We start from the raw sequence: 57,671 nt of genomic DNA on the forward strand, positions 1-57,671 counted from the left end.
TGACCACCTGATCCGGTCGAGCCGGGCGATCGCCCGGTCGGTTGCCTCTTTGGAGACGTGCGCGTGCCCTTCCCTTGGCCGCAGGGTCTCCACCACCCGATGTGCCGCCGCGCGGCCGAACACGATGATATCCAATAGCGAGTTGGAGCCGAGCCGGTTGGCGCCATGAACCGAGACGCAGGCGGCCTCGCCAATCGCCATCAGTCCGGGGACGACCGCTTCGGGATCGCCGTCCCGCATCGTGACGACCTCGCCATGCAGATTGGTCGGCACACCGCCCATGTTGTAGTGGACGGTCGGCAACACCGGGATCGGCTCGCGCGTCACGTCGACGCCGGCGAAGATCCGCGCGGTCTCGCTGATGCCGGGCAGCCGCTGATGCAACAGCTCGGCCCCCAGATGTTCCAGATGAAGAAGGATGTGGTCCTTGAGCGGCCCGCAACCCCGGCCCTCGTTGATCTCGATCGTCATCGAACGGCAAACGACGTCACGGCCGGCAAGGTCCTTGGCACTTGGCGCGTAGCGCTCCATGAACCGCTCACCTCGCGAATTGGTGAGATAGCCACCCTCGCCGCGCGCGCCTTCGGTGATCAGGCAGCCGGAGCCGTAGATGCCGGTGGGATGGAACTGGGTAAATTCCATGTCTTCGAGCGGCAGCCCGGCGCGCAGCACCATGGCATTGCCGTCGCCGGTGCAGGTATGGGCGGCGGTGCAGGAGAAGTAGACGCGGCCGTAGCCGCCCGTGGCCAGCACCGTGCGATGGGCGCGGAAGCGGTGCAGCGTCCCGTCTTCCATGTTCCAGGCGAGCATGCCGCGGCAGGCGCCGTCCTCGTCCATCAACAGATCGAGCGCCAGATATTCGACGAAGAACGCGGTGTTGTGCTTGAGGCACTGCTGGTAGAGCGTGTGCAGGATGGCGTGGCCGGTCCGGTCGGCCGCCGCACAGGTACGCTGCGCCATTGCCTTTCCATATTCGAGCATCTGGCCGCCGAAGGGACGCTGATAGATCCGCCCCTCATCGGTTCGCGAGAACGGCACGCCATAATGTTCGAGCTCCAGCACCGACGGCACCGCCTCCCGGCACATGTACTCGATGGCGTCCTGATCGCCGAGCCAGTCGGAGCCCTTGACCGTGTCGTACATATGGAAGCGCCAATTGTCGCCGTCGCCCATGTTTCCGAGCGAGGCCGCCATGCCGCCTTGGGCGGCCACGGTGTGGCTGCGGGTCGGAAACACCTTGGTGACACAGGCCGTTTTCAATCCCGACGCCGCCATTCCGAGAGCTGCGCGTAGCCCGGCGCCGCCGGCACCAACGATTACCACGTCATAATTGCGCTCAATGATTTCGTAGGCCTGTGTCATCGCGTGTCTCGGGAGGTTTCCGGGCAACCGTCAGAGCCATGATGAGATCGATGGCGAGCGCCAAGGTAACCGCGGCACCGCCGAGCTCGAACAATAGCAGATAGTCGCCGTTATTGCGCGCGAACAGCCACGGCCGCGGCAGCCTGGAACAACGCGAAACTGGTGGCATGCACCCTTGATGAGCGCCGCTTTTTCCCGAGATGTAATCGAAGTCGCTCCCGGCTTCGCACCTCGCACGTTACCCGGATGCTCACGATTGGCTCCTCGACACCGGGCTGGCGCGCACAGATCAACGCGCGGGCTTGCTCAATGACCGGCGCTCTGGCCGCCGTCGACATGAAGGATCTCGCCCGTCACGAAGTTCGCCGACTCGAGATAGAGGATCGCGTCGACGACGTCGGAGATCTCGCCCATATGGCCGACCGGATGCAGGGTGTCGAGCTGCGCATGCGTCCTCGCGGGGTGCATCGGCGTCTTGATGACACCCAGCGCGACCGCGTTCACGCGGATGCCGCGCTTGGCATATTCGATCGCGAGCGATTTGGTCGCGCTATTCAGGCCACCCTTGGTCAGCGACGCAAGCACGGACGGCACGCCAGCGTTGGCCTGGTCGACCAGGCTTGTCGTGACCTGCACGACATGGCCGCTGCCATGCTTCTCCATCTCGGCAAGCGCCAGCTGCGTGGTGTGGAAGAAGCCTGCGGTGTTGACGCCCGTGATCGCCGCATAGTCGGCCTCGCTGTATTGAGTGAACGGCTTGGCGATGAAGATGCCGGCATTGTTGATGAGCGTATCGATGCGCCCGAACCTCTCCACACCCTCCGAGATCGCACGCCGCGCCGTGCTGCGATCGGCGATGTCACCGGGCACCGCGACGACGTCATCATCGTTCGACGGTTTGATCGAGCGCGCGGTCGCGATTACCCGGTAGTTGCGATCGCGATACGCCTTGACCAACGCTGCGCCGATACCCTGCGAGGCACCGGTAATAACGGCAACTTTCCGATCGTTAGGCATGGTCAATCTCCTTCAGGGATTTTCAGTATTGGTGGAAGATGTCTTCGGGCAGGATCGAGCTGTGCTTCAACGCCAGCGCCCCTCGCGATAGCGATAGTGCGTCGAGCGCCGCCCCCCATCCAACGCTCGTTTGGTCGCCCCATACGTTGGTGTTAGGCTAGCGATAGTGCCTACACCGCACACCTGTTTGCCTGGAACGCGACGAAGCGGCCCCGCTGACACGGGCGTGGCTGAATTGCCCTGATCGTTCGGAGCGCGGGAGCAGGCGCTCACCCGCTCAACGCGGATCGCCGGCGGGATCTAGCTATTCAAGATCGGCCGATCCAACCCCCGCTCATGACGGCAGCTCCTTGCCGGCCTGCTCGGCGACGACGTACTCGGCGTACCAGTCCGCCCACTCCGCATCGGGCTTGCCGATCCGCTTCTCGTGCTCGCCATGCGCCGCCGCCGCACGCCGCAGCGCGGCCGCGAGCTCGGTCGACGAGGTAAAGGTCGTGTCCCCCTCCACGCGTCCGGGCAATCGCGCGATGATTTCCTGGAACAGCCAGCCATTGCCGTCGGGATCGCTGAACGAGGCGAACGAGCGATAGCTGCGATGCTCGGGATCCAAACCACTCACCCGGAGCCGCCCAAACAAATAGGGTTCGTCCGTGCCGGCGTACACGCCGCCGGCGTCATGGAACACCTCGCTGACCGCGACGCCGCGACCCAGCAACTCTTTTCGTGTGGCCTCGATGTCGGAGACGATCAGATACAGTCCCTGCGCGGAACCGGGCGCCGCCGCGGTGACGTTCTTGCCGAAGATGACCGAGCAGCCGGAGCCAGGCGGCGTGAACTGGATCACACGGTAGTCGTCGCCGGCGGCGAAGTCGGCGTCGAGCCTCCAGCCGAGGCCGCCGTAAAAGCGCTTGGCGCGATCGACGTCGGAAACGGGGATGACGACGATTTCGAATTTCATGTCGATCGTCCGCGCTTTCGGAGTCTCGCTCGTAGTCGTCCCGGTTCTTTCCTTGATGTCCGTCACGGCTCTCTCCTCGATGTTGAAAGGGGTGGCGGGCGCGCCACGCCTACATTGTCTTTCGCAAATTGACGGACGGAGCGATCCCAATGCGGTCTCGCTGCGGCCCGGCCCTAACGTTGAGCGTGCTGGTCCACGAACGTCGCGAGCGGCTGTCCCGTCTCGACGATATAGGTCGAAAGCATCCGACCGGTGTCCGGGCCGAGGTCGCGCGCATTGTGAGGCGTCCGCGGCGGGATCAGGAATCCGTCTCCGGCGTGCAGGATGATGTTGGAACGCCCCCGGACCTTCATCTCGACCCGGCCGGCGATGATGTAGCCGACCTCTTCTCCGGGATGAACGTGCCATCCGGATTCGACTCCCGCCGGAATCGACGTCTCCACCTGCACGATCTCGCGACCCGGAATCGATGACGGCGAGCGCTGGACCTCGCGCCGAACAAGCTTGGCTGCCAGGTCGTCCCGTGGCCGCTCGGACGAAGCCATGGTTCGATCTCCCGATCCGCTCGCCGCGGCGCCATGCGGGGCGGCGCTCTGAGCCGAAACCGCTCCCGCCGGCAGCATCATGGCCAGCGCGAGCGAGGTGACCGGAACGATGGACAGATCCTTGAATCGCCTACGCACGGTGAACCTCCTTCATTGGGTTGCATCAACCGTTCAGCTCATTCCGCCGTCGACCTCTGACCCTGATCGCGTGCGCATCGCGGATCTCCTAGCTACGTTGGCGCGGATCGTCGGCGGGATCGAGATATTCGAGGCCGAGCGGGCCGATCGCCGTCACTTGCGTGACGTACTCGCCGGATTTCGCCCAGTGGAAATGGTAGGTATCGCCGGGCAGTACGATCACGCTCCCCGGCGGGAAAGCCCGCACCTTGTCGCCGTCGAACTGATCGCCGAGCCCGATGTAGAACACGCCCGACATCACCGTGTAGATACGATCCTCCGGGTGCCGGTGCTGCATCAGCTTCACGCCGGTTGGGACCTTGACCCGGATGACGTAGGGCCCGGGTTGAGTGGGCTCCCCGACCAGCACCGCCAGGCGGGCCTGCGGCGGAAACGCCGGAAACGACTTCCACTCGATGTCTTCGGGCAGGATCGACCTGAAGAGGGCTTCGCCTGTCTGGTGGGTGCGAGCCATTGCGATCCTCCTAATCCTGTTCGCCGAGCGTTTGGACGTATGTCTTGCCGTAGGGATAGAAGAGGTCCTTGCGGCCCTGCTGCCACGCCGCCTTGAGTTCGGGCGTCGTGATGTCCCAGTCCGGCCGGCATTTCCGGCTGACGGCACGCAGATCCTGCCGGAGATCTTCCATCGTAGGCCGGCCGAAGAACCAATAGCCGTTATAGATCTTGTGAATGACGAGGCCGGGCTCGAGCACGATCACGTGCGGGATCATGGGATCGTGGTCGGGATCGGTGTATTCGGCGATGTCGAAATCTTTCTGGACCATGCGGCGCACGTCGGAGAGGAAGGGCCAGTGAGCGCCGACGCCGCTGCGATACTCGTTCGTCTCCGTGATATTGTCGGTGCTGATCGTCACTAGCCGACAATAGCCGACCTCCATCTCGCGATGGAGTTGGAGCAACCCCTCAGCCTGGCGCCGGTCCTTCGGGCAGAAGCCACCGCGGCTGAGGACGAGGACCATCGGATGCGGTCCTTGCAGCTCGGAGAGCTTCCGCCGCTTCGCCGTGTGGTCGGAGAGCTCATAATCGGGGAAGATCGCCCCCGGGATCATGTCAGCTCGCATGTCGAAGTCCTCCCGCACATCTGCCGCACGTGATTCAAAGCCGGTGCACTTACCGCCCGCTCAGCAATGCCGGGCCGAATTCTGCAGCGGTGAGAAGCACGACAATTGCGAGCACAATCACCGCAAGGAACCTGGTTGAAGATAGTCGCATGGTCGCCGTCCAATCTGGCTGGTTGGGTAAATTACCAACGGGGCTCGAAGCCTTTCGTTGCGCCGATCAAATCTCGGCAACCTCGACGACGGCTTCGGCAAAGGCCTGCGGAGCTTCCTGCGGCAGGTTGTGGCCGACGCCATCCTTGATGATCCGATGCTCATACTGGCCGGTGAATTTCTTGGCATAGGCGCCGGGCTCCGGATGTGGTGCACCATTGGCATCGCCCTCCAGGGTGATCGTGGGCACGGTGATGACCGGCGCGGCGGCAAGCCGCTTTTCCAGATCGTCGTATTTCGGCTCGCCCTCGACGAGGCCCAGCCGCCAGCGATAATTGTGGATCACGATGGCGACATGATCCGCATTGTCGAAGGCGGCGGCGCTCCGATCGAAGGTCGCGGCATCGAAGTCCCATTTCGGCGAGGCGAGCTGCCAGATCAGCTTGGCAAAATCGTGCCGGTATTTGTCGTAGCCGGCCCGGCCGCGTTCGGTGGCGAAATAATACTGGTACCACCATTGCAGCTCGGCCTTTGGCGGCAGCGGCATCTTGCCGGATTCCTGGCTGCCGATCAGATAGCCGCTGACGGAAACGAGAGCCTTGCAGCGCTCCGGCCAGAGCGCGGCGACGATGTCGGCTGTCCGCGCGCCCCAATCGTATCCGGCCAGCGTCGCCTTCTCGATCTGGAGTGCATCCATCAAGGCGATGGTATCGACCGCGAGCGCCGAGGGCTGACCGTTACGGAACGTCTCGCCGGCAAGAAAGTGCGTCGTGCCGTAGCCGCGCAGATAGGGGACGATGACGCGATATCCCGCCGATGCCAGCAGCGGCGCGACATCGACATAACTATGAATGTCGTAGGGCCAGCCATGCAGCAGAATGACCGCGGGACCGTCGGCGGGACCGGCTTCGGCGTAGCCGACATTGAGCACACCGGCGTCGATCTGCTTCAAAGATGCGAATGACGTGTTCGTCCCCGGCTTGATCTTGCGCAGCTCCGCGGCTTTTGCCTTGCCGGGCTGGGCCTCCGCGGAACCGCTCAAAGCCAACTGGGCCGCGGCGAGGCCCATGGCCACGGTACCAAAAAAGCGGCGGCGGTAAAGATCGATGGTGTCGGACATCTCGGCCGTTCTCCCTGGTGCGAATGAACCGCAAGTCGCCGGTTCATTATCTGCGGCAACATGCTCGCGGCAGCGCCGGGGACCTATCCTCCATGGGGTTGCCGGGCTAAGACGTTGGTATGATCCGTTGGTGCGAAGCTACCGAGGGAACGCGGGCGCGAACCGGGTCACGCCTGCCGCGTTTTCTGCAACAATCGGCCCGAGCGACCCGGTATTCGCGGAATTAGCCGTGTGCTCCGCCGATATACAATGCCAGGGCCTTGCCGAGGCAAGCGACGAGGCAGTCCTCGTCGAACGGCTTGGTCAGAAAGCAAATCGCTCCACCCTCCAGCGCGCTGGCGCGGACGCCTTCTTCGGGAACGGCCGTAACGAACACAAAGGGCATGCGGCTTCCCTCGCTGCGCAGCCGCAATTGCAGCTCGATCCCGCTCATTCCGGGCATGCGCACATCGGCAATCACGCACCACGTATTGTGCAGTTGCGGCGATTGCAGAAAGGCCTCGGCGGAGGGATACACATGGACGATGTATCCGAGCGACCTCAGGAGATTATATATCGCAGTGCGGATGGATGCATCGTCGTCAACGACGGAAATCACCGGAATTGTAGTCAAGTCAATCGATCCTGGAACAGAGGCAGAGCACCTGCTCGTGCAACATCGTCCATCGGTACACTGCGCTTGCGGGCTCCGGCCGGGAAATCATACTTAGGTTTGCACCCCGATGGATTTGCACCCTAGAGGGTTTTCCGACTGACCCCGAGCATCTCCGCCATTTTCACAAGTTCCGCCAGCGACCGCGCCTCCATCTTCTTCATCACCTGTCCACGATGAATTTTGACGGTGATTTCACTGACATTCAGCACCCCCGCGATCTGCTTGTTCATCAAGCCCTGCGTGACGAGGGTCAACACCTCGCTCTGACGCGGCGTAAGCGATTCGAACCGGGTTCGCAGCCCGGATGTCGCCGTCTCACCCTCGCGCCGCTTCCGGTCCAGATCAAGCGCCCGCGTCACGGCGTCCAGCATGTCCTGATCCCGGAACGGTTTGGTCAGGAAATCCACGGCGCCAGCCTTCATCGCCTTCACCGACATCGGGATGTCGCCGTGACCTGTGATGAAGATGATCGGAATGCGGATCCCGGCTTTTGCCAGCACATCCTGAAACTCGAGGCCGCTGACCCCCGGCAGCCTGATATCGAGCACCAGGCAGCTGGGGATGTCCGGCAGCTTGCTCTTGAACAGTTCGGTGGCGGAGCTGAACACCTTGACCGGCAGGCCCATCGACCGGAACAGGTAGGTCAGCGCGACCTGCATCGATTCGTCGTCATCGACAACGAAGACCATGTGCTGCGGTTGGTTTTTCTCGTTCATTGTTCCTGCCGCCGGCATCTGCGATATGCCGCTCCCCACCTTCCAGTTTCGACAGGCCGGTTCACGCTGTACTCCCCTGGTGCGGTGGCAGCGCGAACTGGAACGTGGCACCCACACCGGCGTTCGCGGATGACCACAACCGGCCGCCATGGGCCTCGACGATCGAGCGGCAGATCGAAAGGCCCATACCCAGTCCGCCGGGCTTGGTGCTGAAGAACGGATCGAATAAGCGGTCCGCGTGCTCGCTTGCGATCCCCGGGCCGCTGTCCTCCACGGCAACCACGACGCGATGCGTTTCATCCTGATAGGTACGGATCGCCAACCGATGCGGCCGGCCCGTGACCACCTGCATCGCTTCGGCGCCGTTCATGACGAGATTCATGATCACCTGCTGTAGCTGAACCCGATCCGCAATAATCGGCGGCACCGCGGGCGCGAGGTACAGCTGCGGGGTCACCTCCTGAACGGCCAGCTCGCGCCGCAGTAGCACGGCGACCTCGTTGACGAGCTCATTGATGTCGAGGGGGGTCTTTTCGGTGTCCGCCTTTTTCAGCAACCCGCGGACGCGCCGGATCACCTCGCCCGCCCGGTTGCCATCCTTGACGATCCATTCGACGGCCCCGCGCACGTCCTCGAGATCGGGCGTTTCCCGGCTGAGAAAGCGTAGGCAAGCCTGGCCATTGGCGACGATCGCCGCAAGCGGCTGATTGACCTCGTGCGCGATGGACGCGCTGATTTCTCCGAGGGTCGCGACGCGACTGGCGTGAGCCAGCGCGGCTTGTGCGGCGTGCAGGGTTTCCTGCGACTTCCTCGCCTCCGTGACGTCCATCAGCGCGCCGATGATTTCCTCCTTGCCCGATTCATACTTCACGCGAAGCGCGATAACATGCAGGTATTTGATTTTCCCATCCGGCATCAGCAGGCGCAGCTCGTAATCGTGGTTCCGCGCGCCTTGCCTCGAACGTTCGAGTTCACGGACCAGGATGGCACGATCCTCCGGATGGACGCGCTCGATCACCAGGCTGACCCGGGGCTTGACGCTTCGATCGAAACCCAGAATCTGATAGGCTTGGTCCGACCAGAAGTAGGCACCGGTCGCGATCTCCCAGGCAAAACTACCTGTTGCGCTGAGTTCTTGCGCTTCGAGCGCATAGGCCTCGCTCCTCCGCAAGGCACTCTCGGCCTGCTTTCGGTCCTCAATGTCGGTGTTGGTTCCATACCAGGCAACTACGACGCCGGCCTCGTCCCGCAGCGGCTCGGCGCGGAACAGAAACCAGCGATACACCCCATCCAAACGCCGCATACGCGCCTCGACCTCGTCGGGTATGCCGGTTTCGAGCATTCTCAGCCAGGCGTAATGCAGAGCCGGCCGGTCGTCGGGATGAACCGCGGCCTGCCATTCCCAGCCCAGGGCCTGCTCCTGGGAGAGTCCGGTGTAGTCGAGCCACCGTTTATTGAGATATTCCGCATAGCCGTCGGCTCGGGCGCGCCAGGCGAGCGTCGGAATCAAATCAAGTGTGCGTCGAAGGTCCTTTTCGGCTTTGGTGAGTTGGGCCTCACTGCGCCGCAGCGCATTCTCGGCAACCTTCTGGTCCTCGACGTCGACACCGACCGAATACCATTTAACGATGTTTCCCTTCTCGTCGCGTTGTGGCGCGCGGCGCATGGTGTACCAACGATAGATGCCATCGGCCCTGCGCGTGCGCACATCCACCGACAGCATCTCGCCGTTTTCCTGCGCCACGCGCCACGCGTTTGCGAACCGCTCGACATCATCCGGATGATAATAGGCCGAAGTATCGACTCCCTTGCCCGTCGCTTCTCGCTCGCTATGACCAGTGTAATTCTGCCACGTTCGATTGACGAAAGCGCGCGTGCCGTCCGGCTCGAAAGTCGACACCATCACCGGAATTGAATCGATCGTCAGCTGCAGCTCGCGTCGGGCCTCCGCCAACTGCGCTTCGCTGCCGCGCCATGCGTTCTCGGCGCGCTTCCGGTCCTCGATGTCGTAGGTCGCCCCGTACCAGGCAATCACATCTCCCTCGTCACTGCGCAGCGGCACGCGCCGTGTGGCGAACCAGCGGTACTCGCCATCGGCTCTTCGGAGCCGCTGTTCCGTCTCGAACGGTTCGCCTGTCGCCAGTGCGCTATCCCAAGCTTCTTCAAGCCGCGGAACATCGTCGGGATGCGTTATAATGCTGGTGCGTCTGGTCCAAGTCGTCGTTAAGAGCCCGCTGTACGTGCGCCCGACCTGATTGACATAATCGATAACGCCGTCGGCGCGATGCCGAAGGATCAGTACAGGCACCGTGTCGATGATCAGCTGAAATTCATGCCGGGCCTTGGCCAGGTCGGCCTCGCTCTGCCGCAATGCATCTTCAACCCGCTTGCGATCGTCGATGTCGAGCGCGACACCGTACCATTTGATGACCTCGCCCTTCTCGTCGCGCAGCGGCACGCGGCGAACCCAGTGCCATCGGTACTCCCCGTCGGCTCTTCGCAGCCGCTGTTCCAGTTCGAACGGCTCGCCCGTCGCGATATGCTCCCGCCACGCTCGCTCGACCATCGGAAGATCATCGGGATGCAGCGCGCCCCCCCAGCGATGGCCTTCGACATTGTCTTGGGAAAGGCCGGTGTAGGTTCGCCAGGTCTGGTTGCGAAAATCCATGAATCCATCGGGCCGGTAGCGCGCAGCCAGCACCAGGATTGTATCAATGGTCAGCTGCAGTTCTTGTTCGGCCCGGCGGGTCCTTTCCTCTGCCTGCTTGCGTTCGGTATTTTCGGCGCGCAGCGTCTCATTGAGCGCTTGCAATTCCCGCACCGTTCCCTGCTGCTCGTCGCGGACCACCCGAAGCGCGGCCGCCGCCCGTCTCTGCGCGGCGCCCAGCGCGACGACCAAGAGCGCCGCGATGACAAAGAATGCGAGCCGCGGAATTTCCTTCAATTCAGGAGCGAATGAATAAGTCGGCGGCAGAACGAAATAACCGAGGGCCAGAATGGCCAGTGCCGTCGCGAGCAAGGCTGGGCCGGTGCCGCTGGCCCACGCCACAAACATGATCGCGCAGAGAAACAATGATACCGACGGATCATCGCCGACGAGCCGGGCGAACGCCAAATCGATCGCAACGGCTCCAGCCACCACAGGACTGCGATGGCGTAAGCCAGGACCGCCGGCCTCTCCCGCCGCCACGAGAGTGCGGACGTCGACATGGCTCTGAACTCCGATGGTTTTCGGCAATTCTAGCCATTTTGGACTGGGTACGCCAAGCGATCTCACCACGGCGCAACATACGGCGGCGGGCAAATTGGAACACGATTAAGTCAGGATGGCCCCCCGGCGGGCGACGATGGCCGCGCCAATTTCCCGCACGGGATCGGGTGGGGTCAGGCGTCGCTCACACCGACTTGTCGGTGATCAGGCCGGCACGCTTCTCGCTGCCGTTGTCGACCTGCTTCTTGATCATGTCCCTGATCTTGTCTTCAATCTTCTGCTGATCGGCGGGACTCATCGCCTTGAACTGATCCTCCGTTACACCGAGTTCGGCGAGCATCTGGGCATGCATCCGCTCCGCGGGCGTCATCTTGGCGTATTCGAGGAATTTCTGCTCCGCGGTCTGGGCCGGCTTGGGGGTCAGGGTTGCCGTCGATGTCGTCGGCGCGGCGAGGATGGACTTGGGCAGAAAGCCTGTAGACGAAACCGACATGGCTAACTCCGGGCGAAAGCTGCCGAAGTCGAGCAAGGGTCATGCCAGCAGCGAGAGCGCTGAAACATCGCGAAATGATGGGATTTTGCAGCATCGGGCGCCAACAAGCGCGGCAAAAATTGCCCGATCAAGCTCGCTTCGAGAAAAACCTGCCGGCAAACATCTTCCGCCGGCTTTTTCCGCCGCTCACGAATATTGCATCACCCCGTCATCGACCTTGCCCAGGCGCAGCGTGACGATGTCGAGCGCGTAATTCTGATAGAGCCGCCATGGCCGCTTCGAGCCTTGTTTCGGCATTTTCGCGATTGAGCGCTGCACGTAGCCCGACGAAAAGTTCAGCGACGGCAATTCGGTGATCGTGGGATCCACATTGTGCGGCATGCATTTCTTGTAGCCGTGCCGGTCCATGTAATTGATCAGGCGGCAGACGTATTCGCAGGTCAGGTCGCATTTCAGCGTCCACGACGCGTTGGTGTAGCCGAACGAGGCCGCGAGATTGGGCACGTCCGAATACATCATGCCCTTGTAGTTCAGCGTCCTGGCGAAATCGACCGTGCGGCCATCGACGGCAACCTCCATACCGCCGAGCACCTGCAGAACGAGGCCGGTGGCGGTGACGATGATGTCGGCTTCGAGCTCGCTGCCGTCCTTCAGCTTGATGCCGCTCTCGGTGAATGTGTCGATTTCATTGGTGACGACGGAGGCGCGCTTTTCCCTGATCGCCTTGAACAGGTCACCGTCCGGCACCAGGCACAGCCGCTGATCCCAGGGATTGTAGCGCGGCGTGAAATGGGAGGCGATGTCGTAGTCGGGACCGAGCGCGATTCTGACGCCGCCGAGGATCAGCTCCTTGACGCGCGCGGGCTTCCGCCTGGAGAGCTGGAAGAAATACATCCCCCACAGCACGTTGCGCCAGCGGATCAGATGGTAGGCGAGTTTCGAGGGCAGACGCGCCCGCAATTTGTTGGCGACGGGATCCTGCGCCGGGCGCGAGACCACATAGGTCGGCGAGCGCTGCAGCATGGTGACGTGGCCGGCTTTCTTCGCCATCTCCGGCACCAGCGTCACCGCGGTCGCACCGGAGCCGATCACCACCACGCCTTTTCCCGCGTAGTCGAGATCATCGGGCCATTTCTGCGGATGGACGATGCGGCCGGCGAAATTGTCGCGGCCCGAAAATTCCGGCGTGTAGCCTTCCTCGTATTTGTAATAGCCCGAGCACATGAACAGGAAATTGCAGGTGAAGCGCACCAGCTCCGTGCCGCCCTCGCCCACTTTGCGCTCGGCCTCGATGGTCCAGCACGCGTCGGGAGATGACCATGAGGCGCGCTTGACCCGGTGGTTGAAGCGGATCTTCTTGTCGATGCCGTTCTCGACCGCCGTCTCGCGGACATAGTTCAGGATCTGCGGCCCGTCGGCGATCGCCTTCGCCTCGGTCCACGGCTTGAACGAATAGCCCAGCGTGAACATGTCGCTGTCGGAGCGGATGCCGGGATAGCGGAACAGGTCCCAGGTGCCGCCGATGCAGTCGCGGCCCTCGAGAATGGCAAAACGCTTGCCGGGACACTTCTGCTGCAAGTGATACCCCGCGCCGATGCCGGACAGCCCGGCGCCGACGATCAGCACGTCGAAATGTTCATGTTGCATATAGCGGTCTCCGAAAGCTGGACTGTCCGACCGCTAAGGCGGTTAGTCAATCGGCAAAGCCGGAGAAAAACCGCAGCCGCGCAGGCCAAAAGTCACGAACTTGGCTGGAGCTGACCGCCAGCGGCGCGACGGCGCTCCGCCGCCAGACGCAGCAGCAGCAGGAACACCGGAACAATAAACACGGGTCCGACGGGAATTCCCACGAATTTGCCGACCGGAGCGGTCACCAGCGGCAAGAGCAGGATCATGGCCATTGCAGCCCGGATCCATTGCACTGGAACTTTTGAACGCGCTTCTTCCATGTGCAGCCACACCACGACGAACGCGCCCATCACAAGGTCATAATCCTGCAGATAGGGCGTCGCGAGACAGGTACCGACAATGACCATGGCGTTGCGGATATGAGCTTCGTCGTTGCGCAGCCATGATCGTGCGACGAAGAACGCCGCGACCAGCGCGCTCGCCGCCTGCACCGCGTAGGACATCCCGACGCCTGCGCCGAGGTGAAGCGCAAACACGAACACCGACACCATGCGGTGCGATACGCCGGCGCCATCTTCCAGGATCACCGCCCGCAGCACCGCGACGTTGTGCTGGTAGTGCAGCCAGGCATCAACGCCGTAGACGGCGACGCTTGCAGCCGCCAGCAGCATGGCGGTCGCAGCCGCCACGACGATCACGAGCCAGCGCCGGCCTGCAAGCAGCGCAAACGGCAGCATCAGGGCCAGATGCGGCTTGTAGGCCATCAGGCCCAACAGGATGCCGGCGACGACCGGCCGGCGATCGACCAGCATCAGCCCGCCGCCCAGCAAGGCCGCCGTCATCGCGCCGTTCTGCCCGCCTACGGCACTGACGAAAAGCGCCGGCGTCGCAATCGACAGCAGCAAGACACCTTCGCTGCCGGTGAGCTTCAGCGCACGATAAAACGCATACCAGGTCGCGGAAAGCCACACGAACAGCGCGGGCACATAGGGAATCAGCGCCAGTGGCAGCGTCATGAGCAGCATCAACGGCGGATAGGAATAGTGATAATATTGTATCGTCTGCGCGGTGACCGACTGCTCGAAGACGTGGAACGCGGCGAAGTCGTAGACTTCGGCGACGCGGCCATGCAGTGCGAGAAAAGAACCGGACCAGTAATTGACGAAGTCGTCGCCGAACGGACGGCCCAGGCCGTTGCTCAGGCCGTCTTTGGTCTGCTGCAGCAGGTCGACCGGGTAGGCGACGAAGGCGAGACCGATCCAGAGCCACGCAATGATGCGAAGGCGCACCGGGTTCATCAGCAAGCCTGCATCGGTCCCCGACGACAGCGCAGGAATTTTTGCAGCTTGATCCACCGAGGTCATGGCCGGCCCCACCGATTGCGCGCTGAACGTGCAACATGCGGCAAGAGCGTTAGCGCCCCGTTAAAGATCCAGCCTGTTCGAATCGTCGCGCGCTGCAGCTTCAGCACAAAAAGCCCCGCATCGCTGCGGGGCTGTTCCGTGCCGATACCTCGCTCAATACCGGTAATGATCCGCCTTGAACGGGCCTTCCGGCTTGACGCCGATATACTCGGCCTGGTCGGGCCGCAACTGGGTCAGCTTCACCCCGATCTTGGACAGATGCAGCCGCGCCACCTTCTCGTCCAGCGACTTCGGCAGCACGTAGACCTTCTTTGCGTATTTGCCGTCCTTGTTGTTGGCGAACAGCTCGATCTGCGCCAGCGTCTGGTTGGTGAAGGAGGCCGACATCACGAAGCTCGGATGGCCCATGGCATTGCCGAGGTTCACGAGGCGGCCCTCCGACAACAGGATGATGCGGTGCTTGTCGGGGAATTCGATCTCGTCGACCTGCGGCTTGATGTTGGTCCACTTCAGATTGCGCAAATGCGCGATCTGGATCTCGTTGTCGAAGTGACCGATGTTGCAAACGATGGCGCGGTCCTTCATCGCGCGCATGTGCTCGATGGTGATGATGTCCTTGTTGCCGGTGGCGGTGACGAAGATGTCGGCGCGCGGTGCGGCGTCTTCCATGGTGACGACTTCGTAGCCTTCCATCGCCGCCTGCAGCGCGCAGATCGGATCGACCTCGGACACCAGGACACGGCAGCCGGCCTGGCGCAGCGACGCCGCCGAGCCCTTGCCGACGTCGCCGAAACCGGCGACCATCGCCACCTTGCCCGACATCATCACGTCGGTGCCGCGGCGGATGCCGTCGACCAGCGATTCGCGGCAGCCATAGAGATTGTCGAACTTCGATTTCGTCACGCTGTCGTTGACGTTGATCGCCGGGAACAGCAGCTTGCCTTCCTTCTCCATGTTGTAGAGCCGGTGCACGCCCGTGGTGGTCTCTTCCGAAACGCCTTTGATATTCTTTGCGATCTCGGCGAAGTAGCCCTTCGGCTTTTCCCTCAAGAGCTTCTTGATCAGCGCGAAGAAGACTGTCTCTTCTTCCGACTCCGGCTTGTCCAGGAATTTGACGTCGCCCTGCTCGGCGCGCAGGCCGTGATGCACCAGCATGGTGGCGTCGCCGCCGTCATCGAGGATCATGTTGGGCGTGCCGCCGCCGTGCCAGTCGAACAGCTTTGCGGTGTAGTCCCAATATTCCGCGAGGCTCTCGCCCTTCACCGCGAACACGGGAATGCCGGCCGCTGCGATCGCGGCCGCGGCGTGATCCTGGGTCGAATAGATGTTGCAGGAGACCCAGCGGATGTCGGCCCCCAACGCCGCCAGCGTCTCGATCAGCACCGCGGTCTGGATCGTCATGTGCAGCGAGCCGGCGATGCGCGCGCCCTTCAAAGGCTGCTTCGGACCATATTCCTCGCGCGTCGCCATCAGGCCGGGCATCTCGGTTTCAGCCAGCGAAATCTCCTTGCGGCCGAACTCGGCGAGCGAGATGTCCTTGACGATGTAGTCGGTGAAGGCGGGCTTCTTGGCGGTGGCGGTTGTCATATGTTTTTTCCTAACACGGTGAATTCGGGTCTCTCGTACCAAACGAAACTGGACGCTTTGTGACGCTATCTGCTCCCTCGGCCCGCCTCTTGCGGGAAGAGGGCAACGGCGGCCTACGGCCGCCGTTCTTCATCTGAGAACGCCAATGCGAAAGTACCGGCTGCGGTGAGGGGCTACTGCCGCAAACACGGCGATAGCGGCGTACGCGGAGGCTCCCCCTCACCCGTTCGCCTTCGGCTCACGACCTCTCCCCGCACGCGGGGGAGAGGCAAGAAAGAATTACACCGCGCGCTTGAGCGCTTCGGCCAGGTCGGTTTTCTCCCACGAGAATCCACCCTCATTGTCCGGCGTACGGCCGAAATGTCCGTAGGACGAGGTGCGCGCATAGATCGGCCTGTTGAGATCGAGATGCTTGCGAATGCCGCGCGGCGTCAAATCCATCGTCTCGGCGACCGCCTTCTCGAGCTTGTCCTCGGGCACCTTTCCGGTGCCGTGGGTATCGATATAGATCGACAACGGCCGCGCCACGCCGATCGCGTAAGCGAGTTGCAGCGTGGCACGGTCGGCAAGACCGGCAGCGACGATGTTCTTGGCCACATAGCGCGCGGCGTAAGCCGCCGATCGATCCACCTTGGTCGGGTCCTTGCCGGAGAACGCGCCGCCGCCATGCGGGGCCGCACCGCCATAGGTGTCGACGATGATCTTGCGGCCGGTGAGACCGGTGTCGCCGTCGGGGCCGCCGATGTAGAACTTGCCGGTGGGATTGATGTGCCAGATGGTCTTGCCGTTGATCCAGTCTTTCGGCAGCGCTTCGCGCACATAGGGTTCGACGCGGTCGCGAACCTGGTTCGAGGTCATGTCCTCGACCAGATGCTGATGCGAGACCACGATCTCGCGCACGCCGACCGGCTTGCCGTTCTCATATTGCACGGTGACCTGGCTCTTGGAGTCGGGGCCGAGCACCTTTTCCCTGCCGGAGTGCCGGGCTTCCGAGATCAGCCGCAAGATCTTGTGGGCGTAGAAAATCGGCGCCGGCATCAAGTCAGGGGTTTCATTTGTGGCGTAGCCGAACATGATGCCCTGATCGCCCGCGCCTTCTTCCTTGTTGGTGCCCGGCTGCAGCGCATCGACGCCCTGCGCGATGTCGGCGGATTGCGGATGCAGCAGGATCTCGATGTCGCAGGTCTTCCAGTGGAAGCCTTCCTGCTCGTAGCCGATGTCCTTGATCGCCTCGCGCACCACGCTTTCGATCTGTTCGTTGGTGACCGACTCGGGACCGCGGGTCTCGCCTGCGATCACCACCTTGTTGGTGGTGGCAAGCGTTTCGCAAGCCGCGCGGATGGCCCAGGGATCGATACCTGCCTTCGGGCCTTCGCGGAAAAACAGATCGACGATCTCGTCGGAAATCCTGTCGCAGACCTTGTCCGGATGGCCCTCGGAAACCGATTCACTGGTGAAAAGATATGACGCGCGCATCAACCAACCCCTTTATTCCGCCAGGCCCTGGCGGCCCTTTCATGCTGTCCTGAAATGTCAGTCCCGACGGCGCGAGATGACGTAGGATTCGTCGTAAAACCAGAGCCCGTTATGCTTGCGCAAAACCTCTCTGACGGCATCGAGATAACCGCCGCTTTGGGTCATTTCCGTCAACCGGTCGTCTTCGATCTGGGCGACATACACCGCCGCGTTCCATGCTGCAAAGGCCGTGGAGGTTCCGATCGAGCCGGTGACCTCGTTTGGCAACGCTTCCATATCATAACGGAAGATCGAACGGTTATCGGCATATGCATTAAAATTAAGGTCGCGGGCCGCCGATCCCAGCTCGTATTTCACCGCGCGCAATAGCTCATGGCGGCTGACCGCGAAAGGATTTTCTCCAGGCCATACTGCCTGAATAATCTCCATCCCCGGGTCCTGGCCGTGAGAGTGAATTCCGATCAAACGCCCCCCCGCCCGCAGCGCCCGCGCCAGGGGCGCAATGATGCGTTTTGCACGGAAATTTACCGAAGATTTGGCCCGGTAGGGCTGGGAAGCGATAATCAGGTCGAAATTGGCCTCGGTCCGGCCGGCCCGCGGGATGATCTGATCGAGCAGAAAACTGTGGTCCTCCCGGTACAGCACGATCGCGACCGGCCGCTCATAGAGCGGCATACCCGAGCGCGGGCTGACATTGGCCCGCCAGTTCTGCTCCAGAAATGGCTTGAGTTCGGCGATTTGGGCCTCGAATTCGCCCGAGGAGGCCCCGCGCAGGGGAACTTCGTGCCAGATCGTGCTGGCAGCCGCGGCAGTCGAGACCGGGGTCAGCCAGGGGGCCTCGGCGTAATACATGTTGGTCAGCACGAATACGGTAGCCGGATGCTCGAACAGCCGGTCCGGCACCTTTTCCAGGGTCAGCCGGACGTCCTCGAGGCTGAGCTCCTTGCCGGCGATATAGAACGGCATATGCGGAAAACGGCCGTGCATCGAGCGCATCACCCGCGCCAGCACGGTGCCGTCGCCCACGCCGGCGTCGAACACCCGAAGCGCCGGCGGACGGGGGTGAATGCTGCCAAATTCCAGCCCGGCCCGCTCGGCGATCACCCGTTTTTCGCTGCAGGTATGGACGAACAGCAGGTATTTCTGCCGGTTCTCGAAAAACCGGAAATTGCTGCGGGGATCGCGCTTTTCGGGTGGGACCTGCAGGCCGCGCGGCGGGGCCACCCCGCCCGGCATCGAGGCCGCGATATAGGCCTGGATCCGGTCCAGCGTGTCGATGGTGATTCGCTTGCCCTCGCGCAGGCGGTGCACCAGCTTGCCGTCATTGACCGCGCGGCGGCCGAAGGTCGATTCCGCCATATCCGCCTGGCGGCAGAATTCGGAAATTTCCTTGAGAATCTCGTCGTTTTTCATCGGGGCGGAGGATTGGGCCGGTTGGGTGGGCAGCGGCGGGTCGGCGGGGGTGTCCTACCATCATCTGCCCAACGGGGGAAACGATTCGCCCGCGCCTCCGTCATGGCGACGGCCAGATACACTTTCGCGATCTCGCCGCATGTTTCGCGCGAGGTTTGGCCTGCTCGTTCCGCCCTCCTCAGCAGAGGGCGCAGGGAATGCCGGGCGCCCGATGCGCCCGATAGCCGCGTGTGCAATGGTAGCGATAGAACGCACACGCGTTAGTCAGGTCACACCGGAAATCGCCCGGCATTCCCCGCGCAATGGTTTACGGCTTGCTTCGTGCTCTTCCCGGCGATCGGGCTTTTTTGTCACCGTCACCCCTGAGAAGCTTGCTTCTCACGAGCTTGACGCCAGCGTCGAGGCGTCAGAACCACACGACTTCGCCGTCCGCCTCGGGCGCCCTCGTCTCAAGCGCCATCCGCGTCCACCGCATCCTGTCCCGCGTCCGTGACGATCTCGAGCCGCCCCTCTGTGGGACAGGACGGCCGCGTTATTAAAGTGATTTGCGTCTTCGGAAAATCAGAATATTTTTTCAACCAGGGCTGGACAGGGCAAATCAGCTTGATCCGTCACGGCAAATTCGATTTTAGGTGCAAGTCGAATTCTGCCTGTCGGCCATATCAGTGGACTTCCGCCACCGCACGCGAAACGAAAGCTGTGCTACCAGCGCAAAGTCGCATTCAAGCGGCGGCGGAGGTCCTTATCCTGATCTCCGAAGCCCAGCCGTTTAGCCTGCACAGCCCGCCTTTTTCAACTTGTCCTGGGCACCCTGCCGACTCATGCCCTCCTTGGCGACCCAGTATAACCAGGTATAGTAACATTCATCCTTGGTGAACGGCTTGGCGTCCGGCTCGGAACAGCCCTCACTCGCGAGTTTCATCCGGGCAGCCATTACTATTCTCCAATCACGGTCTCCCGCCTCGGCCTTGTCGGTCCCGACCGAGGACATATCGGTACCGGACGCGGTCAGGTTTTTGACTTGTTCGAGCGCGCGACGACACTGCTCGGCGGCCATATCCGGCTGTTTCGAGTTTGATGCTGTCCCTGATTGAGTATTGGTTTCGCGAAGCGGATGACAGCGACCTTCTTGCCTGGTGCGATCGACCCGCGCGTTGAGCGCGTCGCGCCGACGCAGCAGCTCATCCGCCTGTTTGACGTCATCGGCACGCAGGAAAAACTTCGCGGCCTGAAGGTAGTCCTCGGCAGCCGTCGTGAAGCCCTCACAGCCGGGATCGTTTTCCTCAGCGGCCTTTGCCGCGCTCAAGTAGAATGCTCCGTCGCGAAGGTTGTTGTCGCGATCCGGGTCGGGCGTTTCGGCCGCGGGCGGTGCTTGCGCTTCACGGAGGATGCTCTGTTCCAGGGCGGTATCGCCCGCACGATGCGCGGCTTCAGCAGCCTTTTTGTATCCGTATTTAGAAAGCTCGGGATCCTTTTTACGGTTCAATCGGGCGACGTCACGGTCGGCAACGGCGTCCTTGCAGTTGGTGGCCGCTGGGCTCGAGTCCTTCGTGCCCGTGATATCGCTGCAAGACTGGGCCTGCCGGGGCCTGCTGTTCGAAACAGAAGGAACTGCTGGGGCGGGTGGTGCGCCCGACAGCCGTGACTTCGACCCCGGCTGCGATTTGGTGTCCGAACTCATAGCAGGAGCTGGTCCCGAGCGCGTAATCGTACAGCACCCGCCAGACATTGTTTTTCCATCTGCGTGCAGCCGATGTTGCGTCGTGACGCCGTTGTCAACGTTCACCGTTATTGTGTCACCCGCGCACGTCCAAGTACCGCCGGGCGTACACATCGGACAAGTCACTTGCGTTCTTCCGTTGGGGAGAATCAAGGAAGGGTAGGTTTGGCCTGTTGCTTCGACGCGTACCGTCCAACTACCAACGAACTTGCTGGCGCAACTCGCGGGCGGCGCCGCGCTGGTAGCGCCTACGGCAAGCCAGAAAGAGAAAAACAACAGGCCTGATACGAAACGTTTCAAATAGACCTCCCGCAAAGCCGAGCCACGCGGATGTTAGGTGAGCTTCGGACCGGAGCACAAGCCTTGCGAGAGGTGGAAAGGGCTCAAGGCACATCATCCGCGGCCGGCAAAAGTCATTTGGTGGCTATTTTTCAAAATCAGCGATAGGGGCCGCCGGCTTTCCCCGTTCGCGGCGCGGCGACGCAGAAGATGACCCGCGATTTCCCGCGCGACGCGGCGCGTGCGCAGGTCGCGGTGGTCTATTACGCCGGCCACGGGTCCAGCGCGTAGGGTGGGTTAGCGCAGCGTAACCCACCTATTTTTCATCCGGCGAAAGGCGGATTACGCCTTTGGCTAATCCGCCCTAAGGGCTACGAGCTACGACATCAAGCTTGATTGCGTGTGACTCGGCAGATGTCCGACCGCTTCCAATCCAGCAGCGGGGTCTCGAATGCCCTTTTCCAGACAGTCAGGAAACGGGGAAACCAGGAGTGAGCGACGGCTCCCCGATAAGCCCACGTACAATATTTGAGGCCTTTATCCGATAGAAGCTCCTGATATCCGCCATGCAATTCGGTTGCGGCACGAATGTCGCTCAAGATGTCTCGAGCGCAGGATCCGTATGCAGAGGCTCCTGAAAATTCGTCGTGGTCTAGCATGCGGTCCGCGAATTCGACATTAAACGTCGGCCAGGAAGTACGGCCTTGGTAGGATGGTGACGCGATCTTGTGGATCATCTTTCTGCGCGGATTGTTCGCGGAAACCAGGAAGTGAAACGTATTCGGCACGCGAAACCGCGGTTCCGCGAGGATCAGATCTGTTGTGGCTGCGAACAACGCGCGTTCGCTCTCGTCTGTCAAATCCCAAAATCCCCCCTGCACATTGACGAAATCGAGGGCGATGGAAGACGCGGGCGGTTCGTTATCGCAATCCAGGGAATGACTAATATAGCCATGCTTGCCGAACAAGCGGAGAAGCTGCGCTTTATATCGTGATAGTTCGCGCCCGAGCAATTGCTCCAGCTCGCTGATGCCGATGACCCCGAGTTGTATGGCGCGCAAAAAAGTCGCGTAGACGCATGCATTGGTGACGAAACGCCTGCGTTCGGCGCGGGTATCTGTCGCCGCCGAGCGAGGTGCGGCCGCGTCACAAAGCAAATAACCGGTTCCGTCATCCTCGAACGGCTCCAACGATCTTGCGAGCTGGATGATCGCTTCTTTCAGATCCTCGCGATACTCGATCAGCAACAAGCGGCCAGCATGGGCGCCTTGTGACAATCCCAGATACGACGCCGACGCTCTTCGGTCGGCGCACATGATTTGCTCCAGACCGGCGAGGATGCCCAACAGCGTATCCGAAGGCCGCGAAAAGTAGTCGACACCAATAAACCGATTGCGTCCCGCCGGGATAATAGTGGTCGTGATAACACCGGAGCGAACGGCTTCCAGCATAAGCCGGACACTTCTTTCGAGCAAACGAACCCTGCGAATTGCATCCTCGGAATCCATGATGGTGTCGGGATCGAGAACATCGGGATAGAACCAGGCAAAGTCTCGCGGATAATATGCCGATGCGTGCGGCGCTCCCGTGACGAGAAAGGATTCTGTCGCGGAAAATGCGCTGTTCATCGAGTTCGTGTACAGCTCATCGATTTCCGAAGATAAATGATGCCTCTTTCTCAGGAATCGATCGCCGAGAAAATTTGCCGCCTGAATTCCGTTGGCAACACAGGTGGCAACCAGACCCCGGTAAAACCGGTACTCGCTATTTGACGAAATGGGGCTCTTCATATCCATGGATGAACAATGTCCTGCGGCCTCGGGAATCACTTTTGGGTAGCCTAAAGATCGTTGATTCGTCTCTGTCAAATGACTGCGATGCCTGCTCCTGCAAGCGCGTAAGGTGGCTTAGTTAGCGCAGCGTAACCCACCTGTTTTTCATCCGGCGAAAGGCGGATTACGCCTTTGGCTAATCCACCCAACGAGCTTGGTTCATCTTGGGACCTTCCCTTGTCCCTTTAACCATCCGGTGCGCCGGAACGCCGCATGGAACTGTTCGAAGGTCCGGCGGACCATGAAATGAGCGTAGGTGACTATGAGCAGCGACATCCCGACGGCAAAACCTATCTTGGATTCGTTCTCTTATGGGACGCAATCATCCTTGTCGTGTGGATGTTTTGCATTGTCCTTTTCGCGGCCGGTTACGTGGCAGCGGGCATCTTCACAATCCTACTAACCGGTTATGCGCACCCAGCAGACTCATGGGCTTGCGGCCTGGGTAGCGCGCTCGACGGCGAAGGCGCCAACAGCCCGTTCTCGGCGGCGCTGTCGCGCCATATCGGCACGCCCGGGATCGAGGTGCGGCAGATGCTGACGCGGGTGCGCGCCGAGGTGGTCGCCAAAACCAGCGGCAAGCAGGTGCCGTAGTCGAACTCCTCGCTGCTCGGCGAGGTGTTTCTGGCGGCGAAATGAGGACCGGATTTCGTCGTGAGTGATGGGTCCGCTCGCGCCGGCGCCGTAGCTACTCGGCGAAATAAACGGGGTGATCGATATCGGCGATGAGCCCTGGCTGTTCCGGCTCCCAACCGAGCTCCGCGCGGGTGCGCGCGCTCGATGTCGGGGCGTCCATGCCTGTGAACATCGCGAACCAGCCGAAGTGCTGGGCTGCCTCATCCGCTGGTTTGAGACCACGGGAATGTTCAGGCGGCGACCGATCACTTCTGCGATCGCCTTGAACGGCACGCCCTCTTCGGCGGTGGCATGGAACGGGCCTCCGGCGGTGCCCCGCTCCAGTGCGAGCCGATAGACGCGGGCGGCGTCGAGCCTGTGCACGGCCGGCCGGCGGTTGAGCCCCTCGCCGATATAGGCGGACACGCCTTTCTCGCGGGCGAACTGGACGAGCCGTGGAACGAAGCCGTGATCGCCATGGCCGTGGACCGAAGGGGCGGGCCGGACGGTCGTTGCCCGAACGCCGCGGGTCGCATCTGTGTTCGGGATGGTCATGACACTATCATCGCAGTTTCACATCGGCGTCGTCTTCGCCGCGCTATGGGAGGGCCCCTGTGTTTTAATGGAGGCATCAAAAATGAATAGATTTATCAGGCTGGCGGTTGCTGTATTGCTCGGCTCGACTGCGCTGAGCACGGCCGTGCGCGCCGATGAGGACGATAACGGTCATAGCGCTATCAAGCATGTGCTTCTGATCAGCGTGGATGGCATGCATGAGGTCGACCTGCAGCGTTACGTCAAGGGCCACCCGACATCGAATTTCGCCAAGCTGCTGAGGCATGGTCTGCATTACACCGACGCACACACGTCCCATCCGTCGGATTCCTTTCCCGGACTGCTGGCGTTCATGACCGGCGCCTCGCCGAAGACACACGGCATCTTTTATGACGACAGCTATGACCACACGCTGTATCCTCCCGGAAGCAACTGTCAGGGGACGGCGGGCACCGAAGCCACTTACTTCGAAGCGCTCGATTACGATCTGACCAAGCTCGACGGCGGTGGCCCGGCCGGTTCCGACCACATCAATCCGGCGAACCTGCCGATGCGCAAGGTCGGCAGCACTTGCCAGGTGGTGTATCCGAACCAGTACCTGAAGAACGATACGACGACCATCATGGAAGTCATCCATGCCGCCGGCAAGCGCACGGCCTGGTCGGACAAGCACCCCGCCTATCAGATCATCAGCGGTCCCTCCGGCAAGGGTCTTGATGAGCTCTATGCGCCCGAGATCAACTCGACGAGCGTGCTCGCTACCGCACCCCAGCTGGTCCCGACACCTCAGGCGAGTGACGACTGGACCGTGAACCCGGTTTACACCCGCTACTACGATAATCTGAAGGTCACTGCGGTCCTGAACTGGATCAAGGGCCTTGATCACACGGGGACGACGACGGTTGGCGTGCCCGCGATCTTCGGCATGAACTTCCAGGCCGTCAGCGTCGGCCAAAAGGTCACGGCCGATGGTTACACCGATGCAATCGGCACACCGAGCGCGCAGCTCGAGCTGTCGCTCGACTTCGTCGACAGCTCCCTCGGCCAGATGCTCGCGCAGCTTGACAACCAGCATCTCATCCAGAGTACGCTGGTAATCGTCGGTGCGAAGCATGGCCAGTCGCCGATTGACGTGAGCCAACTTCACATGCTGCAGGGCAGCGCCAATCCGAGGCTCCTGTTCGGCCATGCCGACGTTATCGACCCGGTCGACCTCCTGACCGCCGGTGGTGTCGCGGTGGCGCAGGAGACTGCCGACGACGTCTCGCTGATCTGGCTGGCCGATCAGACCCAGGCCAAGAAGGCGGTCGCCATCCTCGAGAACGACCGGGCTCTCCTGAACCACGCTCGGATCGAGAAGATTTATGCGGGCGACGACCTGCAAGATAAGTTCGGCGACCCGGCCCTTGGCCGCACGCCCGACATCATTATCCAGCCAATCCACGGCACGATCTATAGCCGTAGCGCGGCGAAGGTTTCCGAGCATGGCGGCCTCACCGACGACGACACCCACGTCCTGCTGGTCGCCGCCAACCCGAGCTTCGAAGGAGCTGTGATTGGTGACAAGGTCGAGAACAAGCAGGTCGCGCCGACGATTCTGCGCGTGCTCGGCCTCGATGCCGACAAGCTCACTGGCGCCCGCGCGGAGCACACCCGGGCCCTGCCCGGTTTCGACCGCTGAACGAAACGTCTGACAAGACCAAGACCTCAAATCGACGGCGCCCGGTTCTATTCGGGCGCCGTTTTCTTGCAGCACTCTTTAAAAGTCGGTTTTTGGCACATCGCTTCATTCCGCTGGGCTGCGGAATTTGGTCGCTATAGGGGCATAGCGGACTCTGGCAAGCTGCGCGCCCGGCAGATTTACGCCCCATCAAAGTGATCGGCGCGGTGCTCGAAGGCTCCGACCGTCCGCTGCTCATGACGTCCGGTGTGGCGCACCTCGCCCCCGGCCGCACGGCGACCGAGCAGGATGTGCCACCTTTCAACTCTCCTTCCTCGGGCCGCTCTGCACCAGCGAGGGCACGCCGGCCGACAAGCAGATCGACGCCTGCAACAGGATCATCGCGCTGAAGGCGTTCGCCGGCGAGAAGCTGGCGACGGTCTATTTCTGGCGCGCGGTCGGCTGGAACAAGAAGGGCGACTACGCCAAGGTGACCGGAAGTGGTCTGCCGACGGCCGAACTGACGCGATTGACCCAAGCGGTCATCAGCCACAACGCCAGCATCGCGCTTGTATCTCGGCCTCCTATTCAGTTGCGCGGCAGAACAGGAGTCCTCGCAGCAGCTTGATAGTCCCCGCAATCGCAACGTCGTGTCGAACGTTGCTAAGGAGGAGGAAATGTGGTGCCGGCAAAACCGGGCAGCGTTTCCTCTTGAGCCCCATAGCGCACCATCGGCACTACGGGCGGGCCGTATGGATCGATCCGGTCGTCCTGAGGGCGATAACGATATCGTGGAACAATATAGGAATCCCAGTAAGGAGTTAGCCTTACTACGGGCACCCTGACGATAAGCCTCACCCGTGGTTCACGAACGACCTTGGCCTTCCGCGCATGGGCTGCGGCACTAAACGTCCCCAGGTTACACAGCACCAAGGCCGTTCCGAGAGCGAACGCGGTCATTATCCTCATACCTCAGCCTCCTTGCCACAGATTCAAATCAACGAGCACCTGGTCATGATCGTTCCAGCTGCGCGGGGCTAAACTTCAGGGCGGGGGTGGGCGAGGCGAGGATTGTGGTGCATTGCTGGCGCTCGACTCATGCAGCCGGGATGCGAGCTGTTTTACGGCATTCCATAGACATGTGTCGCGATGTACATGGCCAGCATCCCGAGTGGAAAGCCTCCGAAAACTTGCAAGGCCGGATGACCACGCGTCGGGCCGTAGAAGTAATACCCGATAACGAACAGCACTAGCCAAGCGACAAAGACGCCGATCACGCATATGTCAAACCGTGACCTGAAAAAGTGCGAAATGTTGTTATGCGGCGTCCCATAGAGACGTGTCGCGAAGTACATGGCCAGCATTCCCGGGAGAAAGCCTGCGAAAGCATGCAAAGCCGGACGGCCGGGCGTCGGGCCGTAGAAGAAATACCCGATCGCGAAGATCAACATCCACGTAACAAGGACAGCGATCACGTAATGGCCAAGCCGTGACCCGAAAAAGTGCGACAGAAGGCTCATCGCGAGGTCCTTTCCTATCAGCAGCCAAAGTTTCGCCTTCGACTCCGCCGCGTCTTCCAGGTCGGCGAAGTTTTGCAGCATCTCCGCGCGATGCCGTTGCAGAAATGACGGCGGGTAGAGTTCCAACAGGCGCGCGTAGAGGCGTAGCGATCGGGACTGCTTTAGCCGCGCGGGGCTCGTCATGGCGTCATGCGGTCCCGAGTTGGCGGCGCGCGACGCGGGCCACGCGCGACAGCCGCTCGGTTTCCGCGCGCAACGTGGTTTGGCCAAGCGCCGTGAGCTTGTAGTAAATGCGTCGCGGGTCCTGAGTGTTGCTCTTGGCAACCAGACCCGCCTCGATCATACGGTCGAGCGAGCCGTACAGCGTTCCCGGCCCCATTTTCACCGCATCTCCCGAATCCGCCTTGACCTGCTGCATGATGTCGTAGCCGTGGCGCTCCTTGCCGAACAAGGCGAGCAGGATGTGGAACACGGCGGGTGTTAGCGGCAGTGGCGGTTCCGGCTTGGTCATGCACCCCATGATATATCCGTAACAGATATAGTCAATAGCAACGATGAATTGCACCACGATGCTCGGTAATGTCGCCATTTGGCACGAAACGGACATGCCGACCCTATTGAGCGATGTCCGTTGTTGGGGGGTAGACCGGAAGTCGCCGCTGTCCTGTCAAACCGACGCGATTGACCGTGCGCCCCGAGGGCGCGAACTACCAGTGAGGGAGGGTCTCACCCGGATAATTGTCGATTGGTCCGGAAGCTGGCAGGCGGCACGGCCGGGTAACTGGTTGGGTCGGAGCCCTGCGACGAAGGCGGCCTTGGGCCGCTGAGCGATCCGATGGGCTGTAACAAAGTGAAGCCCGAGCAGGCCTCGAAAGTTCTAATGCGGATGCCGACCCTCCGGTCATTTGGGGAAGGCCGCACGTGTGGGGAAGCAATCGACACGCGCACCCACGCGATCCGCCGGGGTAGTGGGTACGGCACGTCGGAAGGGTGGTTCGCAGTTACAGGGGGAGACCCGTCGCGGACGAGGGTAGCGGCCTCAGCATCGCATCAGGCGGTGGTCACGGTGGGAGTCGGACGGGGCAGTAGGAGCGTTGATGCCGGGTAATGCCGGCGGAGCAAAGGGCCCCGACTTCTGGTGCGCTTTTGAAGATGGTGAGGTGAAGGTGATTGGCGATGAGCCTGACAACGCCTGATAAAGTCCGGAGCCTTCAGAGAAAGCTCTACTGCAAAGCCAAGGCGGAGCCCACCTTCCGCTTCTATTTGCTCTACGACAAGATCTGTCGCGAGGACATCCTGGTCCACGCCTATCGGCTCGCCCGCGTTAATGCGGGTGCACCGGGTGTGGATGGGATGACGTTTGCTCGCATCGAGAAGCAGGGCCTGGAAGCATGGTTGGCGGGCTTGCGCGCGGAACTGGTCTCGAAGACGTACCGACCCGATCCGGTGCGGCGGGTGATGATCCCCAAAGCGAATGGTGGCGAGCGTCCGCTCGGCATTCCGACCATTCGTGATCGTGTGAATCAGACCGCCGCCAAGATCGTGATCGAACCCATCTTCGAGGCTGACTTCGAGGACAATGCCTACGGCTACCGGCCCGCTCGCGGGGCGGTGGATGCGGTCAAGGAAGTGCACCGGCATTTATGCCGGGGCTATGCTGACGTAGTTGACGCTGATTTGTCCAAGTACTTCGATACGATCCCGCATTCCGAGCTGATAAAGTCAGTAGCCCGGCGTGTCGTGGATCGAAACGTCCTGCGCCTCATCAAGATGTGGCTGAGGGCGCCGATCGAGGAACGGGACGCGGACGGAACGCGGCGCATGAGTGGCGGCAGGGGAAACACGCGCGGCACACCGCAAGGCGGCGTCGCAAGTCCACTGCTGGCTAACATCTACATGAACCGGTTCCTGAAGCATTGGCGTTTGACTGGATGCGACGACACGTTCCATGCTCACGTCGTCTCCTATGCTGACGACTTCGTTATCCTCAGCCGCGGTCGCGCGGCGGAGGCATTAGCGTGGACGAAGGCGGTGATGACCAAGCTCGGGTTGACGATCAACGAGGCGAAGACTTCGTTGAGAAACGCCCGACAGGAACGCTTCGACTTCCTCGGCTACTCGTTCGGCGCGCATCGGTTTGAGGCGAACGGGAATTGGTATCTGGGTGCGAGCCCGTCCAAGAAGAGTGTGCAACGGCTCAAGACAAGGATCGGCGATCTTCTGGTGCCGAGCAATATCGATCCATGGCCGGAAGTATGTGACAAGCTGAACAGGTCTCTGCGAGGCTGGTCCAACTACTTTGGCTACGGCTCGCGGAGCAAGGCATACCGTAGCGTCGACCAATACGTCTTTGAACGTCTGCGCAGGTTCCTCGCGCGAAGGCACAAGGTGCAAGGGCGCGGCAATCGCCGATTCACATTCGATGTCATTCATCGAGAACTCGGGGTTCTGTGCCTCCAACGCCTGCCCCGAGTAGCCCCGTCGCGTGCCTCGCGGTGAAGCCGGTCGGAAAGCCGGATGCCGGCAATCGGCTCGTCCGGTTTGATGAGCGAGGATGGGAAACGGGGCGTTGGCCATAGGCCCCAACTACCGCGCCCATCCTCGACTCTACCATCAGCGACGTGGCTAGATTTCGCGCATCACCTCAGGGCGCGAGCACGTGCCGGGTCGCGCCCGTTGCCGTCCGTCACGCCCACGCGTCACGTTATGGAACGCGCGTCGTTATTCAGGCTTGATGTTGGCGAGCTTGATCACCTTGGCCAACGTTCGTCGGCAACTCAAATTGGAAAATCGAGCCTTTGTCGATCCCCCGCGTCACCCAAATACGGCCGTTATGGCTTTCGATAATAGAATGGCAGATAGAAAGGCCAATTCCCATACCACGCTCTTTGGTCGTGAACATCGGGTTGAAAATACGATCGTGGTTGGATGGATCGATACCCGTGCCAGTATCCTCGACGGCCACGTGAACAAAATTTGGTTTGCTAGTGCAGGATCGTATGCTCAATATTCGCGGCTCTACCTGCATCGCCTCAATGGCGTTCATGACCAAGTTTAAAACGACTTGCTGCAATTGAACTCTGTCGCCTTCCAAGGCCGGGAGTGATTCATCGAGTTCTGTGTGCAGCTCTACCCCATGCTTCTGCAACTCGTGGCGCACAATAGCAAGAACCGTGAAGATCAGCTTGTTGATGTCGATTGGGTTTCTCGCCTGCGTTTCCTTTTTGAGCATTCCGCGAAGGCTTGTGATGATTTCACCTGCACGGAGACCGTTACTTTCGATTTCATCCAGCGCGTCTCGCGCCTTTTCTATGCTTGGCTCTCGCAATGCAAGCCATTGTCGGGCGGCACTGGCTTGGATTACAATCCCGGTTAGTGGTTGATTGATCTCATGAGCAATGGACGCCAAAAGGACCCCCGTAGTCGCTAGGCGATTCATGTGGACCAGCTCAGCCATTGTCCGCTGTAATTCAGCCGTCCTTTCCATCACCTTCATCTCAAGTTCGTCGCGGGCTTTACGAACTTCCTCCTCAACGCGGCGCCGTTCATGAATCAAGTTCGTGCTGCGGAAGGCTGTCGCCGCATGATTCGCAGCCACTGTAAGCAGCATCCTGTCAGTTTCGGTTGGGAAGTTGCTACGCTCACAGCCGACGGCTAGAAGACCAGCGTACGCGTTGAACCCGATAGGAATAATAATACCGCGGAGCGATTTCAGTCTGTCATCAAAGCCAACAACATTTGGAATGATCTGCCTACGCAAAGACCCATCGAAAGTAGAAAATTGGGCCTGCAGCCAGTCTAAAAATTCGCTGGTGGCGCATCCACTCGTAACGTCGATCGTTACCTCTCCGGTGGGATCGAGCAAGCGCACGAACGCAAAATCAAAACCCAACGACCCCGCCAGGATGTCGGCCAGTCCGGCGGCAATCGTGCGCGGTTCGATCCCGATCCATCCCGCCGGGATGGTCGAAAGTGCGACCAAATCCCGAAGCGCTGCTCGCAGCCGCAGATTCTCGTCAGCCATCACTATCAGTGTGCTTGGATCGTGCGGCGCCGAGCCGATTTTCTCTCTCGGAGTTCAAGGAGGAACTGGTCTGGAGGAACAAAGAACGGGTTCTCCTGGAGCACCCCTCCGACAATCACGACGGGGTGAACCCGCAACATGTCCATCACCAAGCTGGCACTGAAGTTCGTCAGATCGTAGGTGCAGATTACCGGATCGTTGTATTTGGAGACCGCGTAGTTGACGCGAGTCTCGTATTCCAACCAGTTATCTTCGCCTGCCTTGTCCACCAGGGACGGTTCCACGCGCGACACAAATCTGATGAGGGGATTACCGGCTGCCGCCCCTGATCCGAGCACCTCTTCGAGCAAGGCGAGCATCCCATCCTGATCGAAGCGATCGTCGCGCAGGTAAGCGTCCTGCCAGCGCCGCAGCTCCAGCTGTCCGGTTGCTATCGCCTGCTCCACATCTATGCCAGCTTCGGCGAGTCGCTTCAGATGATCCTCCCGCAGCTCGGGATCCACGATATGAAAAGCCTTGTCGCCCCGCGCGAACCCCTCTTTGATGAACGACCGAAGCACCATGTGCTGCTCGTCGAAGCCATTGAAAAAAGCGCAAATGTGACACTGTTTGCCAAGCACGCCATCAGCTACGTGGATGGGACATTCATTGCCTCTCATGATGGACCTCCGCGAAAATGGATTTCCGCCTCCCACCTGCAGGACATTTCGTGAACGTTAATCTTGAGGAGCATGAAGTCAAGCTCTCATTTTGCGGCTAAATTTGCGCAGTCACTCGCTCGTCATGATCCGAGTAGTGCGGCACGCGCATCTTCTTCTGCATGCTTTGCGACATCAGTGCACCTAAGAATCGCAAGTACAAACCGGAGTGACGATGCCGCATCCCACGCGCCAATCTTACCCGCCTGAGTGGATAATCGGTGCTGAGCTGATCGCGACCGCTTCTGGCACATCGCTTCATTTCGCTGGGCTGCGGAATTTGGTCGCTATAGGGGCATAGCGGACTCTGGCAAGCTGCAAGCCCGGCAGATTTACGCGCCATCGAAGTAATCGGCGCGGTGCTCGAAGGCTCCGACCGTCCGCTGCTCGTGACGTCCGGTGTGGCGCACCTCGCCCCCGGCCGCACGGCGACCAAGCAGGATGTGCCACCTTTCAACTCTCCTTCCTCGGGCCACTCTGCACCAGCGAGGGCACGCCGGCCGACAAGCAGATCGACGCCTGCAACAGGATCATCGCGCTGAAAGTGTTCGCCGGCGAGAAGCTGGCGACGATCTATTTCTGGCGCGCAGTCGGCTGGAAAGGGCGACTACGCCAAGGTGATCGCCGACACCACCGAAGCACTGCGGCTGACGCCCAATCGGCCGCCCTACAACATGCGCGGCTCGGCCTATTACGACAAAGGCGAATACGACATCGTCATCGCCGATTTCAACGACGCGCTGCGGATCGGGCCGCCCAACGGCACCATCTTCGACAACGGCGGCAACGCCTTCCGCTCCAAGGGAGATCTTGTCCACGCCATCGCCGATTACGACGAGGCGATCCGGCTGATGCCGAAGAATGCCTATTCGTACCAGAACCGCGGCTCGGCCAAGCAGGCGCTCGGCGACCTCGACGGGGCGCTCGCCGACATCAACGATGCGATCAGGTTTGATCCGGCATTGCCGTCCCCGCTGATCAACCGTGCGGTCATCTGGCGCGCCAAGGGCGACTTCGACCGCGCCATCGCCGACGCCACTGCGGCGATCGGACTGGCCAGGGCCAGGATGCCCGGCAATATCATGACGCCGCCGGGCAGCGTCCTTGATCTCGGCCTATAGCCAGCGCGGTCTCGTCTATGAAGCGAAGGGCGACTACGAGCACGCCAGACAGGATTTCAATGCCACGCTCGAAGGCGTGGCCGTGGAGCGGGCAGCAAGGCCAACCAGGCCACTGCAAGGGTGCGGCTGTCATTGCTGACGGATGCGTCTGCGCCCTCGCCACCGCCACGAACGACGCCGCAGACGGCGACATCAACACCAGCATCGCCGCTGACATCAACGCCCGCACCTCCACTCGCTGTCGCGGCGAGCGGCGACACCGGCCTGCGCGTCGCGCTGGTGATCGGCAATGGCGCCTATGCCAATGTCCGGGCGCTCCCCAATCCGCCCAATGACGCGCGTTCGGTCGCGAAAAGCCTGCGCGACATCGGCTTTGCGGTCTCGGAAGGCATCGATCTCGACCGCGTGGCGATGCAGAAGATGACCCGCGATTTCCTGCGCGACCCGGCCCGGGCGCAGGTCGCGGTGGTCTATTACGCCGGCCACGGCGTCCAGATCGACGGCCGCAACTACCTCATCCCGGTCGATGTGCGGCTTCGACGCCTGCCGCAACAATCCGCTTGAGCGGCAGGTCGCTTCCGCCGGACCGAACCGCGCCATCGAGGCCGGATCAGGGCTGGCGTCAGTGGCCGCGTTTGGCTCCGGTGCGTCACGTCACTTGGCGCCGGGACGTTGATCGCGTTCGCGACCGCGCCCGGCCAGGTCGCGGTCGACGGGGAAGGCGCTAACAACCCGTTCTCGGCAGCGCTGTCGCGCCACATCGGCGCGCCCGGAATCGAGGTGCAGCAGATCCTGACGCGGGTGCGCGCCGAAGTGGTCGCCAAGACCAGCGGCAAGCAGGTGCCGTGGTCGAACTCCTCGCTGCTGGGCGAGGTCTATCTGGCGGCAAAGCCCTAGAATTCAGGATTGGCGCGACGTCGCAGAGAGCGCCGGCTGCGCCAGATAGGCCAACAGCTTGGTCTCCCGCCGGCCCCGCGTCACGGTATCGAGCACCAGGCCCGAAGATACCGACAGCACTGCCAAGATCATCAGGCCCATCGCCAGCACCGCAGTCGGCAGCCGCGGCACGATGCTCTGTTCGAGATAGGTGACGATGACGGGAATCGCCAGGCCGATCGAAACCAGCGTCAGAAAGCCGCCGATCGCGCTGAAGAACCGCAGAGGCTTTTCCGACCGGTAGAGTTTCAGGATGGTACCGAGGATGCGAAACCCGTCGCGCCAGGTGTTGAGCTTGCTGACTGAGCCCGCCGGCCGCTCAAAGTACGGCGTTTCGATCTCCACCACTGGCAACGCCAGTTCGAGCGCGTGAACGCTGATTTCGGTTTCGATCTCGAAGCCGTCGGAAAGGATCGGAAAGGACTTGACGAAGCGTCGCGACAACACGCGATAGCCGGACAGAATATCCTTGAACGCCCGGCCAAACACCATCGACAGAAAACCGGTCAGCATCCTGTTGCCGAAGCGGTGCCCGGGCCGATAGGCGGCCTCAGCCCGGTCGACGCGAAGGCCCACCACCATGTCGAGACGATCCTCACGCAGCGCCGCGATCATCTTCGGTGAACTCGCTGCATCATAGGTGGCGTCGCCGTCGACCAGCACGTAGATGTCGGCATCGACGTCGGTGAACATGCGCCGCACCACGTGACCTTTGCCCTGGCGACGCTCGCTGCGGACCTGCGCTCCCGCCTCGCGTGCAACCGCCACGGTTCGATCCGTGGAATTATTGTCGTAGACGTAGATCTCGGCTTGCGGCAACGCCTTGCGAAAATCCCCGATCACCGTGGCGACCGCGGCCTCCTCGTTGAAGCAAGGCACGAGAACCGCGATCCGGATCGAGTGGGAAATCATGGCGACGACCGCGTGGGAAGGAGGGGGCCGATTGATTCTGCTTCAGCTAGCCGAACAGCAGACTACATAACCAAAGCATCGCCAGGCAATGGTATATATGGCGTGAAGATCGGCCGGGTCAAATCAGGTCTGCCCTACTCGCAAGGTTTCCGGTCACGATCGAGACCGCCGCTGCGCAAAATTACGCCGGCCGGCCGGGGCTACGGTTAGATCAAGAGCAGCCCCGCAGATCCCGGAAACACCGCAGACAATGCTGTAACTCAAATCCATAACAAGGCATAATCGAGTCGTGGGTGGATACCGGGCGGAGCAGCGGGGGAGGTCTCATCTATGACGCGGCATACCGCTTCGCGCTATCCGCTGCGCTTCGATGCCGATCTCGCGCAACTGTCCGGTCGGCGACGTGATCTGACCACAGAAATAGAGCCCGGGCACGATCGCCTCGCCCGTCACCAGCGGCATTCCGTGCCTGTCGAAGATGCCTTCCACATCAGGGATCAATTGGCGCAGGTCGGGGCGGAAACCGGTCGCAAGGATGATTGCGTCAAATGCTTCGCTGCTCCCGTCGTCAAAGATCACGCCGTCGGTGGCAAACCGGTCGATGCCCCCGCGTACCCTGATGGAGCCGTCCCTGATCCTGGCCAGCGTGCCGATGTCGATCAACGGCACGCGTCCATCCTCCTCGACCATCTGGCGCGGTCCCTTGGCCGCCCGGCGCGATCCCAGGCTTTCAATGCGACCGACGGCCAGCCGCAATATCGGCGCGTTGATCAGATCGACCATGCGCGCAGGCAAGCGGCGATAGAAGATGGCCCAGGTGAGAATCGGAAGACCCAGCAGTTCGCGCGGCAGTATCTGAACGGGGCTTCGAACCGCGAGAGCGACATTGACAGCGGCATTCGCCAGATCCAAAGCGATCTCGCCGCCTGAATTGCCGAATCCGACAACCAGCACACGTTTGCCCGCATAGGGCGCGGGATTGCGATAGTCGCTGCTGTGGACGACGGCGCCTCGATAAAGCTCAGAACCCGGCCACGACGGACGATACGGCGCGTCGGCTATCCCGGTCGCGACGACCACAACGGAGGCGGAGGTCGTGCCTCGATCCGCATCCAAGCACCATTGTGCGCCATCGCGCCGGATGCGCGACACCGTCGTGTTGAAAACCGGCCTGATATCAAAGCGTGCGGCGTAGGTTTCGAGATACTGGACGAGGTGTTCGCGAGATGGATAGGTCGGAAAAGCATTCGGCATCGGCATGCCGGGCAGGCCCGAATGATTGCGGTCGGTGTGAAGGTGAAGCCGATCGTAATGGCGTCGCCACACCGCGCCGACGCCATCAGCCTTCTCCAGCACCGTGGCCTTGAGCCCCACGGCCTGCATCGTCGCGGCACATGCCAGCCCCGCAGGACCGGCACCCACGATGATCGCGTCGATATCCGGCAATCGTCCCTCCGCGGGGAATTTATCTACTTCCCCCACACCTCGTTGGCGACATCGACGGCGAGCTTCAGCTTCGCCCATTGTTCTTCCTCGGTGAGCAGATTGCCCTCTTCGGTCGAGGCGAAGCCGCATTGCGGGGACACCGCGAGCTGGTCGAGCGGCGCGTATTTGGAGGCTTCCTCCAGCCGGCGCTTGATGTCGTCCTTTTTCTCGAGCTCGCCGCTTTTCGAGGTGATGACGCCGACCACCACGATCTTGTTGCCCTTCGGCAGAAACCGCAGCGGCTCGAAACCGCCGGCGCGCTCGGAATCATATTCGAGGAAATAGCCGTCATAGTTGGTTCCGGCCAGCATGGTCTCCGCCACCGGCTCGTAGCCGCCGGACGAAATCCAGGTCGAGCGGAAATTGCCGCGGCAGACATGGGTGGTGATGGTCATGTCGGCCGGTCGCTCGGCGATCGCATAATTGATCACGCGCGCGTAGATCTCCTGCAGGCCGTCGGGATTGTCGCCGCGGTCCTGCGCCTTTTTCAGCTCGTCCTGCGAGCAGAGATAGGCCCACACCGTGTCGTCGAACTGCAGATATCGGCAGCCGGCGTCGTAGAAGGCCTTCACCGCCTTGCGATAGGTCTTGGCGAGATCCTCGTAGAACACGTCCAGATCAGGATAGACCTGCTTCGAGATCGCCCTGCGCCCGCCGCGGAAATGCAGCACCGCCGGCGACGGGATCGTCATCTTCGGCATGACATGGGCGACGTCGCAGTGCTTTTTCAGGAATTTGAAATGGTCGAGCATCGGGTGGTCGTCGGGAAAATCGAGCTTGCCGATCACCCGCACCGCGTCGTGCCGAGTCTGGACGCCCGCGAACTGGATGCCCTCATCGGGGTGAAACAGCTCGCAGCCCGTCAATTTGGCCAGGAAATCAAAATGCCACCAGGAGCGACGGAATTCGCCGTCGGTCGCGAGCTTGAGCCCGATCGAGGCCTGCTTGTGCACGACCTTCTCGATTTCCATGTCCTCGATCTTGCGCAGGTCTTCGGCCGAAATCTCGCTTTTCTCCAGCCTGGCGCGCGCCTCCTTGATTTTCGGCGGCCGCAGCAGGCTGCCGACCTCGTCGGCGCGGAAGGGGGCTTTTGTTCTTTGCATGGTCTTCTCTCCCGGAATTTAGGCGTTCTCAAGCGGTACCGGTTCGCGTGACGAAAACGCGTTAAGATGGAATTAATGTGCCGCTGCCCCCGAGACGCCGAGAAAGCGCTCGAGCACCGCGGGATCGGCTTTCAGCGCGGAACTTGCCGCGTCATGGACGATCGTGCCGCGCTCCAATATCACAACGCGGTCGGCCAGCCCTAGAATCTTTTGGGCATTCTGCTCGACGATGATGGAGCAGATGCCGCCCGAGCGGGTAATCGTGCCGAGCGCCCGGAGCAGCTCCTCGACGATGATCGGAGCCAGCCCCTCGGTCGGCTCGTCCAGCAGCAGGACCTGCGGATTGAGCGTCAGCGCGCGGCCGATCGCCAGCATCTGCTGCTCGCCGCCGGAAAGCTGGTTGCCGAAATTGTTGCGCCGCTCCTTCAGCCGCGGGAACATCTCGTAGACCTTGGCCACCGTCCACGGCCCCGGCTGCGCCACCGCGGTCATGTTCTCTTCGACCGTCAGCGACTTGAAGATATTGCGCTCCTGCGGCACCCAGCCGATGCCGGCCCGCGCCCGCTGGTCCGGCCGCATGCCCGTGATGTCCCGCCCGCCAAGGGTAACACTGCCGCCGAAACGCCGGGTGACACCCACGATCGAATTGATCAGCGTGGTCTTGCCGGTGCCGTTGCGGCCCAACAGCGCCAGCACCTGGCTTTCGGGCAGGCGCAGCGACATGCTCGGCAATACCACCGCCTGGCCGTAGCCGGCGCGCAAATTCTCGATGCAAAGCAGATCAGACATCGGCGGCCTCGCCGAGATAGACCGCCTTGACCTGCGGATCGCGCGCCACCTCGTCCGGCGGACCCTCGACCAGGAGCGCACCAGAGACCAGGACCGAAATGCGGTCGGCGAACGAGAACACCAGATCCATGTCGTGCTCGATCAGGAGCACGGTAACGTCGCGCGGCAGCGAAGCCACCGCGGAGAGGATATCGTGGCGCTCGCTTTCGGGAACGCCGGCGGCGGGTTCGTCCAGCAGCAGCACGCGCGGCTTGGCGGCGATCGCAACCGCGATCTCCAGCAGGCGCTGCTTGCCGTAGGGCAACGTCGCGGTGAGATCGTTCATGACGTCGAGCAGATGGAAGCGCGCGAGATTTTCGGCGATCTCGGCATTGACGTCGTCGCGGGTGCCCATGCGCCGCCACCAGTCGCCGCCGCGGCCGAGTCGTTCCGATACCGCAAGCCCGATGGTCTCCAGCGGCGTGAGGTCAGCGTAAAGCTGGTTGATCTGGAAGGTGCGCGACAGTCCGCGCAGCACGCGGGTGTGCACGGGCAGATCGGTGATGTCGTTGCCTTCCAGCAGGATGCGGCCGCCATCGGGCCTGAGCACGCCGGTCAACAGGTTGATGACGGTGGTCTTCCCGGCGCCGTTCGGGCCGATCAAGGCGTGGCGGGCGCCCTGCTCGATCCTGAGCGAAAGGTCGCGCGTGACCTTGAGGCCGCCGAAATGCTTTTCCAGCCCCCTTGTTTCCAGCGCGACCGTCATGGCGTTTCGCTCTCGGGAATGACGACGCTCGCCTTGCGGCCGCCGAGTTGCCGGATCACCAGGTTCGGCAGCCACAACACCCAGCGATGCATGCGCTGGCGGCCGACCAGCACGATCGCGACCAGCACGAGGCCGATCCAGAACTGCCAGTATTGCGGCGTGATGGTCGAAAACACTTCCTGCAGCATCTTGAACACCACCGCGCCGATCAGCCCGCCGTAGAGATAGCCGGTGCCGCCGATCACCAGCACCAGCATCAGGTCGGCCGAGCGCTCGAACGAGAACACATCGAGCGACGCCAGCTGGGTGCTCTGGGTGAACAGCGCGCCGGCAATCCCGGCGTAGAATGCCGCGATCGTATAGATCGCGATCAGCCGCTTGTTGACGGGGATGCCGATTGCGGCCGCCCGCAGCGGATTGTTCCGGATGGCGCGCAGCGACAGGCCGAACGGCGAGTGCACGATCCGCCGCGCCAGCAAAAACAGCAGGAACAGCACGCCAAGGCAGTAGAAGAAGCCGACCTTGCCGAACATGTCGAACGCGAACAGGCCGAGGATCGGCTGCATCTCGATGCCCTGCAGCCCGTCGGTGCCGCCGGTGATATCGGAAAAGCGTTCCGCCAGCGCCTCCAGCAGCAGCGCGATCCCGAGCGTCACCATCAGCCGGGTGAGGTCGGCGCCCCGGATCACCAGGAAGCTTGTGACGAAGCCGAGCACCATCGCGACCAGGCCGGCCGCGATCAGTGCCAGCACGGGCTCGGTGATGACACCGTGCAGGGCCAACAGCCCCGCGGAATAGGCGCCGACGCCGAAGAACGCGGCATGGCCGAGCGACACGATCCCGGCATAGCCCAGGATCAGGTCGAGCGAGAGCGCGAACAAGGCCAGCCGCACGATATCGGTCATGATCAGGTAGCGCGACGGAAACAAAAAGGCGCAGGCGAGCGCGAGAACCCAGAACGCGATCTCGCTCCAGTGCCAGCGCGCGTGCGCCCTGGCGTGATATCCGAGGTCGGCTTGCGCGGTCATGGCACTGGGCTCAACGGGTCGCGGTGCGGCCGAACAGGCCGTTCGGACGCCAGATCAGGATCACGATCATGATGGTGTAGATCACGAACGGTCCGATTTTCGGCACGTAATATTTGCCGGCGACGTCGCCGATGCCAAGCAGCAGCGAAGCCAGAAACGGGCCGGTGATGCTGGAGGAGCCGCCGACCGTCACCACGATCAGAAAGTAGATCATGAACTTCAGCGGAAAATACGGATCGAGCCCCAAAATCTCCGCGCTCAACGCGCCGCCGAGGCCGGCGAGGCCGCAGCCGAACGCGAAGGTGAGCGCAAATACCTGCGGCACATTGATGCCGAGGCCAGAAGCGGCGCGCGGGTCGTCGACCGCGGCCCGCAAGCGGCTGCCGAACCGCGTGCGCGCCAGAACCAGTTGCAGGCAAGCGGTCAACAGGCCGCAGATCACGACGATCATCAGCCGGTAGCGGCCAATGCCGACGCCGAAGAAATCGATCTGCCCTTCGAGGGCTTGCGGAATCCTGATGAAGACCCGCGACGAACCCATGATGTAATCGACCGCCGCCACCGACATGAAGACGAGGCCGACAGAAAACAGCACCTGATCGAGATGGCTGCGGGCGTAGAGGTGACGATACAGCGACCGCTCCAGCACCGCCCCGATCAGCGCGCTCGCCACGAAGGCGAGCGGAAGCGCCGCGAAAAACGGCCAGCCGGACTGGTTGACCAGCACCGCACAGACATAGCCGCCCGTCATGGCGAAGGCGCCGTGGGCGAGATTGACGAAATTCATCAGCCCGAGCGTGACCGCAAGCCCGCAGGCGAGCACGAACAGCAGCATGCCGTAGGCGACGCCGTCGAACAGGTTGGTGAGCAGCGATGTCATTTAATTTACACTCGTCATTCTAAGATGTGCAATTGCACATCAGAGGCAGCGCGATAGCGCTGAACCCGGAATCTTGCGCAACAATATCGGGATTCTCCGATGTGCAATTGCACATCGGAGTTCGCTGGCTTCGCCAGCGCCCCGGAATGACGCCGAAGCCGGCGTCACTTCTTCGTCTTGCCGGCATCCTTGACGGCCTCGAAGGTCGCGAATTCGACGTTGTAGAGTTCGCCGTCGACCTTCTCGACCTTGCGGATATAGATGTTCTGCACGATGTCGCGGGTTTCCGGATCGATCGAGATCGGGCCGCGCGGGCTTTCCCACTTCATGCCCTTCATGGCTTCGATCAGCGCATCGCCGTCGGTCTTGCCGCCGGTCTTTTGCAGCGCTGCGTAGATCAGGTGGATGCCGTCATAGCCGCTCACCGCCATGAAGCCGGGACGCGAACCAAACGCCTTCTTGTAGGCGGCGACGAATTCCTTGTTCATCGCCGACGGATGAGCCGCCGAATACAGATGCGCGGTGACGGTGCCGAGCGCGGCGTCGCCCATGCCGTTGAGGAGATCGTCGTCCATCACGTCGCCGGGGCCGATCACCTTGATGCCGGCCTTGTCGAGCCCGCGCTCGGCATATTGCTTCATGAAGTTGCCGCCCTGCCCCGCCGGCACGAACACGAACATGGCGTCGGGCTTGGCATCCTTCATCCGCTGCAGGAACGGCGCGAAGTCGGGATTGGCCAGGGGAACCTTGACCTCCTCGACGATCTCACCGCCGCCGGCCGTAAAATTCTGCTTAAAGAAATTCAGCGCGTCGTTGCCCGGAGCGTAGTCCGAGGTCAGGGTCGCGACCTTCTTGATGCCGTTCTTGACCGCCCAGTCGCCGATGATGGTGGAGGATTGCGCCAGCGTAAAGCTGGTGCGCACGATATAGGGCGAACGCTCGGTGATGATCGAGGTGCCCGCCGCCATCACGATTTCCGGGATCTTGGCCTGCGTCGCCAGCGGCGCCGCGGCCAGTGCGGCCGGCGTCACGCCGAAGCCGGCGATGAAATTGACCTTGTCGTTGACGATCAGTTCCTGCGCGAGGCGCTTGGTGTTGTCGGGAACCGCCGCGTCGTCCTTGAGGATGATCTCGATCTTCTTGCCGGCGACGGTGTCGCCCTTCTGCTGCATGTACAGCTTGATCGCATTGTCGATCTGCTTGCCGGTCGATGCCTGGCCGCCGGTCATCGGCAGGATCAGGCCGATCTTCACCGTCTCCTGCGCCTGGGCAGGTGCCAACGCGGCTAGTCCCGCGGTCGCAACGCCGGCTGCGGCCAACGACAACATCTTGGTGCGAATGAACATGAACGCTCCTCCTTGATCGGTTTCGTAGTTTGAACCGAGTCCCCGGCCCTGCCGTACCATACCCCGGATTCCCGAGCCATGTGCCGGCGCGGCATGACGTCTTATATCGGCGCGGCATGGCGTCTGAAGCGCGCGGCGATGTCAATCACGACAAAGGGCGGCCATCTCCCCGGCTCCTTTGCCGGGCTGCACACCCGCCGCAGGTCTCCAGCGGCAATCCGGGAGCAATTCCAGGTACAATAATACCTGATATAACGAATAAGATAATTTGCGCGCCCCCACCGGTCTTCTATGAAAGCAGGAGGCACGAACGATTCGAAACCGGCATTGCGCCCGGGATGAGCGGGCTTGAGTGGACGCGAAAATAGAGACTGAGCCGGGGAGCAGCCTGGTCATAGGCGGTACCGGGCTCGTCGGCGGCTACATCGTCGAGCACCTCGTGCGCCGCGGCGAGCGTCCGCAGGTATTGTCGCGGTCGCAGCGGGACGGACCGGGCATCCACTGGTGTCGCGGCGACCTCACCCAGCCTGATCCGCTGACGCTGCCGCCATTTGCCACCCTCTACTGCACCGCCGACGCCATCCTGCTGGCGGACAGGCTGCCGCGGCTTTTCAGCCCGCCCTTAAAACGGGTGGTCGTCTTCAGTTCGACCAGCGTCCTGACCAAGCAGGATACGGAAGTGGCGTCCGAACAGGAGACGATCAGAAAACTCACCGACGCCGAGCGAAGGATCGCCGCGGCATGTGAACAGCAAAACGTCGGCTGGACGATCTTGCGCCCGACCCTGATCTACTCGGAAGGCCGCGACACCAACATCACGCCGTTGTCGCGGCTGATCCGCCGGTTTGGCTTCATGCCGCTGGTCGGCGGAGCATCCGGCCTGCGGCAACCGGTGCATGCGGAAGATCTGGCGATCGGCGCCATCGCCGCGGCATCGAGTCCCGCGGCCGTCAACAAGACCTACGCTCTCCCTGGTGGAGGGGAGACGCTCACCTACCGCGAGATGATCGGCCGGATTTTCGACGGACTGCGGCTGCCACGCCGCACCGTCTCGGTGCCGCCTTTGCTGTGGAGAGCCGCCTTTGGCCTGGCGAAGCCGCTTTTTCCCGGCGCGAATGTGGCGATGGGCATCCGCATGATGAAGGACATGACGTTCGATTCCACCCCGGCCATTGAGGACTTCGGCTGGAATCCGAGGAAGTTCAATCCCGTATTCGACTAGACTAGTGGCGTGAATCCATAAATCTGCCGGGCGGACCGCTCGCCAAGGTCCGCTATGCCCCGGCGGGCGGCAGCAGCCTCCCCAGTTGGTGCGCGCGCATCCGGTCGTTGCGTGTTACGGCAGCGTCCTCATGCCCAAAATCCTGCCAGCCGTTCAACGAACCAGAACGCTGCCACGACGCCGACCCCATAGGCCGTGACGGTCCGCAACCGAAATTCGATGATCCTGGGGATTCGAAATTGCTTGGCTAGCTGCATCACGCCGAGAACGGCGGCGATGAAAGCAAGCTGTCCCACCTCGACGCCGATGTTGAAGGCGAGCAGCGCAAGTGGGACGTCGCCTTGTGGAAGACCGATATCGATCAATGCGCTGGCGAAACCGAGGCCGTGCAGAAGACCGAATGAAAAAGCCACCGCCCATGGCCAGGTGGCGGTCAAGCTGGGCTCCCCCCGCTGCCGCCGCAGGATCTCGCTCGCCAGAAGCAGAATGCTCAGCGCAATGCACGCTTCGACCGGCGGCCCCGGCACATGGATGACGCCCAAGGTCGCAAGCGAGAGCGTGATCGAATGTGCGAGGGTGAAGCCCGTCACCGTCAACAACAGCATCCGCGTGTTGCGCACGATGAGGATAAGCCCGAGCACGAACAGAAGATGGTCGAACCCGAACAGGATGTGCTCGATACCGTGCGACAGATAGGCGCCGGCGACCGCGAGAGGCCCGAGCGACGTCGCGATGTCGACCCACGGCTGCGACGGCCGCACCAGCGTAGTCGAATGCGTGCCATCCAGCATCTGCACGCGCACCAGAACATCCGTGACCGTTGCCTGAAGCCCCACGAACTCAATGCGCTTCCCCGCCAGTCCCTGGGCGCCCACGTCGATCACTTGGCGTTCGACAAGGGAATCTGAGAGCTCTTGCGCGCCAGGCGCGACGACATCGCGAACTTCGTCCGGGAGCCGCAGCACTACCGGCAGGCGCATGCCGGCAAGCACTGGCGTTCGCCAAAGCAGCTGGTAGCGGCCGGGCCCGACTTCATCGATCTGCAGATAGGCCGGCCGGACCTCGTGAGCGTGCGCGAGCGTCATCGGCACCATCAGCAGACCGACCCACGCGACCTGGAGCCACCGCCATTGCATCGATCGCGCCCTCACTGTGGAAGCACGTCGGTCGACGCGACCGGCGCCTGAGGATTCCGCAGGCTCCCGAAGTCGACCGATTCGATGGGCGGGACCACGACCGTGTAGCGCGCGCGCATCGCCTCGTATGCAATCCGTTTGATCTCGCGCTGCTTTTGATCCAGCCAGGCGGATTTGACGTCGGGCTCGACTTCCTCGAACAAAGGCACCCGGCCCGGCTCTATGGCGTCGACGAAGACGAGATGCCAGCCATAGCCCGACTGGATCGGCCCCTGCCATGCACCGGGCTTGAGTTGAAACACCGCACTCGCGAAATCCGGGCCAAACTCCTTGGCGATCTGCTCGGGCGCTCGTTCAGCGTAGTAGTCCTGAAACATAAAGGGGTCGGCAACCGTAGCGACTTCAGGTGCGTTGGCCGGCTTATCGGAGATCTTGTCGAGTATCGCGGCAGCCCTGTCGCGAGCGCCAGGCCGATCGAAGGAGAAGTACAGGTGGCGAAAGCTCACGCGCGGCGGAAGTGCAAAGCGATCCGAATTCTGCGTGTACCAGGCTCTGAGTTCGGCATCGCCGGGATCCTGCAAAGCGGCAATATCTGCTGCCAGGAAATCCATCTTCTGCGCCAACCGGCGCTTGATGATCTCGTCATCCTTGTCGAGCCCAAGCGCCACGGCTTCACGGGAGAGAATCTCCTCGCTTACCCGCTGCTCGATCAGGGCGTGCATTTGATCAGCAGTCGGCAGTGGCCGGCCTTGCGCGAGCCATTGCACCGCCAATTGGCGGAGATCGTCCTTCGTGAGCGCGATCTGATTGGTTCGGTCGGTCCGGTTGGCGGTCGGGTTCAACAGTTGATAGATCGCGAAGATCAGCCCACCCGCAAAAAGGCAATGGAGCAGCGGTTCCCGCAACCACCTGCGCACAAGGGTTGGCGGTTTCGGCCCAGTCTGTGACTCATCCAGCGCTGACTCGGACGGTTCCGAGGTCGGCTGCGGTCGGAAAAGCGGCTGCGGTGCCATGGGGTTGGCCTGTCAGGATGGGGGATCTATTCAAGAGCCGCGTTGGCGGATGCGGCGCGCTGCAGATAGTTGACGATGGCAAATTCGGAGGCCGGATCCGCTATCGTGTTGGACTTGAGCAGCGCTGCATATTCCGTCGCGGCGTCCCAATAGTCCCAGTCAGCCAGTTGCAGCGCCACGAACCCGGCCATCGGTGGGCGCTCCCTGATGAAAGCTCGGTACGCCTGGATCACACGCTGGCGGGGCACGGTACGATTCGCCTCGCCGTGAACGTTGAGCGCAAGCAGGGCGGCCTCGATTTCCGGCATCGTCCGGCTGCGATCGGCGAAATACATCGTCTCGATCCAGCCAACGCGAGATGGCCCGCGCAATTCGAGGTCAGCGCCAATCGTCGCGGCGAGGTTCGTGGCGTCGTGCGAACTCCATGCGGCTTCGATGTGCTGCTCGAGCCGCGCGACGTCGGCTGGACCGCCGACAAAACCAAGCAAGAGAGTGTAGGCGGCATGGCGTGAGGCGAGCTTTGGATCGTCCAGCCAGCGCTCAACCGCCGCCGCATCGATTTGCGATCTCGCAACGTCCACGGTCGCGTAAGGGGTGCGCGCCAATTCGCCCCATGCGATCTGGGCAGCCAGCGGGTCGGAGGTTTCGAGATAGGGCAGAACGAGCGCAATACGTTGCCGCCAGCCGGCGTAGCTGAGCGTGGACGACGTCTGCATGTTCGACGGCCAGGTGGGCCGTGGACGGTCGCCTTTGACGAAAGCGGTCGAAACCAGTTGCCGAAGCCAATCCGCGTATTCAGCCCGGATGCTGCCCAGACTGCTCCATTGCGAAGCATGCGGGTCACGAACGAGCAGGCAAGGATCGGAGCCCGGTGCCGTTGCTGGGTCGAGGCTCGTCACCGGGTCGGCGATGATATCGCCGACAACGGCTTTGCCCTTCACGACCTCGACTATCCGGTGTTGGTTTGTGCCCTCAAGGGGCACGGCGAGCACCACTCGATCTGCCATATCCAGACGCTGGCCGATGGTCACCATTTGGCGAGCGGCTTCATAGCAGAGCTGGCATGCCATCGCGGCCGCTGCCGAGATCAGGAGGAAGAAGGCGGCCAGCATGCACTTGAGCCACCCGAGCAAGCGAGACCGCGGCAGTCGAACCGACATCGAAGCCTCCTCAGCGCAGCACCGGCTTGCCCGGCAACGGACTGAGTTCGGGCACTGCCGGGATGATCTCGTAATTCGCGAAGCCGAACTCGTTGCTGCGGGCGCCGTAATACTTGTCTCCCAGCTTGTAGGCGGTGACTTCGATCGGCGTGCCGGCGATCACGGTGACGATCTTGCCGTTGTTGACGTAATAGGGCGAGGGCGTGCCGAGATAGCTGGCCCCCGCCGGATCGCCGACGGCGCTTGGCTGGACAACGCCACGGCCGGCGTGATCGATCAGGCTCTGACCCTGATTTTGGCCGAGTTTTGACGTCACGTACGTCGGATCGATCGGCGTGAGTGTTTGCGTGGCATTGGCAGTCCCCGACGCGCTATATGTAATCTTGAACTTCGTGCCGGTGACGTTGTTCTGCAGCCACGGGGACTTGTCGACGATCAGCGCCTTCAGCTGAGCATCGCTGAGGGCAACCGCCCCCTGTTTCTTGAGATCGTCAACGGTGGGACCAGCCTTGGCGACTTTCCGCGTTTCGGCGGTCGGGCTGTACCAGATCGGGGAGCTCCATGCCCGCTCCTGGACGGTTGCCGCCACCACGTCGGGCGGCGCGATGCCGAGTTGCGCGGCCTGGATCGTCGTCCAGCGCGGCGTCGGAATCTCGAGCACGCGGGCGTAGTAGAACGCCGGAACGCTCGGATCGAACTCAGGATCGCTCCACACGGTCTTCAGTTCGACGGCGCCGCTGCTGTTCGTGTAGGTGGCTTTTTCGACGTCGACCGTGCTTGCAATCGGTGGCACGCGACCTGTCCACCTGTCGGGCTCACGGTCACCCGCCCAGGCAACATCGAAGACTTTCTCGAAGCTCTGACCGCTCTTGGTCCAGCCCTTGATGATCTGGATGCGGTCGAGATTGCCGGAGGTGGGATCCTTGACCGCCCACACCGCGAATGACGGTGTCTTGTCGCCCGCGGGCATCGAGGTCAGATCTCCGCCCATCGGCACTCCCTGTGCGTAGGCGGCCTTGATCCAATCGCGGTCCTTGATCCAGTCCGGCGTGAATTTCCAGAATGCCCGCCGCTGCTCGGCCGTCGCTGTCTCGGCATAGCTCCAGCCGCCGAAAAAACGAACCTTGATGTGCGGGCCGCTGACCGCGAAGGTCTCCTTCCGCTTCATGGCGTTGAAGATCGATTCGCGGGTGTTCTCCTCCGCCCACACGCCGGTGAGCCCGGCGGGGCCTTCTTTGCGCACATCGAGGCCGGCGAACAGATGTCCCGACATGCGGGTCTCGATGGTTCCGTCGGCGATACCGTGCGCCCCGAAGAAGTTGTCCTGGCGATAAGCCACCCCGGTGTCGTGCGAGTCGGAGGCGGCGCCGAAACCGAACCTGTAGGGGTTGAAACCCTTGGTGTCCTCGAGTGCGAGCCCATCCTTTAGAGCCTGGCGGGCATAACTGCCGATGACATGCGGAATGCGGCCGGCGGGATCGCCGAGGAGATAAGTAAGGATCTCGAAGTTGGCGAACTCGTCATTGGGCGAGAGCAGAGGATGGGTTTCCGATTGCCCCTTGATCTGTTTGATCTCGACCAAAGGCTCATTGCGGTTCCGGGATTCTGCATAGGCTCTGTCGATCGGCCGTCCATGGAGGTCGACGTCGGTCGGATACATGCGGCCATCCGAGAGGTTGGCGTTATGCGAGATTGCGAGAAGTTCGTTGCCCGCCTTGCGTTGGCCATCCATCCAGGTCCACAGGTCGGTCGGGTCAGGCGAATCGAGCGAACTGAACGGCATCGCCGGCACATGGGCGCAATCCTTGAAGAAGACATTGCGGTGGAGGTTCATGTTGTTCGGCATGGATGTCCACTCATAGCTGCAGAAGGCAGTGAACTTGCCGGGTTCATTGGCCTTGTCCGCGAGTTGGACGTTCTGTTCCCAGACCGTGTGTGCGATCTCGGGACTCGCGAGCGCCTTGACCGGCGCGCCACCGAGCAAGTTGGCGCCGTAGAGGTAGACTCTTTGAACCTCTTCTGGGCTGTTGTTCTTGAGGATCAGCGGCGCCGCGGCTGGCAACTTGCTAATCGGCGAACTGGGATCATTGGCCAACTTCATCACGCCGACATATTCGGAGTGATCGGTGACGCCGGCGAAGTCGAGCGGCGTCTCGATCTTGATGTCGAAGCCGAGCGGATGCTTGATGGTCTCGCCCTTGAAATATTTGTAGGCATCGCCGGGATCCGTCACCCGATTGCCGAACAACCACGCATCCAGCGACCAGCTGGTGTGAACATGCGTCTCGCCAAAATAGGCGTCCCTGAGAGGGTTGCCCTGGGCTAACGCTGGTGATCCGGATCCCAAGAGCAGTGCCGAAGCGAACACAACAACCGTCGTTCTTGGCATGTCGAGATCCTTTCCGTTGAACGGTCCCTGCCGCGAGAATGGCCGGTTGAGAGGAACCGTGCTATGCAAATTCGGCACGAAGCCTTCGCAGGACCCTTCATCAATCCGGACGGCCCAGACACGCCAATGCCTTGAAAACCAATATATGAAAGATGACCGCATTTTCCGTTATGCCGCCGAAAGCGGAAGTAAATTCAGAGAATTAGCGGCTCCGCGACCGCCGTTGCGGGTTGATGGTACGGCCGCGGACCTGATTCAAGCTCCGAAACCGGAGCCTCGAATCATGCGCTACAAGATCAAGCAATGTCGGCGTGTCGCGACCCGATCCGACGTTCGCGCCGCTTTCCATCAATCCATGAACACCACGGTCTTGCGGCCGTTGAGGATGACGCGGTCCGCCAGATGATAGCGCATCGCCCGCGCCAGCACGCGGCGCTCGATATCGCGGCCCTTGCGGACGAGATCGTCCGGCGTATCGCGATGGCTGATGCGCTCGACGTCCTGGTCGATGATCGGGCCTTCATCGAGATCGCTGGTGACGTAATGCGCGGTGGCGCCGATCAGCTTGACGCCGCGCTCATGCGCCTGGTGATAGGGCCGCGCGCCCTTGAAGCCCGGCAGGAACGAGTGATGGATGTTGATGCAGCGGCCCGACAGCTTAGCCGACATCTCGTTCGAGAGGATCTGCATGTAGCGCGCCAGCACCACGAGATCGGTCCCGGTCTGGCCGACCAGATCCCAGATCGCGTTCTCCTGCTCGCGCTTGGTGTCCCTGGTGACCGGCAGATAATGGAAGGGAATCTCGCCGAGATCGAGATTGCTGTAGGTATCGCGCGGGTGATTGGAGACGATCGCGGTCGGGATCATCTCGAGTTCGCCGGTGCGCCAGCGGTACAGGATATCGGCGAGGCAGTGATCGGATTTCGAGACCAGGAGCATCACCCGGCGGCGGGTGGCGCGGTCGCGCATCTGCCAGTCCATGCCGAAGCGCTCCGCGATCGCCGCGAAGCCGGTTTGCAGCGCCGGAAGATTGACCGCGAGGTCGGCGGCGGCGAACACCACCCGCATGAAGAAATGACCGGTCTCGACGTCGTTGAACTGCGCGGCGTCGAGAATGTTCTGCCCATTATGGGCCAGGAACGTCGAAACCGCCGAGACGATGCCGGGACGATCCGGGCAGGACAGGGTCAACACATATTGATGATCGGGCATGGGCGGACTTGATTACAATTTGAACCGGGGAACCGCGATTGGTGGCCCTGCTCTATCATCCGTAGCGCCCTTGCGCCAATCCCGGGCGAGGCATCATGATGAACAAACAACGGGCGACCCAAAAAGAAATATGAAGCGAGAAGGGGATCATGGCCGACAGACTGAACGGCTACCGCATCCTGATCCTGGAAACGCGCGAGGAAGCGCAGTTTTCCCGGCTGCTCGCCGAGCAGGGCGCGGATGTGCTGCAATGTCCGATGTTCACCATCCATGATGCCCCCGATCCCGCACCGGTCGAGGCCTGGATCCGCCGCTTCATCGCTTCACCCTTCGACGATCTCGTGCTGATGACCGGCGAAGGCCTGCGCCGGCTGATGAAGGTGGCACGCCGCATGGACGTCGAGCGGGAGTTCATCGCCGCGGTCGGACAAGCGCGGAAATTCGCCCGCGGCCCGAAACCCGGCCGGGCGCTGCGCGAGATCGGACTGGAGCCGCAGCTGACGACGGAGAAGCCGACCTCCGAAGGCATCGCCGAGATGCTGGCGCGCCTCGAACTCACGGGACATCGCGTCGGTCTGCAGCTTTATCCCGACAAGGATCACCGCGCGCTGATCGGCGCCATCACGGCGCAGGGCGCCAAGGTCGATACCGTGCTTCCTTACGTCTACGACGCGAAAGCGGCGGACGCCAACATCGTCACCGCGATCGACGAGATGGCGCAGAAGCGCATCGACGCCATCGCGCTGACCAGTTCAGGCCAGGTCCGCCGCCTGATCGAGGTGGCGCAGGCGCACCATTACGAAGACCGGTTGCGCGAAGCGCTCAAAGCTACGCCGATTGCCTCCGTGGGGCCGGTGGTTTCCGACGAACTCAAATCGCACGGCCTGCGCACGGATATCTATCCCGCCAACGAGGCGTTCTTCATGAAGCCGCTGATATCGGCGATGGCGGCGACGCTGGGAAAGAGCGCACCGCGGAACGCTCGCTGAACATCGTCATTGCGAGCGCAAGCGATGCAATCCATAGCACGGCAAAACAAGTGTGGATTGCGGCGCGCGGCGTGCGGATCGGTGTAGAGGTGATCTATGCGGGCGGTGTTGAACGAGGACGACCGCCGCTTGACGCCATGCACGGTGTAGCCGAGCCCAAGCAGATATTCGGCGAGATAGGCGCCGTCCTGCCCGGTCACACCGGTGAGGAGCGCCACGCGTCGTTTCGAATCCTGAACCGCCATCTTCACTCCAACAAAGCGCCGCGACTGCCGAATCGGCGGTTCAACAGCGCAAAAACCACAGACATCGGCCCGTGACACGTGATCCCACGGCCTGGGGACGGGCGGCTGAAAGCCCTACCATGACCCTATTCCCCCAAGCAAATTTGGCTTGGGGCGCCGCCTCCGGCGGCAGGGCAGCGGGCTTGCAGCTTTCGGAACCTTGGCCCACAATCCGTCCCATTATTAAGGGACGGGCGGTTACTGAAATAAGACATTCCAGGCCCGGTCCCAGATAACCAAGAAAAGCAAATTCAGGAAGGAATCACATGCGTAGACTCATGATGGCTGCTGCCTTTGCGCTGCCGATGTTCAGTGGCGCGGCGATGGCGCAGGAGACGCTCAAAATCGGCTATATCGACCCGTTGTCGGGCGGCGGTGCCAGCGTCGGCGAAGTCGGGCTGAAGACCTTCCAGTTTCTGGCCGACGAGGTGAACGCCAAGGGCGGTATCCAGGGCAAGAAAGTCGAGATTGTACCGCTCGACAACAAGACCAATCCGCAGGAAAGCCTGATCCAGGCGCAAAAGGCGATCGACGCCGGCATCCGCTTCCTCACCCAGGGCAACGGCTCGTCGGTCGCCGGCGCGCTTTCGGACTTCGTCACCAAATACAACGAGCGCAATCCCGGCAAGGAAGTGCTGTATTTCAACTATGCCGCGGTCGACCCGGTCCTGACCAATGCGAAGTGCAGCTTCTGGCATTTCCGCTGGGACGCGAACTCCGACATCAAGATGGAGGCGCTCACGAATTACATGAAGACGGTGCCCTCGATCAAAAACGTCTATTTGATCAATCAGGATTACTCGTTCGGTGAATCCGTCAGAACCACCGCCAAGGCCATGCTGGCCACCAAGCGGCCGGACATCAAGATCGTCGGCGACGAGTTGCACCCGCTGTTGAAGATCACCGACTTCGCGCCCTACATCGCCAAGATCAAGGCCTCGGGCGCCGACACCGTCGTTACCGGCAACTGGGGCCAGGACTTCGCGCTGCTGCTGAAAGCGGCGGCCGACGCCGGACTGAAGGTGAACTGGTATACCTATTACGCCGGCGGCACCGGCGGCCCGACCGCGATCAAGCAGGCTAACCTCAACCATCAGGTGTTCCAGGTCGGCGAAGGCATCCCCAATCTCGATCACCCCTCCTCGCAGGAATTCGAGAAGGCGCTCCGGGCCAAATACGACTTCAGCCTGTTCTATCCGCGCGCCGTCAACGAGATGCGGATGCTGGCAGCTGCGGCCGACAAGGCCAAGTCGGCCGACCCGATCAAGGTCGCGCAGGCGCTCGAAGGCATGGATTTCGAGGTGCTCGACGGCGGCAAGGGCTATATGCGCAAGGACGATCACCAGTTCTTCCAGCCGATCTATATTTCCTCGCTCGGCGAGCGCACCGAAAAGGAACCTTTCGACGAGGAGAAGACCGGCTGGGGCTGGAAGCTCGTTGCGAAGATCGATACGCCGCAAACCGAGCTTCCGACCACCTGCAAGATGGAACGGCCCTGACCGTTCGCGATGAATAGTCCGCTCCGAAAAATCCCGGGGCGGACGCATTTCCTGATCTTGGCGGTGCGTCGTGCTTGAACTGATCGTCATATCCACGCTCAACGGCGTGTTGTTCGGCATGCTGCTGTTTCTGATGGCGAGCGGGCTCACCGTCATCTTCAGCATGCTGGGCGTCCTCAATTTCGCGCATGCCAGCTTCTACATGCTCGGCGCGTTTTTCGGTTTCCAGATCAGCCGCTGGTTCGGCTTCTGGCCGGCGCTTTTGATCGCGCCGCTGCTGGCGGGCGCGATCGGCGCTGGCGTCGAGCGTTACGGCCTGCGCCGCGTGCACCGCAACGGCCATGTCGCGGAACTGTTGTTCACCTTCGGCCTGGCGTTCGTGATCGAGGAAGTGGTGCAGATCATCTGGGGCAAGAGCCCGGTGGATTTCCGCGTTCCGGCGCTTTTGGATTTCCCGGCTTTCACGATCTTCTCCACCAACTATCCCGCCTACAAGATGTTCATGCTGCTGGTGTCGATCTCGATCTTCATCGGCCTCCTGGTCGTGCTGAAGAAGACGCGGATCGGGCTGATCGTTCAGGCCGCATTGACCCACCCGCATATGGTCGGCCATCTCGGGCATAACGTCGGGCGTATCTTCATGCTGGTATTCGGCGTCGGCACCGCGCTCGCCGCGGTCGCGGGCGTCATCGCCGGGCCTGCGCTGGTGACGCAGTCGAACATGGCGGGACTGCTGGGCCCGATCCTGTTCGTGGTCGTCGTGGTCGGAGGACTGGGCTCGCTGCCCGGTGCCTTCGTGGCCTCGCTGCTGATCGGCCTGGTGCAGACCTTCGCGGTCTCGATGAACGGTTCGCTGTCCGGCGCCTTCGGACCGCTCAGCCCCGCTTATGCCTCGACCTGGCTCGCCGACATCTGGGGCGTCACCATCGCCCAGATCGCGCCGATCATGCCCTATCTCCTGCTTGTTCTGATCCTGATCTTCCGCCCGATGGGCCTGCTCGGGACACGCGACACATGAGCGAGATCGTTGCAAGCGCGGCCCCGCCTTTGCCGGCCGCTGCCGAGAAACTCAAATTCTACGGATTGTGGGTGGCGGCCGCCGTCGTGCTTCTGCTGCTGCCCAGGCTCTTCGGTTCGGGCGGCTCGCTGACGACGTTCAGCCTGATCGGCATCTCCATCATCTTCTCGCTGTCCTACAACATCCTGCTCGGCCAGACCGGCATGCTGTCGTTCGGCCATGCGGTGTATTACGGCCTCGGCGGTTTCCTGGCGATCCACGCCATCAACATCATCGGCGCCAACAAGCTGCCGATCCCGCTGTTCGCCGTACCCCTGATCGGCGGCCTGACCGGGCTGGTGTTTGCGGCCCTGCTCGGCTGGGTCTCGACCCAGCGCTCCGGAACGGCGTTCGCGATGATATCGCTCGGCGTCGCCGAGCTGATTGCCTCGTCGGCGCTGATCCTGCGCACCTTCTTCGGCGGCGAGGCCGGGGTTTCGGCCAACCGGACCAAGCTGCTGAAACTGTTCGGCTGGAATTTCGGACCGCAGATCCAGATCTATTATCTGGTAGCGGCATGGACGCTGGTCGCCGTGATCGCGATGTACGCGCTGACCCGCACGCCTCTCGGGCGCATGTGCAACGCCGTCCGCGACAATCCCGAGCGCGTCCAGTTTGTTGGCTACAATCCCCACGTCGTGCGATATCTGGCGTTCTGCTTCGCCGGCCTTTTTGCCGGCATTGCCGGCGCGCTGGCGGCGATCAACTTCGAGATCGCCAACTCGGCCTATCTCGGCGCCGAGCAATCGGGCACCGTCTTGTTCGCGACCTATATCGGCGGTGTCGGATTCTTCATCGGCCCGATCGTGGGCGCGATCTTCGTCACGCTGCTGTCGCTCGGCCTCAGCGATCTCACCCAGGTGTGGCAGCTCTATTTCGGGCTGATCTTCATCGCGGTGGTGGTGTTCGCGCCGGGCGGCATCACCGGCCTGTTGATGATGCATCGCCCGCTTCTGAAGGCCGGCACCCTCCTCCAGATGCTGCCGAGCTATCTGATCGCCCTGGTGCCGACGCTGGCGATGATCGCCGGACTTGTTCTCTCCATCGAAACCATCGTGCATTACACCGTAAACCCCGGCGACGATTCCCACATCAGGGCGTTCGGCGTCGGCTTCGATGCGGCGAGCCCGTCTCTGTGGGCGCTGGCCGTTGTTCTCGTGATCGGCGGCTTCCTGGTGGCGCGCAAGACCTGGAGCTGGGTCGGTCACGCCTGGAACGGCGCCGCCACCCTGGCGCGTGAAAAGGGAATCGCCGCATGAGCGCTGCGATCGAACTGCGGGGAATAGAAAAGAGCTTTGGCGAAATCGCCATTATCCGCAACATCAATCTGAGCGTGGCGCAGGGCGAACGCCACGCGCTGATCGGCCCGAACGGCGCCGGCAAATCCACCACGTTCAACCTGATCAGCGGCTATATGAAGCCGAGCTCGGGCAGCGTGCTGCTGCGCGGCCAGGAGATCTCCGGCCTGCCGCCCTATCAGATCAACCGCCGCGGCCTGTCGCGCAGCTTCCAGGTCACCAACGTCTTTGCCAATATGACCGTGTGGGAAAACCTGCGCTGCGCGGTGTTGTGGTCGACCGGCCAGCGCTATGCCTTCTGGAAGAACATCGACAACCTGCCTGAAGTGCGCGACCGCACCGCCCAGATTCTCGCCGACATCAACCTCGCCGCCCGGCGCGACGTCCCCGCGGGGCTTCTGACCTATGCCGAACAGCGCGCGCTGGAGATCGGCATCACGGTCGCGGGCGGCGCCAACGTCATCCTGCTGGACGAGCCGACCGCGGGCATGAGCCACGGCGAAACCGAGCGCGCGGTCGCCCTTATCCGCCGCCTGACCGAGGGCCGCACGCTGCTGATCGTCGAGCACGACATGAGCGTGGTGTTTGGCCTCGCCGACCGGATTTCAGTGCTGGTATACGGCCAGATCATCGCCTCCGGCACCCCGGAGGAGATCCGCGGCAACCCGAAGGTCCGCGAAGCCTATCTCGGCGAGGAGGCGGCGTGATGCTGGAGGTCGTCGATCTGCACGCCTATTACGGCAAGAGCCACATCCTGCAGGGCGTCGACATGCATATCGACGCCGGCGAGGTCGTCAGCCTGCTCGGGCGCAATGGTGTCGGCCGCTCCACCACGGTCAAGGCGATCATGGGCGAGGTGTCCCCGCAGGGCTCGATCAAGTTTAGGGGTAGCGACATCGCGGGCCTGCCGAGCTACCGGATCGCGCATCTCGGTTTGGGCTACGTCCCCGAGCATCGCGACATTTTCCCGGGCCTGACGGTGCGGCAAAACCTGATGCTTGGCATCAAGGATACCAGGCGCGCCGGCAAGTGGCGGCTGGAGGACATGCTGGCGATGTTTCCCAACCTCGCCCCTCGGGCGGACACCTCGGCCGGCGTGCTGTCGGGCGGCGAGAAGCAGATGCTGACCATCTGCCGCACGCTGATGGGCGATCCCGAACTGATCATGATCGACGAGCCCACCGAAGGGCTCGCGCCCCTGATCGTGCAGCAGGTCGGCGACCTCATCGCCGAAATCGCCCGCCGCGGCGTTGCCATTCTGCTGGTGGAGCAGAAGCTCTCGATCGCGATGCGGATATCGCATCGCGTCTACGTCATGGGCCACGGCCGCATCGTGTTCGAAGGCACGCCGGCCGAACTCAAGGCGAACGACGCCGTCCGCAAGGAATGGCTGGAGGTTTGAGAGGCTGATCGGTTCTGACTGGGGCGCAGGCCCAAGGCGCAGGCGAATTTCCGCCCTGGAACGCATGCCGGACTCAAGTTGGACATCGGGTAAGGTCCGTTTCGTGCCCGTGAACGGACTTAAGTGCATCCCTGCATCTTGTTCAGCATTGGAGCCTCATTTATCGTGCAAAGTATCAGCAGCTCCAAAGGATTGTTGCTGCCGGTCGGACGGTCGAACGTAGGTTGTGGGCGATGCTCAATGACAAAAATATTCTGGCATCCTGCCGCTGCGGAAAAGTAGTGCTTGAGGTTGCCTGCGCTCCAATTTTGCGGGGAATTTGTTATTGTTCAAGTTGCCAAGCAGCAGGTCATCGTCATCAAGAAAGGCCCGGCGCGGATTCCGTCTTGGCCGAAGATGGCGGTACGGACTACGTCCTGTACCGCAAGGATCGGGTGCGCTGCGTCCAAGGAGCGGAGCTTTTTGAGGAGCGACGACTGAAACCAGCTTCGCCAACAAGGCGGATGTACGCACGCTGTTGCGGCACGGCTATGTTCCTCGACTTTACCAAGGGGCACTGGCTCACGATCTATCGCGGCCGCCTTCCCGCCGATATGCCGCCGGCGATCATGCGTATGATGACTGCCGAACGGCCCGAGGGCGTGATTTTGCCTGACGACATGACCAACTATCCGGGCCACTCTGGCAAATTCTTATTGAAGTTGCTGGGTGCATGGATCGCGATGGGTTTCAAACGGCCGGCCGTTGATGGCGTACCGTAAGGTCAACCCTACATGTTTCACTCGCCGTAATGGCGCAGCCGCTCGA

46 protein-coding genes and 4 pseudogenes (2 of these 50 only partly in view) are annotated in these 57,671 nt (G+C 61.9%); 12 read left to right on the forward strand and 38 right to left on the reverse strand.

The annotated features are described in order from the left end of the window. The 18 genes from sdhA to B5525_RS40590 form a co-directional block, all read right to left on the reverse strand. Window positions 1-1,362, reverse strand: partial view of a succinate dehydrogenase flavoprotein subunit gene (gene sdhA / locus B5525_RS40505; protein ID WP_079571870.1) — the 5' portion only. 435 nt of this gene lie to the left of the window's left edge; the window shows 1,362 of its 1,797 coding nt (coding positions 1-1,362); it begins with the start codon at window positions 1,360-1,362; its stop codon lies beyond the left edge, outside the window. Window positions 1,363-1,668: 306 nt separating this feature from the next. After that, window positions 1,669-2,379 (reverse strand): SDR family NAD(P)-dependent oxidoreductase, encoded by a 711-nt coding sequence (locus B5525_RS40510; RefSeq protein WP_079571871.1) that lies wholly within the window; start codon window positions 2,377-2,379, stop codon window positions 1,669-1,671. Between the two features lie 334 nt (window positions 2,380-2,713). Then, window positions 2,714-3,337 carry a VOC family protein gene (locus B5525_RS40515; RefSeq protein WP_079574436.1) on the reverse strand — a complete coding sequence of 208 codons (624 nt, stop codon included), beginning with the start codon at window positions 3,335-3,337 and terminating at the stop codon, window positions 2,714-2,716. A 173-nt stretch (window positions 3,338-3,510) separates the two neighbouring features. Continuing rightward, window positions 3,511-4,020 (reverse strand): cupin domain-containing protein, encoded by a 510-nt coding sequence (locus B5525_RS40520; RefSeq protein WP_197687888.1) that lies wholly within the window; start codon window positions 4,018-4,020, stop codon window positions 3,511-3,513. An 88-nt stretch (window positions 4,021-4,108) separates the two neighbouring features. After that, window positions 4,109-4,534 (reverse strand): cupin domain-containing protein, encoded by a 426-nt coding sequence (locus B5525_RS40525; RefSeq protein WP_079571872.1) that lies wholly within the window; start codon window positions 4,532-4,534, stop codon window positions 4,109-4,111. 10 nt (window positions 4,535-4,544) lie between these two features. Continuing rightward, window positions 4,545-5,141 (reverse strand): redoxin domain-containing protein, encoded by a 597-nt coding sequence (locus tag B5525_RS40530; protein ID WP_172900073.1) that lies wholly within the window; start codon window positions 5,139-5,141, stop codon window positions 4,545-4,547. Between the two features lie 217 nt (window positions 5,142-5,358). Next, complete coding sequence (locus B5525_RS40535) at window positions 5,359-6,411, reverse strand: alpha/beta fold hydrolase (protein WP_079571874.1); 1,053 nt, start codon at window positions 6,409-6,411, stop codon at window positions 5,359-5,361. 223 nt (window positions 6,412-6,634) lie between these two features. Next, window positions 6,635-7,024, reverse strand: a complete 390-nt coding sequence (locus tag B5525_RS40540; protein WP_244567746.1) for a response regulator transcription factor — start codon at window positions 7,022-7,024, stop codon at window positions 6,635-6,637. A 122-nt stretch (window positions 7,025-7,146) separates the two neighbouring features. After that, window positions 7,147-7,782, reverse strand: coding sequence for a response regulator transcription factor (locus B5525_RS40545; RefSeq protein ID WP_079571876.1), 636 nt, complete (start codon window positions 7,780-7,782; stop codon window positions 7,147-7,149). A gap of 61 nt (window positions 7,783-7,843) precedes the next feature. Next, window positions 7,844-11,020 carry a PAS domain-containing protein gene (locus tag B5525_RS40550; protein ID WP_172900074.1) on the reverse strand — a complete coding sequence of 1,059 codons (3,177 nt, stop codon included), beginning with the start codon at window positions 11,018-11,020 and terminating at the stop codon, window positions 7,844-7,846. A 157-nt stretch (window positions 11,021-11,177) separates the two neighbouring features. Continuing rightward, window positions 11,178-11,486 (reverse strand): hypothetical protein, encoded by a 309-nt coding sequence (locus tag B5525_RS40555; protein WP_079571878.1) that lies wholly within the window; start codon window positions 11,484-11,486, stop codon window positions 11,178-11,180. 186 nt (window positions 11,487-11,672) lie between these two features. Beyond that, window positions 11,673-13,133 carry a flavin-containing monooxygenase gene (locus tag B5525_RS40560; protein ID WP_079571879.1) on the reverse strand — a complete coding sequence of 487 codons (1,461 nt, stop codon included), beginning with the start codon at window positions 13,131-13,133 and terminating at the stop codon, window positions 11,673-11,675. Window positions 13,134-13,225: 92 nt separating this feature from the next. Further along, window positions 13,226-14,479, reverse strand: coding sequence for a glycosyltransferase family 87 protein (locus tag B5525_RS40565; RefSeq protein ID WP_079571880.1), 1,254 nt, complete (start codon window positions 14,477-14,479; stop codon window positions 13,226-13,228). 153 nt (window positions 14,480-14,632) lie between these two features. Then, complete coding sequence (ahcY, locus tag B5525_RS40570; protein WP_079571881.1) at window positions 14,633-16,066, reverse strand: adenosylhomocysteinase; 1,434 nt, start codon at window positions 16,064-16,066, stop codon at window positions 14,633-14,635. A gap of 279 nt (window positions 16,067-16,345) precedes the next feature. After that, a complete protein-coding gene (metK, locus tag B5525_RS40575; protein WP_079571883.1) occupies window positions 16,346-17,542 on the reverse strand; it encodes a methionine adenosyltransferase in 1,197 nt (398 codons plus the stop codon). Window positions 17,543-17,599: 57 nt separating this feature from the next. Continuing rightward, window positions 17,600-18,955 carry a hypothetical protein gene (locus B5525_RS40580; RefSeq protein WP_079571884.1) on the reverse strand — a complete coding sequence of 452 codons (1,356 nt, stop codon included), beginning with the start codon at window positions 18,953-18,955 and terminating at the stop codon, window positions 17,600-17,602. Window positions 18,956-19,724: 769 nt separating this feature from the next. After that, window positions 19,725-20,636 (reverse strand): hypothetical protein, encoded by a 912-nt coding sequence (locus B5525_RS40585; protein WP_079571886.1) that lies wholly within the window; start codon window positions 20,634-20,636, stop codon window positions 19,725-19,727. A gap of 704 nt (window positions 20,637-21,340) precedes the next feature. Further along, a complete protein-coding gene (locus tag B5525_RS40590; RefSeq protein ID WP_079574440.1) occupies window positions 21,341-22,744 on the reverse strand; it encodes a hypothetical protein in 1,404 nt (467 codons plus the stop codon). 492 nt (window positions 22,745-23,236) lie between these two features. On the opposite strand from B5525_RS40590, the pseudogene B5525_RS47665 reads away from it, so the two are divergent. Further along, window positions 23,237-23,380: pseudogene (locus B5525_RS47665) on the forward strand (caspase family protein); the annotation flags it as partial. Window positions 23,381-23,474: 94 nt separating this feature from the next. Here the strand turns inward: B5525_RS47665 and B5525_RS47010 are convergent. Next, window positions 23,475-23,935, reverse strand: a pseudogene (locus tag B5525_RS47010) (3-beta hydroxysteroid dehydrogenase); the annotation flags it as partial. 19 nt (window positions 23,936-23,954) lie between these two features. Between B5525_RS47010 and B5525_RS40605 the strand changes: the two are divergent. Then, on the forward strand, window positions 23,955-25,637 hold the full coding sequence (locus tag B5525_RS40605) for an alkaline phosphatase family protein (protein ID WP_244567748.1): 1,683 nt from the start codon (window positions 23,955-23,957) through the stop codon (window positions 25,635-25,637). 1,100 nt (window positions 25,638-26,737) lie between these two features. On the opposite strand, the gene B5525_RS40615 is transcribed toward B5525_RS40605, so the two are convergent. Then, complete coding sequence (locus tag B5525_RS40615; protein ID WP_154073734.1) at window positions 26,738-27,319, reverse strand: hypothetical protein; 582 nt, start codon at window positions 27,317-27,319, stop codon at window positions 26,738-26,740. Between the two features lie 4 nt (window positions 27,320-27,323). Then, window positions 27,324-27,647, reverse strand: a complete 324-nt coding sequence (locus tag B5525_RS40620) for a PadR family transcriptional regulator (RefSeq protein WP_079574441.1) — start codon at window positions 27,645-27,647, stop codon at window positions 27,324-27,326. Between the two features lie 665 nt (window positions 27,648-28,312). Here B5525_RS40620 and ltrA point away from each other — a divergent pair. Further along, on the forward strand, window positions 28,313-29,635 hold the full coding sequence (gene ltrA / locus B5525_RS40625) for a group II intron reverse transcriptase/maturase (protein WP_172900075.1): 1,323 nt from the start codon (window positions 28,313-28,315) through the stop codon (window positions 29,633-29,635). A 226-nt stretch (window positions 29,636-29,861) separates the two neighbouring features. Here ltrA and B5525_RS40630 read toward each other — a convergent pair whose 3' ends face one another. Continuing rightward, a complete protein-coding gene (locus B5525_RS40630; protein WP_154073735.1) occupies window positions 29,862-31,160 on the reverse strand; it encodes a sensor histidine kinase in 1,299 nt (432 codons plus the stop codon). Window positions 31,161-31,165: 5 nt separating this feature from the next. Then, on the reverse strand, window positions 31,166-31,819 hold the full coding sequence (locus B5525_RS40635) for an MEDS domain-containing protein (RefSeq protein ID WP_079571897.1): 654 nt from the start codon (window positions 31,817-31,819) through the stop codon (window positions 31,166-31,168). 550 nt (window positions 31,820-32,369) lie between these two features. Between B5525_RS40635 and B5525_RS47670 the strand changes: the two are divergent. Next, a pseudogene (locus B5525_RS47670) lies at window positions 32,370-33,876 on the forward strand (caspase family protein). Between the two features lie 3 nt (window positions 33,877-33,879). Here B5525_RS47670 and B5525_RS40645 read toward each other — a convergent pair. From B5525_RS40645 to B5525_RS40680, 8 genes are all read right to left on the reverse strand, one after another. Then, window positions 33,880-34,827: a glycosyltransferase family 2 protein gene (locus B5525_RS40645; protein WP_079571898.1), complete on the reverse strand. Its 948-nt coding sequence runs from the start codon at window positions 34,825-34,827 to the stop codon at window positions 33,880-33,882. A 324-nt stretch (window positions 34,828-35,151) separates the two neighbouring features. After that, the gene (locus B5525_RS40650) at window positions 35,152-36,351 is read right to left on the reverse strand and encodes a flavin-containing monooxygenase (RefSeq protein WP_244567750.1); all 1,200 of its coding nucleotides are present in this window, start codon (window positions 36,349-36,351) and stop codon (window positions 35,152-35,154) included. Then, window positions 36,297-37,415: a cobalamin-independent methionine synthase II family protein gene (locus tag B5525_RS40655; RefSeq protein WP_079571901.1), complete on the reverse strand. Its 1,119-nt coding sequence runs from the start codon at window positions 37,413-37,415 to the stop codon at window positions 36,297-36,299. The genes B5525_RS40650 and B5525_RS40655 overlap by 55 nt, the downstream gene beginning before the upstream one ends. A gap of 72 nt (window positions 37,416-37,487) precedes the next feature. Next, complete coding sequence (locus B5525_RS40660; RefSeq protein ID WP_079571902.1) at window positions 37,488-38,204, reverse strand: ABC transporter ATP-binding protein; 717 nt, start codon at window positions 38,202-38,204, stop codon at window positions 37,488-37,490. Then, window positions 38,197-38,949: an ABC transporter ATP-binding protein gene (locus tag B5525_RS40665; protein ID WP_079571904.1), complete on the reverse strand. Its 753-nt coding sequence runs from the start codon at window positions 38,947-38,949 to the stop codon at window positions 38,197-38,199. The genes B5525_RS40660 and B5525_RS40665 overlap by 8 nt, the downstream gene beginning before the upstream one ends. After that, window positions 38,946-39,977, reverse strand: a complete 1,032-nt coding sequence (locus tag B5525_RS40670; protein WP_079571906.1) for a branched-chain amino acid ABC transporter permease — start codon at window positions 39,975-39,977, stop codon at window positions 38,946-38,948. The genes B5525_RS40665 and B5525_RS40670 overlap by 4 nt, the downstream gene beginning before the upstream one ends. Window positions 39,978-39,987: 10 nt before the next feature. Continuing rightward, window positions 39,988-40,857, reverse strand: a complete 870-nt coding sequence (locus B5525_RS40675; protein WP_079571907.1) for a branched-chain amino acid ABC transporter permease — start codon at window positions 40,855-40,857, stop codon at window positions 39,988-39,990. 164 nt (window positions 40,858-41,021) lie between these two features. Then, the gene (locus tag B5525_RS40680) at window positions 41,022-42,203 is read right to left on the reverse strand and encodes an ABC transporter substrate-binding protein (protein WP_079574443.1); all 1,182 of its coding nucleotides are present in this window, start codon (window positions 42,201-42,203) and stop codon (window positions 41,022-41,024) included. A gap of 352 nt (window positions 42,204-42,555) precedes the next feature. Here B5525_RS40680 and B5525_RS40685 point away from each other — a divergent pair, with 352 nt between their 5' ends. After that, on the forward strand, window positions 42,556-43,425 hold the full coding sequence (locus B5525_RS40685; protein WP_079571909.1) for an NAD-dependent epimerase/dehydratase family protein: 870 nt from the start codon (window positions 42,556-42,558) through the stop codon (window positions 43,423-43,425). A 128-nt stretch (window positions 43,426-43,553) separates the two neighbouring features. On the opposite strand, the gene B5525_RS40690 is transcribed toward B5525_RS40685, so the two are convergent. From B5525_RS40690 to purU, 5 genes are all read right to left on the reverse strand, one after another. Continuing rightward, complete coding sequence (locus B5525_RS40690) at window positions 43,554-44,561, reverse strand: HupE/UreJ family protein (protein WP_079571910.1); 1,008 nt, start codon at window positions 44,559-44,561, stop codon at window positions 43,554-43,556. An 11-nt stretch (window positions 44,562-44,572) separates the two neighbouring features. Continuing rightward, the gene (locus B5525_RS40695; protein WP_079571912.1) at window positions 44,573-45,574 is read right to left on the reverse strand and encodes a peptidyl-prolyl cis-trans isomerase; all 1,002 of its coding nucleotides are present in this window, start codon (window positions 45,572-45,574) and stop codon (window positions 44,573-44,575) included. A gap of 26 nt (window positions 45,575-45,600) precedes the next feature. Then, entirely contained in the window at window positions 45,601-46,686 is a 1,086-nt protein-coding gene (locus B5525_RS40700; RefSeq protein ID WP_244567751.1) for a hypothetical protein, read from the reverse strand. A gap of 58 nt (window positions 46,687-46,744) precedes the next feature. Further along, complete coding sequence (locus tag B5525_RS40705) at window positions 46,745-49,123, reverse strand: DUF3604 domain-containing protein (protein ID WP_079574445.1); 2,379 nt, start codon at window positions 49,121-49,123, stop codon at window positions 46,745-46,747. 348 nt (window positions 49,124-49,471) lie between these two features. Further along, window positions 49,472-50,335, reverse strand: coding sequence for a formyltetrahydrofolate deformylase (gene purU, locus B5525_RS40710; protein WP_079571915.1), 864 nt, complete (start codon window positions 50,333-50,335; stop codon window positions 49,472-49,474). A 149-nt stretch (window positions 50,336-50,484) separates the two neighbouring features. Here purU and B5525_RS40715 point away from each other — a divergent pair, with 149 nt between their 5' ends. After that, entirely contained in the window at window positions 50,485-51,324 is an 840-nt protein-coding gene (locus tag B5525_RS40715) for a uroporphyrinogen-III synthase (protein WP_079571917.1), read from the forward strand. 71 nt (window positions 51,325-51,395) lie between these two features. Here the strand turns inward: B5525_RS40715 and B5525_RS47675 are convergent. Beyond that, a pseudogene (locus B5525_RS47675) lies at window positions 51,396-51,569 on the reverse strand (GDP-mannose 4,6-dehydratase); the annotation flags it as partial. 305 nt (window positions 51,570-51,874) lie between these two features. Between B5525_RS47675 and B5525_RS40725 the strand changes: the two are divergent. From B5525_RS40725 to B5525_RS40750, 6 genes are all read left to right on the forward strand, one after another. Further along, window positions 51,875-53,107, forward strand: coding sequence for a branched-chain amino acid ABC transporter substrate-binding protein (locus tag B5525_RS40725; protein ID WP_079571920.1), 1,233 nt, complete (start codon window positions 51,875-51,877; stop codon window positions 53,105-53,107). A 70-nt stretch (window positions 53,108-53,177) separates the two neighbouring features. Next, window positions 53,178-54,125 (forward strand): branched-chain amino acid ABC transporter permease, encoded by a 948-nt coding sequence (locus B5525_RS40730; RefSeq protein ID WP_079571922.1) that lies wholly within the window; start codon window positions 53,178-53,180, stop codon window positions 54,123-54,125. Next, complete coding sequence (locus B5525_RS40735) at window positions 54,122-55,423, forward strand: branched-chain amino acid ABC transporter permease (protein WP_079571923.1); 1,302 nt, start codon at window positions 54,122-54,124, stop codon at window positions 55,421-55,423. The genes B5525_RS40730 and B5525_RS40735 overlap by 4 nt, the downstream gene beginning before the upstream one ends. Further along, the gene (locus B5525_RS40740) at window positions 55,420-56,169 is read left to right on the forward strand and encodes an ABC transporter ATP-binding protein (protein WP_079571925.1); all 750 of its coding nucleotides are present in this window, start codon (window positions 55,420-55,422) and stop codon (window positions 56,167-56,169) included. Before B5525_RS40735 ends, B5525_RS40740 begins: the two co-directional genes overlap by 4 nt. Further along, a complete protein-coding gene (locus B5525_RS40745) occupies window positions 56,169-56,864 on the forward strand; it encodes an ABC transporter ATP-binding protein (protein WP_079571926.1) in 696 nt (231 codons plus the stop codon). Before B5525_RS40740 ends, B5525_RS40745 begins: the two co-directional genes overlap by 1 nt. 233 nt (window positions 56,865-57,097) lie before the next feature. After that, window positions 57,098-57,625 (forward strand): GFA family protein, encoded by a 528-nt coding sequence (locus tag B5525_RS40750; RefSeq protein WP_079574446.1) that lies wholly within the window; start codon window positions 57,098-57,100, stop codon window positions 57,623-57,625. A 17-nt stretch (window positions 57,626-57,642) separates the two neighbouring features. Here B5525_RS40750 and B5525_RS40755 read toward each other — a convergent pair whose 3' ends face one another. Beyond that, window positions 57,643-57,671, reverse strand: the end of a protein-coding gene (locus B5525_RS40755; protein WP_079571928.1) for a Crp/Fnr family transcriptional regulator. It continues 646 nt past the right edge of the window; only the last 29 of its 675 coding nucleotides appear in the window; the start codon falls outside the window, past its right edge — the gene reads right to left on this strand; it ends in the stop codon at window positions 57,643-57,645.

The organism is Bradyrhizobium erythrophlei (genome assembly GCF_900129505.1).
Taxonomy (GTDB): Bacteria; Pseudomonadota; Alphaproteobacteria; order Rhizobiales; family Xanthobacteraceae; genus Bradyrhizobium; species Bradyrhizobium erythrophlei_D.

Bases quoted from the DNA above. Each gene is read 5' to 3' on its own strand.
- B5525_RS40735 (WP_079571923.1), top strand. From the start codon at position 54,122: ATGAGCGAGATCGTTGCAAGCGCGGCCCCGCCTTTGCCGGCCGCTGCC.
- B5525_RS40645 (WP_079571898.1), bottom strand. From the start codon at position 34,827: ATGATTTCCCACTCGATCCGGATCGCGGTTCTCGTGCCTTGCTTCAAC.
- B5525_RS40630 (WP_154073735.1), bottom strand. From the start codon at position 31,160: ATGGCTGACGAGAATCTGCGGCTGCGAGCAGCGCTTCGGGATTTGGTC.
- B5525_RS40690 (WP_079571910.1), bottom strand. From the start codon at position 44,561: ATGCAATGGCGGTGGCTCCAGGTCGCGTGGGTCGGTCTGCTGATGGTG.
- B5525_RS40620 (WP_079574441.1), bottom strand. From the start codon at position 27,647: ATGACCAAGCCGGAACCGCCACTGCCGCTAACACCCGCCGTGTTCCAC.
- B5525_RS40715 (WP_079571917.1), top strand. From the start codon at position 50,485: ATGGCCGACAGACTGAACGGCTACCGCATCCTGATCCTGGAAACGCGC.
- B5525_RS40655 (WP_079571901.1), bottom strand. From the start codon at position 37,415: ATGCAAAGAACAAAAGCCCCCTTCCGCGCCGACGAGGTCGGCAGCCTG.
- B5525_RS40560 (WP_079571879.1), bottom strand. From the start codon at position 13,133: ATGCAACATGAACATTTCGACGTGCTGATCGTCGGCGCCGGGCTGTCC.
- B5525_RS40580 (WP_079571884.1), bottom strand. From the start codon at position 18,955: ATGAAAAACGACGAGATTCTCAAGGAAATTTCCGAATTCTGCCGCCAG.
- purU (WP_079571915.1), bottom strand. From the start codon at position 50,335: ATGCCCGATCATCAATATGTGTTGACCCTGTCCTGCCCGGATCGTCCC.
- B5525_RS40530 (WP_172900073.1), bottom strand. From the start codon at position 5,141: ATGCGAGCTGACATGATCCCGGGGGCGATCTTCCCCGATTATGAGCTC.
- B5525_RS40740 (WP_079571925.1), top strand. From the start codon at position 55,420: ATGAGCGCTGCGATCGAACTGCGGGGAATAGAAAAGAGCTTTGGCGAA.
- B5525_RS40705 (WP_079574445.1), bottom strand. From the start codon at position 49,123: ATGCCAAGAACGACGGTTGTTGTGTTCGCTTCGGCACTGCTCTTGGGA.
- B5525_RS40665 (WP_079571904.1), bottom strand. From the start codon at position 38,949: ATGACGGTCGCGCTGGAAACAAGGGGGCTGGAAAAGCATTTCGGCGGC.
- B5525_RS40510 (WP_079571871.1), bottom strand. From the start codon at position 2,379: ATGCCTAACGATCGGAAAGTTGCCGTTATTACCGGTGCCTCGCAGGGT.
- B5525_RS40670 (WP_079571906.1), bottom strand. From the start codon at position 39,977: ATGACCGCGCAAGCCGACCTCGGATATCACGCCAGGGCGCACGCGCGC.
- B5525_RS40660 (WP_079571902.1), bottom strand. From the start codon at position 38,204: ATGTCTGATCTGCTTTGCATCGAGAATTTGCGCGCCGGCTACGGCCAG.
- ahcY (WP_079571881.1), bottom strand. From the start codon at position 16,066: ATGACAACCGCCACCGCCAAGAAGCCCGCCTTCACCGACTACATCGTC.
- B5525_RS40605 (WP_244567748.1), top strand. From the start codon at position 23,955: ATGACACTATCATCGCAGTTTCACATCGGCGTCGTCTTCGCCGCGCTA.
- B5525_RS40700 (WP_244567751.1), bottom strand. From the start codon at position 46,686: ATGCTGGCCGCCTTCTTCCTCCTGATCTCGGCAGCGGCCGCGATGGCA.
- B5525_RS40725 (WP_079571920.1), top strand. From the start codon at position 51,875: ATGCGTAGACTCATGATGGCTGCTGCCTTTGCGCTGCCGATGTTCAGT.
- B5525_RS40675 (WP_079571907.1), bottom strand. From the start codon at position 40,857: ATGACATCGCTGCTCACCAACCTGTTCGACGGCGTCGCCTACGGCATG.
- metK (WP_079571883.1), bottom strand. From the start codon at position 17,542: ATGCGCGCGTCATATCTTTTCACCAGTGAATCGGTTTCCGAGGGCCAT.
- B5525_RS40545 (WP_079571876.1), bottom strand. From the start codon at position 7,782: ATGAACGAGAAAAACCAACCGCAGCACATGGTCTTCGTTGTCGATGAC.
- B5525_RS40515 (WP_079574436.1), bottom strand. From the start codon at position 3,337: ATGAAATTCGAAATCGTCGTCATCCCCGTTTCCGACGTCGATCGCGCC.
- B5525_RS40680 (WP_079574443.1), bottom strand. From the start codon at position 42,203: ATGTTCATTCGCACCAAGATGTTGTCGTTGGCCGCAGCCGGCGTTGCG.
- B5525_RS40565 (WP_079571880.1), bottom strand. From the start codon at position 14,479: ATGACCTCGGTGGATCAAGCTGCAAAAATTCCTGCGCTGTCGTCGGGG.
- B5525_RS40525 (WP_079571872.1), bottom strand. From the start codon at position 4,534: ATGGCTCGCACCCACCAGACAGGCGAAGCCCTCTTCAGGTCGATCCTG.
- B5525_RS40650 (WP_244567750.1), bottom strand. From the start codon at position 36,351: ATGGGCGAAGCTGAAGCTCGCCGTCGATGTCGCCAACGAGGTGTGGGG.
- B5525_RS40750 (WP_079574446.1), top strand. From the start codon at position 57,098: ATGCTCAATGACAAAAATATTCTGGCATCCTGCCGCTGCGGAAAAGTA.
- ltrA (WP_172900075.1), top strand. From the start codon at position 28,313: ATGAGCCTGACAACGCCTGATAAAGTCCGGAGCCTTCAGAGAAAGCTC.
- B5525_RS40745 (WP_079571926.1), top strand. From the start codon at position 56,169: ATGCTGGAGGTCGTCGATCTGCACGCCTATTACGGCAAGAGCCACATC.
- B5525_RS40555 (WP_079571878.1), bottom strand. From the start codon at position 11,486: ATGTCGGTTTCGTCTACAGGCTTTCTGCCCAAGTCCATCCTCGCCGCG.
- B5525_RS40635 (WP_079571897.1), bottom strand. From the start codon at position 31,819: ATGAGAGGCAATGAATGTCCCATCCACGTAGCTGATGGCGTGCTTGGC.
- B5525_RS40695 (WP_079571912.1), bottom strand. From the start codon at position 45,574: ATGGCACCGCAGCCGCTTTTCCGACCGCAGCCGACCTCGGAACCGTCC.
- B5525_RS40615 (WP_154073734.1), bottom strand. From the start codon at position 27,319: ATGACGAGCCCCGCGCGGCTAAAGCAGTCCCGATCGCTACGCCTCTAC.
- B5525_RS40585 (WP_079571886.1), bottom strand. From the start codon at position 20,636: ATGAGTTCGGACACCAAATCGCAGCCGGGGTCGAAGTCACGGCTGTCG.
- B5525_RS40535 (WP_079571874.1), bottom strand. From the start codon at position 6,411: ATGTCCGACACCATCGATCTTTACCGCCGCCGCTTTTTTGGTACCGTG.
- B5525_RS40590 (WP_079574440.1), bottom strand. From the start codon at position 22,744: ATGAAGAGCCCCATTTCGTCAAATAGCGAGTACCGGTTTTACCGGGGT.